The sequence below is a fragment of the Methanothermobacter wolfeii genome, assembly GCF_025397995.1.
GTDB classification, from domain to species: Archaea; Methanobacteriota; Methanobacteria; order Methanobacteriales; family Methanothermobacteraceae; genus Methanothermobacter; species Methanothermobacter wolfei.
This window is the reverse complement of sequence record NZ_CP104550.1, coordinates 1591984-1649654: the sequence shown is the minus strand read 5'-3', so window position 1 is coordinate 1649654 and position 57671 is coordinate 1591984. Positions and strand designations below refer to the sequence as shown.

The 57671-nt window shown below is 50.2% G+C and carries 59 protein-coding genes and 1 tRNA gene (2 of these 60 only partly in view); 30 read left to right on the top strand and 30 right to left on the bottom strand.

All coding sequences use genetic code 11. The features are described 5' to 3' along the window. The 3 genes in view from N5910_RS09135 to hacA are tightly spaced (at most 11 nt apart) and all read right to left on the bottom strand, a layout consistent with a single transcriptional unit that may run on beyond the window. Positions 1-608, bottom strand: partial view of an isocitrate/isopropylmalate family dehydrogenase gene (locus N5910_RS09135; protein WP_305054991.1) — the 5' portion only. 373 nt of this gene lie to the left of the window's left edge; only the first 608 of its 981 coding nucleotides appear in the window; it begins with the start codon at positions 606-608; its stop codon lies off the left edge, out of view. A gap of 9 nt (positions 609-617) precedes the next feature. Next, a complete protein-coding gene (locus N5910_RS09130) occupies positions 618-1100 on the bottom strand; it encodes a 3-isopropylmalate dehydratase small subunit (protein WP_074359608.1) in 483 nt (160 codons plus the stop codon). A gap of 11 nt (positions 1101-1111) precedes the next feature. Beyond that, the gene (gene hacA, locus N5910_RS09125; protein WP_191216270.1) at positions 1112-2371 is read right to left on the bottom strand and encodes a homoaconitase large subunit; all 1260 of its coding nucleotides are present in this window, start codon (positions 2369-2371) and stop codon (positions 1112-1114) included. Positions 2372-2669: 298 nt separating this feature from the next. Between hacA and N5910_RS09120 the strand changes: the two genes are divergently transcribed. The 7 genes from N5910_RS09120 (at position 2670) to N5910_RS09090 (ending at position 11839) form a co-directional block, all read left to right on the top strand. Beyond that, a complete protein-coding gene (locus tag N5910_RS09120) occupies positions 2670-5048 on the top strand; it encodes a replication factor A (protein WP_191216269.1) in 2379 nt (792 codons plus the stop codon). A gap of 34 nt (positions 5049-5082) precedes the next feature. Next, on the top strand, positions 5083-6018 hold the full coding sequence (radA, locus tag N5910_RS09115) for a DNA repair and recombination protein RadA (protein WP_191216268.1): 936 nt from the start codon (positions 5083-5085) through the stop codon (positions 6016-6018). A 28-nt stretch (positions 6019-6046) separates the two neighbouring features. Beyond that, positions 6047-6946 carry an AEC family transporter gene (locus tag N5910_RS09110; RefSeq protein WP_074359604.1) on the top strand — a complete coding sequence of 300 codons (900 nt, stop codon included), beginning with the start codon at positions 6047-6049 and terminating at the stop codon, positions 6944-6946. 181 nt (positions 6947-7127) lie between these two features. Then, entirely contained in the window at positions 7128-9104 is a 1977-nt protein-coding gene (gene hdrA / locus N5910_RS09105) for a H(2):CoB-CoM heterodisulfide ferredoxin reductase subunit HdrA (RefSeq protein WP_261599591.1), read from the top strand. A gap of 142 nt (positions 9105-9246) precedes the next feature. After that, positions 9247-10518 (top strand): serine hydroxymethyltransferase, encoded by a 1272-nt coding sequence (gene glyA / locus N5910_RS09100; protein WP_074359602.1) that lies wholly within the window; start codon positions 9247-9249, stop codon positions 10516-10518. Next, positions 10519-11229 carry a dihydromethanopterin reductase (acceptor) gene (locus tag N5910_RS09095; RefSeq protein WP_074359601.1) on the top strand — a complete coding sequence of 237 codons (711 nt, stop codon included), beginning with the start codon at positions 10519-10521 and terminating at the stop codon, positions 11227-11229. A 211-nt stretch (positions 11230-11440) separates the two neighbouring features. Then, complete coding sequence (locus N5910_RS09090; protein ID WP_191216266.1) at positions 11441-11839, top strand: HEAT repeat domain-containing protein; 399 nt, start codon at positions 11441-11443, stop codon at positions 11837-11839. A 249-nt stretch (positions 11840-12088) separates the two neighbouring features. Here N5910_RS09090 and N5910_RS09085 read toward each other — a convergent pair whose 3' ends face one another. After that, a complete protein-coding gene (locus tag N5910_RS09085) occupies positions 12089-12448 on the bottom strand; it encodes a DUF192 domain-containing protein (RefSeq protein WP_084531295.1) in 360 nt (119 codons plus the stop codon). Between the two features lie 94 nt (positions 12449-12542). Here N5910_RS09085 and N5910_RS09080 point away from each other — a divergent pair, with 94 nt between their 5' ends. From N5910_RS09080 to N5910_RS09065, 4 genes are read left to right on the top strand one after another with little or no spacing between them, the layout of a single operon-like run. Next, positions 12543-13748, top strand: coding sequence for a methionine adenosyltransferase (locus tag N5910_RS09080; RefSeq protein ID WP_191216265.1), 1206 nt, complete (start codon positions 12543-12545; stop codon positions 13746-13748). A gap of 21 nt (positions 13749-13769) precedes the next feature. Further along, positions 13770-16895, top strand: coding sequence for an isoleucine--tRNA ligase (gene ileS / locus N5910_RS09075; protein WP_074359598.1), 3126 nt, complete (start codon positions 13770-13772; stop codon positions 16893-16895). Positions 16896-16904: 9 nt separating this feature from the next. Next, positions 16905-19049 carry a phosphoribosylformylglycinamidine synthase subunit PurL gene (gene purL, locus N5910_RS09070; protein WP_261599590.1) on the top strand — a complete coding sequence of 715 codons (2145 nt, stop codon included), beginning with the start codon at positions 16905-16907 and terminating at the stop codon, positions 19047-19049. Positions 19050-19059: 10 nt separating this feature from the next. Then, positions 19060-19635, top strand: coding sequence for a diacylglycerol/polyprenol kinase family protein (locus N5910_RS09065; RefSeq protein ID WP_074359596.1), 576 nt, complete (start codon positions 19060-19062; stop codon positions 19633-19635). Between the two features lie 66 nt (positions 19636-19701). Here N5910_RS09065 and N5910_RS09060 read toward each other — a convergent pair whose 3' ends face one another. Genes N5910_RS09060 through N5910_RS09050 form a run of 3 tightly spaced genes read right to left on the bottom strand, consistent with a single transcriptional unit; the run spans position 19702 to position 22839 of the window. Beyond that, entirely contained in the window at positions 19702-20829 is a 1128-nt protein-coding gene (locus N5910_RS09060) for an ABC transporter permease (RefSeq protein ID WP_074359595.1), read from the bottom strand. Then, entirely contained in the window at positions 20826-21923 is a 1098-nt protein-coding gene (locus N5910_RS09055; RefSeq protein WP_074359594.1) for an ABC transporter permease, read from the bottom strand. Before N5910_RS09055 ends, N5910_RS09060 begins: the two co-directional genes overlap by 4 nt. A 10-nt stretch (positions 21924-21933) precedes the next feature. Further along, entirely contained in the window at positions 21934-22839 is a 906-nt protein-coding gene (locus N5910_RS09050; protein WP_261599589.1) for an ABC transporter ATP-binding protein, read from the bottom strand. 110 nt (positions 22840-22949) lie between these two features. Between N5910_RS09050 and N5910_RS09045 the strand changes: the two genes are divergently transcribed. Both N5910_RS09045 and N5910_RS09040 read left to right on the top strand, forming a co-directional pair. Next, entirely contained in the window at positions 22950-24164 is a 1215-nt protein-coding gene (locus N5910_RS09045) for a molybdopterin molybdotransferase MoeA (RefSeq protein WP_074359592.1), read from the top strand. Positions 24165-24254: 90 nt separating this feature from the next. Further along, positions 24255-25409 (top strand): site-2 protease family protein, encoded by a 1155-nt coding sequence (locus N5910_RS09040; RefSeq protein WP_074359591.1) that lies wholly within the window; start codon positions 24255-24257, stop codon positions 25407-25409. Here N5910_RS09040 and N5910_RS09035 read toward each other — a convergent pair whose 3' ends face one another. Continuing rightward, positions 25410-25571, bottom strand: coding sequence for a hypothetical protein (locus N5910_RS09035; RefSeq protein WP_261599588.1), 162 nt, complete (start codon positions 25569-25571; stop codon positions 25410-25412). Between the two features lie 166 nt (positions 25572-25737). On the opposite strand from N5910_RS09035, the gene N5910_RS09030 reads away from it, so the two are divergent. The 4 genes from N5910_RS09030 (at position 25738) to feoB (ending at position 32693) form a co-directional block, all read left to right on the top strand. After that, complete coding sequence (locus N5910_RS09030) at positions 25738-26004, top strand: hypothetical protein (protein ID WP_074359590.1); 267 nt, start codon at positions 25738-25740, stop codon at positions 26002-26004. Positions 26005-26364: 360 nt separating this feature from the next. Further along, positions 26365-30372 (top strand): cobaltochelatase subunit CobN, encoded by a 4008-nt coding sequence (locus N5910_RS09025; RefSeq protein WP_261599587.1) that lies wholly within the window; start codon positions 26365-26367, stop codon positions 30370-30372. A 148-nt stretch (positions 30373-30520) separates the two neighbouring features. Further along, entirely contained in the window at positions 30521-30763 is a 243-nt protein-coding gene (locus N5910_RS09020; protein WP_074359588.1) for a FeoA family protein, read from the top strand. Then, positions 30753-32693: a ferrous iron transport protein B gene (gene feoB / locus N5910_RS09015; RefSeq protein ID WP_261599586.1), complete on the top strand. Its 1941-nt coding sequence runs from the start codon at positions 30753-30755 to the stop codon at positions 32691-32693. The genes N5910_RS09020 and feoB overlap by 11 nt, the downstream gene beginning before the upstream one ends. Before the next feature lie 148 nt (positions 32694-32841). Here the strand turns inward: feoB and tusB are convergent, their stop codons facing one another. From tusB to N5910_RS08985, 6 genes are read right to left on the bottom strand one after another with little or no spacing between them, the layout of a single operon-like run. Further along, entirely contained in the window at positions 32842-33165 is a 324-nt protein-coding gene (gene tusB / locus N5910_RS09010) for a sulfurtransferase complex subunit TusB (protein ID WP_074359586.1), read from the bottom strand. Beyond that, positions 33165-33758, bottom strand: coding sequence for a (Fe-S)-binding protein (locus tag N5910_RS09005; RefSeq protein ID WP_261599893.1), 594 nt, complete (start codon positions 33756-33758; stop codon positions 33165-33167). Before N5910_RS09005 ends, tusB begins: the two co-directional genes overlap by 1 nt. A 15-nt stretch (positions 33759-33773) precedes the next feature. Further along, positions 33774-34130 (bottom strand): DsrE family protein, encoded by a 357-nt coding sequence (locus N5910_RS09000; RefSeq protein ID WP_074359584.1) that lies wholly within the window; start codon positions 34128-34130, stop codon positions 33774-33776. A 1-nt stretch (position 34131) separates the two neighbouring features. Further along, positions 34132-34497 (bottom strand): DsrE/DsrF/TusD sulfur relay family protein, encoded by a 366-nt coding sequence (locus tag N5910_RS08995; protein ID WP_074359583.1) that lies wholly within the window; start codon positions 34495-34497, stop codon positions 34132-34134. Positions 34498-34552: 55 nt separating this feature from the next. Then, on the bottom strand, positions 34553-35200 hold the full coding sequence (locus N5910_RS08990) for a DUF166 domain-containing protein (protein WP_074359582.1): 648 nt from the start codon (positions 35198-35200) through the stop codon (positions 34553-34555). A 9-nt stretch (positions 35201-35209) separates the two neighbouring features. Continuing rightward, entirely contained in the window at positions 35210-35593 is a 384-nt protein-coding gene (locus N5910_RS08985) for an arsenate reductase ArsC (protein WP_261599585.1), read from the bottom strand. Positions 35594-35728: 135 nt separating this feature from the next. On the opposite strand from N5910_RS08985, the gene N5910_RS08980 reads away from it, so the two are divergent. Then, positions 35729-37081, top strand: a complete 1353-nt coding sequence (locus tag N5910_RS08980) for an FAD-dependent oxidoreductase (RefSeq protein WP_261599584.1) — start codon at positions 35729-35731, stop codon at positions 37079-37081. A 3-nt stretch (positions 37082-37084) separates the two neighbouring features. Further along, positions 37085-37846, top strand: coding sequence for a hypothetical protein (locus N5910_RS08975; protein WP_261599583.1), 762 nt, complete (start codon positions 37085-37087; stop codon positions 37844-37846). Here the strand turns inward: N5910_RS08975 and N5910_RS08970 are convergent. Genes N5910_RS08970 through N5910_RS08960 form a run of 3 tightly spaced genes read right to left on the bottom strand, consistent with a single transcriptional unit; the run spans position 37826 to position 40009 of the window. Next, positions 37826-38371: a rubredoxin gene (locus tag N5910_RS08970; RefSeq protein WP_261599582.1), complete on the bottom strand. Its 546-nt coding sequence runs from the start codon at positions 38369-38371 to the stop codon at positions 37826-37828. The genes N5910_RS08975 and N5910_RS08970 overlap by 21 nt on opposite strands. Positions 38372-38373: 2 nt before the next feature. After that, on the bottom strand, positions 38374-38787 hold the full coding sequence (locus tag N5910_RS08965; protein ID WP_074359578.1) for a ferritin-like domain-containing protein: 414 nt from the start codon (positions 38785-38787) through the stop codon (positions 38374-38376). 4 nt (positions 38788-38791) lie between these two features. Continuing rightward, positions 38792-40009 (bottom strand): FprA family A-type flavoprotein, encoded by a 1218-nt coding sequence (locus N5910_RS08960; RefSeq protein ID WP_074359577.1) that lies wholly within the window; start codon positions 40007-40009, stop codon positions 38792-38794. A 123-nt stretch (positions 40010-40132) separates the two neighbouring features. Here N5910_RS08960 and N5910_RS08955 point away from each other — a divergent pair, with 123 nt between their 5' ends. After that, positions 40133-40888 (top strand): V4R domain-containing protein, encoded by a 756-nt coding sequence (locus tag N5910_RS08955; RefSeq protein WP_074359576.1) that lies wholly within the window; start codon positions 40133-40135, stop codon positions 40886-40888. A 22-nt stretch (positions 40889-40910) separates the two neighbouring features. On the opposite strand, the gene cobI is transcribed toward N5910_RS08955, so the two are convergent. Further along, entirely contained in the window at positions 40911-41606 is a 696-nt protein-coding gene (gene cobI / locus N5910_RS08950; RefSeq protein ID WP_074359575.1) for a precorrin-2 C(20)-methyltransferase, read from the bottom strand. Positions 41607-41704: 98 nt separating this feature from the next. Between cobI and N5910_RS08945 the strand changes: the two genes are divergently transcribed. The 3 genes from N5910_RS08945 (at position 41705) to N5910_RS08935 (ending at position 44492) form a co-directional block, all read left to right on the top strand. Beyond that, positions 41705-43483, top strand: coding sequence for a helicase C-terminal domain-containing protein (locus N5910_RS08945; RefSeq protein ID WP_074359574.1), 1779 nt, complete (start codon positions 41705-41707; stop codon positions 43481-43483). A gap of 45 nt (positions 43484-43528) precedes the next feature. Further along, the gene (locus tag N5910_RS08940) at positions 43529-44044 is read left to right on the top strand and encodes an FmdE family protein (protein ID WP_074359573.1); all 516 of its coding nucleotides are present in this window, start codon (positions 43529-43531) and stop codon (positions 44042-44044) included. Positions 44045-44159: 115 nt separating this feature from the next. Beyond that, entirely contained in the window at positions 44160-44492 is a 333-nt protein-coding gene (locus N5910_RS08935) for a cupin domain-containing protein (protein WP_074359572.1), read from the top strand. A 159-nt stretch (positions 44493-44651) separates the two neighbouring features. Here the strand turns inward: N5910_RS08935 and N5910_RS08930 are convergent. Then, positions 44652-44727, bottom strand: a tRNA-Arg gene (locus tag N5910_RS08930). Positions 44728-45012: 285 nt separating this feature from the next. On the opposite strand from N5910_RS08930, the gene hisF reads away from it, so the two are divergent. The 4 genes from hisF (at position 45013) to N5910_RS08910 (ending at position 47985) form a co-directional block, all read left to right on the top strand. Further along, positions 45013-45837 (top strand): imidazole glycerol phosphate synthase subunit HisF, encoded by an 825-nt coding sequence (gene hisF, locus N5910_RS08925; RefSeq protein ID WP_074359833.1) that lies wholly within the window; start codon positions 45013-45015, stop codon positions 45835-45837. After that, complete coding sequence (locus N5910_RS08920; protein WP_074359571.1) at positions 45834-46784, top strand: DNA glycosylase; 951 nt, start codon at positions 45834-45836, stop codon at positions 46782-46784. Before hisF ends, N5910_RS08920 begins: the two co-directional genes overlap by 4 nt. 40 nt (positions 46785-46824) lie before the next feature. Beyond that, on the top strand, positions 46825-47328 hold the full coding sequence (locus N5910_RS08915) for a hypothetical protein (RefSeq protein ID WP_074359570.1): 504 nt from the start codon (positions 46825-46827) through the stop codon (positions 47326-47328). Between the two features lie 147 nt (positions 47329-47475). Next, positions 47476-47985 carry a GAF domain-containing protein gene (locus N5910_RS08910; protein WP_074359569.1) on the top strand — a complete coding sequence of 170 codons (510 nt, stop codon included), beginning with the start codon at positions 47476-47478 and terminating at the stop codon, positions 47983-47985. 98 nt (positions 47986-48083) lie between these two features. On the opposite strand, the gene N5910_RS08905 is transcribed toward N5910_RS08910, so the two are convergent. Beyond that, positions 48084-48509: a peptidylprolyl isomerase gene (locus N5910_RS08905; RefSeq protein ID WP_074359568.1), complete on the bottom strand. Its 426-nt coding sequence runs from the start codon at positions 48507-48509 to the stop codon at positions 48084-48086. Between the two features lie 79 nt (positions 48510-48588). Here N5910_RS08905 and N5910_RS08900 point away from each other — a divergent pair, with 79 nt between their 5' ends. Further along, on the top strand, positions 48589-49761 hold the full coding sequence (locus N5910_RS08900) for an acetylornithine transaminase (RefSeq protein WP_074359567.1): 1173 nt from the start codon (positions 48589-48591) through the stop codon (positions 49759-49761). Here N5910_RS08900 and N5910_RS08895 read toward each other — a convergent pair. Continuing rightward, positions 49745-50152 (bottom strand): NUDIX domain-containing protein, encoded by a 408-nt coding sequence (locus N5910_RS08895; RefSeq protein ID WP_074359566.1) that lies wholly within the window; start codon positions 50150-50152, stop codon positions 49745-49747. The two genes, N5910_RS08900 and N5910_RS08895, sit on opposite strands and share 17 nt — an antisense overlap. Positions 50153-50226: 74 nt before the next feature. Between N5910_RS08895 and lysA the strand changes: the two genes are divergently transcribed. Next, the gene (lysA, locus tag N5910_RS08890; RefSeq protein ID WP_074359565.1) at positions 50227-51513 is read left to right on the top strand and encodes a diaminopimelate decarboxylase; all 1287 of its coding nucleotides are present in this window, start codon (positions 50227-50229) and stop codon (positions 51511-51513) included. 14 nt (positions 51514-51527) lie between these two features. After that, on the top strand, positions 51528-52388 hold the full coding sequence (gene dapF, locus N5910_RS08885; protein ID WP_074359832.1) for a diaminopimelate epimerase: 861 nt from the start codon (positions 51528-51530) through the stop codon (positions 52386-52388). 69 nt (positions 52389-52457) lie between these two features. Here the strand turns inward: dapF and N5910_RS08880 are convergent, their stop codons facing one another. From N5910_RS08880 to N5910_RS08840, 9 genes are all read right to left on the bottom strand, one after another. Then, the gene (locus N5910_RS08880; protein WP_074359564.1) at positions 52458-53048 is read right to left on the bottom strand and encodes a HemK2/MTQ2 family protein methyltransferase; all 591 of its coding nucleotides are present in this window, start codon (positions 53046-53048) and stop codon (positions 52458-52460) included. Then, the gene (locus tag N5910_RS08875) at positions 53045-53248 is read right to left on the bottom strand and encodes a helix-turn-helix transcriptional regulator (protein ID WP_261599581.1); all 204 of its coding nucleotides are present in this window, start codon (positions 53246-53248) and stop codon (positions 53045-53047) included. Before N5910_RS08875 ends, N5910_RS08880 begins: the two co-directional genes overlap by 4 nt. A gap of 52 nt (positions 53249-53300) precedes the next feature. Then, positions 53301-53672, bottom strand: coding sequence for a hypothetical protein (locus N5910_RS08870; protein WP_261599580.1), 372 nt, complete (start codon positions 53670-53672; stop codon positions 53301-53303). Between the two features lie 106 nt (positions 53673-53778). Continuing rightward, the gene (gene rsmA, locus N5910_RS08865) at positions 53779-54621 is read right to left on the bottom strand and encodes a 16S rRNA (adenine(1518)-N(6)/adenine(1519)-N(6))-dimethyltransferase RsmA (protein WP_261599579.1); all 843 of its coding nucleotides are present in this window, start codon (positions 54619-54621) and stop codon (positions 53779-53781) included. Continuing rightward, positions 54614-55192, bottom strand: a complete 579-nt coding sequence (locus N5910_RS08860) for a DUF655 domain-containing protein (RefSeq protein WP_261599578.1) — start codon at positions 55190-55192, stop codon at positions 54614-54616. Before N5910_RS08860 ends, rsmA begins: the two co-directional genes overlap by 8 nt. A 43-nt stretch (positions 55193-55235) precedes the next feature. After that, the gene (locus N5910_RS08855) at positions 55236-55577 is read right to left on the bottom strand and encodes an RNA polymerase Rpb4 family protein (RefSeq protein ID WP_074359560.1); all 342 of its coding nucleotides are present in this window, start codon (positions 55575-55577) and stop codon (positions 55236-55238) included. Positions 55578-55582: 5 nt separating this feature from the next. Continuing rightward, positions 55583-55873 (bottom strand): 50S ribosomal protein L21e, encoded by a 291-nt coding sequence (locus N5910_RS08850; RefSeq protein WP_074359559.1) that lies wholly within the window; start codon positions 55871-55873, stop codon positions 55583-55585. Between the two features lie 118 nt (positions 55874-55991). Beyond that, positions 55992-57233 (bottom strand): tRNA pseudouridine(54/55) synthase Pus10, encoded by a 1242-nt coding sequence (locus tag N5910_RS08845; RefSeq protein WP_261599577.1) that lies wholly within the window; start codon positions 57231-57233, stop codon positions 55992-55994. Positions 57234-57253: 20 nt separating this feature from the next. After that, positions 57254-57671 carry the end of a signal recognition particle protein Srp54 gene (locus N5910_RS08840; protein ID WP_261599576.1) on the bottom strand. It continues 911 nt past the right edge of the window, so only the last 418 of its 1329 coding nucleotides appear in the window; the start codon falls outside the window, past its right edge; it ends in the stop codon at positions 57254-57256.

Genomic DNA, 57671 nt, shown 5'->3' with positions numbered 1-57671 from the left:
AGGTACATGGCTGTGGCATCCACATAGTAGTCATTGGCCTCCACCTGGGGGTAACTGGAGGCGACCTCGTAGAAGACTTCCCTGAATATGCCGTCTGTCTTCTTGAGGACGTTGGCCTTATGGACGGCCGTAACACCGCCGCGGCCATCACCCACCGCGTAATCAAAGGCAAACCTCACAATCCTCTCGGAGGCAGCCCTGGTTATAACACGCCTTGCAACAGCACCATCAGACGTGTACTCCTCATCACCAACATAGAGATCCTCGGTGTTCTCACGGACAATCACAAAATCCAGGTCCGGATAAAGGCACTGAACCCCTGGAAGAGACCTTACAGGCCTTAAATTCGCAAAAAGGCCGAATTCACGTCGAAGTTTAACTATTACATCAGCGGCGCTTTCACCTGCAGCTCCGAACAGTGTTGCATCAGCCTCACCCACCGCCTCAAGGGTTTCATCAGGCAGGGGGGTCCCTGTTCTCTCGAGGCAGTCGTCTCCTGCATCTGCCATGATGAGTTCAGGGTTAAGGTCAAGGGCATCCAGCACGGTGAGGGCAGCATCCATAACCTCACCGCCAATGCCATCACCGGGTATAACCGCTATCTTCATCTCCATCACCTACAGTTCTCCACCCCTTTTGAGGTAGGGTATGAGCCCCCCGCTTTCAAGTATCTCCAGCATGAAATCAGGCAGCTTCTTGAATGGGAATTCTTCCCCATCCCTGATTATGACGCCCCTTTCAAGATCGACCTCGATTTCATCACCCTCTTCAAGCTCATCCGTTATCCCCGGGGCTTCAAGGAGGGGTATGCCGACGTTTATGGCGTTCCTGTAGAATATCCTTGCAAAGGATTCTGCAATAACGGCCGCCACACCAGCACCCTTGAGTGCCAGGGGTGCGTGTTCCCTTGATGATCCGCATCCAAAGTTTTTACCTGCAACTATGAAGTCACCGGGCCTGACCTTTGATGGGAATTCAGGGTCAAGACCCTCCATGACATGTTCTGCAAGTTTTTCAGGGTCCCTTATAACAAGGTACCGCCCGGGGATTATTATGTCTGTATCAACGTCATCAGGGAATTTCCAGACCTTTCCTTTCATCTTTAAACCTCCTATTTGATGTTTGCTGGGTGGGTGATTTTTCCTTTAACTGCGGATGCTGCTGCAACAGCCGCCGATGAAAGGTATACTTCGGCTTCGGGGCTGCCCTGCCTCCCCCTGAAGTTTCTGTTTGATGTGGAGAGGCTCACCTCACCAGGCCCCACCAGGCCCACATGTCCTCCAAGGCATGGACCGCAGCAGGGGTTGCATACAAGTGCCCCTGCATCCACGAAGATCTCCATGAGTCCCTCCTCAAGGGCGCGGCGGTAAACCTCCCTTGATGCGGGTATGACAAGCATCCTCACATCATCAGAGACCTTCCTGTTTTTCAGTATCCCTGCAGCATCCCTGAGGTCGCTGAGCCTTCCATTTGTACATGAGCCAAGGAATACCTGGTCTATCTCTGTCCCCTCAACTTCACTGACGGGTTTCACGTTGTCAACGTTGTGGGGACATGAAACCTGCGGTTCAAGTTCACTGACATCAATATCCATCACCCTGAGTGATGCCGCATCCTTATCGGTTTTAAAGACCCTGTATGGTTTACCCGACCTTTTTTCAACGTATCTGATGGTTTTTTCGTCGGGTTCCACTATCCCTGTCTTTCCACCCATTTCTATTGCCATGTTGGAGAGCACCATCCTGTCGGATACGCTCATCTCTGCAACGGTTTCACCTGCAAACTCGCATGCCATGTAGGTGGCCCCGTCTGCACCCACACGGCCTATGATGTTCAGGACAACGTCCTTTGCATAGACGTGCTCTGGCAGTGACCCTGTTATTTCAAATCTGAGGGTTTCAGGGACCCTGAACCAGAGTTTACCTGTTGCAAATACCATCGCCATGTCGGTTGACCCTATACCTGTTGCAAAGGCCCCCAGGGCTCCGTGGGTGCAGGTGTGGGAATCTGTGCCCACCACAACCTCGCCCGGCACCACGTGACCCTTTTCAGGGAGCACCTGGTGACACACCCCTTCACGGACGTCGTAGAAGTTTCCTATCCCCTGTTTCCTTACAAAGTCCCTCATTATCATATGGTTCCTGGCGGCTTCAATTGAGTCTGCAGGCACCTGATGGTCGAATATTACAACGATCCTTTCAGGGTCCCAGACCCTATCTGCCCTTATCCTTTCAAAGGATTCAACCGAAAGGGGCCCTGTGAGGTCATGGGTCATGGCAACATCTATATCTGCCATTACTATTTCACCGGCTTCCACTTCCTTTTCACCGGAAGCATTTGCAAGTATCTTCTCAGAAACAGTCATAGACATCTATTATCCTCCTTTAAAGGTGGTGAAGGTGATCATAAAATTTCCAGCAAATCATCTGGAAGGAGACCTGGCAGAATTAGAGATCCAATGGGATCTGAATGTACCCATCTGTTCACTGGAATGGTGTATTCTGGCATCATACTAAAAACTCGGACGAATTTTAATCTAATATTTTTAGCCGAGCAATATAAATACTTTGATAATAATATTTAAATATAAATTAATACTTATTCCAGTAGCTCACCAAGCCTATATTAATGGATGCAGCATTATATTATTAATCAAGTGAGGGACCCAAATGAAGGAAGAAATAAAAAGGGAATACCAGAAGATTAAGGACAGAATGTCCCTTGAAGAATTTCAGGAACGCATAGAGAAGAGGAAACAGGAACTTGATGATGTTGGGTTCATGGATGAACTCTCAATCGCCACAATGATAACAGATGAGATCCTCAGGGATGAAAATGAACTCATCTCAGAGAAACCCGAACACAGGCTGGATAAAATATCCAAACTCGAGGAGGGTGCCAGCACACCATTGACCGGGAGGGTCATGAGGATATCAAGTCCAAGGACCTTCACCACAAGGAAGGGAAAGGATGGTAAACTCACAAACGTAATCCTTGCAGATGACACAGGGGAAATCAGGACGGTTTTCTGGACAGAGAACATCAAGTTCCTGAAGAAATTCAGTGAGGGCGACGTGATAAGGATAAGGGATGTGAACGTAAAGGGCGGCTTCGGAGGCAGGAAGGAGGCCCATCTGATGCCAAGATCCACGGTTGAAGTCCTGGACCCCTCAGATTTCCCTGAATTCCCTGAATACACCGAGGAGATCACACCTTTAGGGGAACTTGTTGAGGACGAGGAGGTTAATGTCATTGCAAGGATCAGGGGAATATCCCGTGTAAGGACCTTTGAGAGGGATGGAAGGGATGGTAAATTTGTTACACTTGAACTGCTTGACTCCACAGGTTCAACAACCTACACCCTCTGGAACAATGATGTTAACCTCATAGAGGAACTGGGACTTGAAGAGGGAGACGCCGTAAAGATACTGGGGGCCCAGACAAGGAGACGTGATGACAGCGTGACACTCACCCACACAAGCACCACAAGGATAATCAGGGGCGACTACGATGTCCCTGAAGTCAGGGAGGAGATAATGAAGATAGGGGACCTCCATGAGAAGGACGGCGTCACCGTGATTGGACTGGTAACAAGGGTCTATGAGCCGATAGAATTTGAGAGGAACGATGGCACAACAGGCTCCCTGAGGTCAGTTGAGGTCACAGACGACACAGGATCTGCAAGGGTAACCCTCTGGAATGATGACGCCTTCCTGAAGATAAACAAGGGGGACATCGTTAAAATATCAGGGGCAAGGGTGGAGTTTGATGAATACAGCAACTCCTACCGCATAAACACCAACTTCAATACAAGGATAACCATCAACCCCAAATCCGACGAGTCACTCCTGAGGCTCCTTGAGGAGTACAGGGAGCACCTGAGGCCATTGAAGATATCACAGGTACTTGAAATTGAGGATGAAGGAGAGGAGGTTGATGTTGTAGGCCGCATATTCAGCCTCACAGATCCAAGGGAATTTGAGAGGGAAGACGGCACAGGAATCGTAAGGTCAATGGAACTTGCCGATGAAACAGGCAAAATAAGGGTCAGCCTCTGGAACGAGAAGGCTCAAAAGCCCCTGAACATCGGGGACGCCATAAGAATTGAGAACGCAAGAATCAGGTTTGGTCTATACAGCGTTGAACTCAGCGCTGGAAGAACAACAAGGATTACTGAGCCACTCCCGGAGGACATTCAGGATTTACCATCCTTTGAGGAGCTTGAAGAAATGCTCTACACAACAAAGAAGATAGATGAACTTGAAGAGGACAACACCGACATAAGGATAGTTGCAAGGGTCATTGACCTCTTCGATCCAAAGGAATTCCAGAGGGGTGATGGAACTCCAGGAATGGTGAGGACGGTTGAATTTGCAGATGACACCGGCTCAATAAGGGCAAGCCTATGGGATGAGAAGGCTGAGATGCCCCTCAGCATAGGAGACCCTGTCAAGATAGAGAATCCGAGGGTAATCTACAGGGATGATATGGGTGGAGGCAGACTTGAACTCAGCATAGGAAGAAGTTCAAGAATCGAGGCAGCCACTGAAAGGGATATGAAGCTCCTGCCATCCTTTGAGGAGCTCCAGGAGATACTCTACCCTCTGAAAAACATTGAGGACCTTGATGATGAGTCAAGGAACGTCATGATCAGGGGGGAGCTCAATGAAATGTACGGGGGACGCATACTCTCTGTGAAATGCCCTTCGTGTAATGAGAGGCTTGATATGAATGAGGAGAACATATGTAACTTCTGCGGAGAACTTGTTGATGAACCAAGGTACCTCCTGATGATCCCCGGATGGATCAGCGATGATACCGGAGAGATAAGGACGATCTTCTTTGGAAGGGAGGCTGAAAAGGTCCTGGGGATGACTACAAGGGAGGTTGTTGATACTATAAACAGGTCCGCAGATGAATCAGCACTTCAGGAGCGTGTCGAGGATCTTAACGGCGCCACCGTAACGGTTATAGGGAACGCGGAGTTCGATGAATACAATGAGGAGCTTAGATTCATCCCGAGGAAGGTTGTGAATATTGAACTCTGATGATTATCTGACTGAATGTTAAAGGGAGATTGAAATGGTTGAACTTGAAGATCTACCAAATGTAGGGGCTAAAACAGCCCAGAAGTTAAGGGACGCGGGTTTCGGCGATATGATGCGTCTTGCAACAGCCACCGCCAAGGAATTATCTGTAAAGGCAGAGATCGGTGAGGGGGTAGCTGAGAAGGTAATAGAGGCGGCGCGAAGGGCTGAGAAGATAGACTTCGAAACCGCCTTTGATGTGATGGAGCGCCGGAAGGACGTTGGAAGGATAACAACAGGGAGCAAGGCATTTGATGAACTCATAGGCGGCGGGATAGAGACCCAGGCCATCACCGAAGTTTTCGGCGAATTCGGGTCAGGTAAAAGCCAGCTTTCACATGAACTGGCAGTCACGGTCCAGCTACCTGAGGATAAGGGAGGGCTTGATGCAGAGGCGGTCTTCATAGACACAGAGAACACCTTCAGGCCCGAGAGAATAGAACAGATAGCAAACGCCTTTGAACTGGACCTTGAGGAGGTTCTTAACAAGATACACATTGCAAGGGCCTTCAACTCCAGCCATCAGATCCTCATGGCAGAGAAGGTCAACGAGCTCATACAGGAGGGTAAAAACATACGCCTGGTTATTGTGGACTCCCTAACAGCCCACTTCAGGGCAGAGTATGTGGGAAGGGAGGCCCTTGCCACACGCCAGCAGAAACTTAACCAGCACCTCCACACCCTCCAGAACATTGCAAACACCTACAACGCCGCAGTATTTGTAACCAACCAGGTTCAGGCAAGGCCTGACGCGTTCTTCGGCAGCCCCACCAAGGCCATAGGCGGTCACGTCCTTGGCCACGCAGCAACATACCGTATATGGCTCAAGAAGGGACTTGCAGGTAAGAGGATAGCAAGACTCGTTGACAGCCCCCACCTCCCTGAGGGTGAATGCGTATTCAAGATAACCACAGCAGGTATAGTTGATTAAACCCACAATTTAATTTTTTTGTGGTAAAATGGGATCCATTGAAACTGTTTTTTCCATAATAATCCTTGTTATAACAGGTTATGTCCTGAAGTCCCTGGGTGTTCTCAGGGAGGAGGATGCCACCCCACTCAACAGGGTGGTCATAAACGTGGCCATACCCTCCCTTATATTCACATCCCTCTACAGGGCAGATCTTGCAGGAATCTCGCATCTCCTGCTCATACCAGCAGTCTGCATATTAACCGGGTTCATATCAGGGGCCATGGCCTTCACATGGACCCGCTACAGGGGCATGGATTCCAGAACCGCATGGTCCCTCGTGATACCCGCAGCCATGATGAATTCAGGCTTCCTTGGTTACCCGGTCACCATTGGAATATTCGGTTCCGAGGGACTTGTGCGGGCCATCTTCTATGATACAGGCACCACGATCCTTTTCACCCTCCTGGGACTTTCCCTGGCCATTTCCTCGGGAGCCCCCAGGAAAACGGTTCTTCGAAGGACCATCCTCTTCCCTCCCCTATGGGCATTCCTCCTTGGCATAACCTTTAACCTTCTGGGAATCCACCTGGGCCTGGGAGGTACGGTGCTCGGATACCTTTCAGGCGCAGCGGTTCCCCTTATAATGATATCCCTGGGTTTAACCATCAACTTCAGGTTCTTCAGGGATTCCATAACCGACGCCGCCGCCGTAAGTTCTATACGACTTGTTTTATCACCCCTGATAGCTGCCCTGCTGGCATGTGCCCTGGCATTTAGGGGTATTGAAATGTCGGTAATCATACTTGAGGCGTCCATGCCATCGGCCATGCTGGCGGCCGTCCTTGCAATTGAGAATGAACTTGACGTGGGCCTCACATCTGCCTGCATATTCATGAGCACCTCCCTGGCCCTTGTCTCGATACCCCTCTGGACCATGGTGCTCTGAATGTTCCATGAAATCAGCTAATAAAATAAAACATGTTCATCAGAAAACCGAATAAATAGAATAAAATGTAATACTATATAAAGCTTACTTAAAATTCTTGATAGAAATCTTTATTTATGATAGTGCTATACCTTACATCACCTAATTATCATTGTTAGATACCCCTATGCAAGGTGATCTAATGGCAGAAGAAAAGAAAGAAACAATGGAAGAACCAAAAATCGGTGTTTATGTCTGCCACTGTGGTGTAAACATCGGCGGTGTGGTTGATATAGAAGCTGTCAGGGACTACGCTGCAAAACTACCAAATGTTGTGGTTTCAAAGGACTACAAATACTACTGTTCCGACCCGGGTCAGCTTGAAATACAGAAGGACATAAAGGAACTCGGACTCAACAGGGTTGTTGTTGCTGCATGTTCCCCAAGGCTTCACGAACCAACCTTCAGGAGATGCGTTGAGGAGGCAGGTTTAAACCAGTTCCTCTTTGAATTCGCAAACCTCAGGGAACAGGACTCATGGGTACACATGGATGACCCTGAAGGAGCAACAGAAAAGGCCAAGGACCTTGTTAGGATGGCTGTTGCCAAGGTAAGGCTCCTCGAACCCCTGGAAGCATCCAAGGTCAGCGTGGATGACAAGGCACTGGTCATAGGTGGGGGTGTCGCCGGTATACAGACAGCCCTTGACCTTGCTGACATGGGATTCAAGACCTACATGGTCGAGAAGAGGCCAAGTATCTCAGGAAGAATGGGTCAGCTGGACAAAACCTTCCCGACCCTTGACTGTTCAATGTGTATCCTGGCACCAAAGATGGTGGACGTGGGTAAACACGACAACATTGAACTCATAACCTACGCCGAGGTTAAGGAGGTTGACGGTTACATAGGTAACTTCAAGGTCAAAATCGAGAAGAAACCAAGATACATAGATGAAGACCTATGTACCGGTTGCGGTTCCTGTGTCGAGGTCTGTCCAATTGAAATGCCAAACTACTTCGACGAAGGAATAGGTATGACCAAGGCAGTGTACATACCATTCCCACAGGCCGTCCCCCTCTGCGCAACAATAGACAAGGACTACTGTATCGAGTGCATGCTCTGTGATGAGATCTGTGAGAGGGGAGCCGTAAAACACGACCAGGAACCAGAAGAGATAGAAATCGAGGTCGGTACAATAATCGTTGCAACAGGATACGATGCATACGACCCAACAGAGAAACTTGAATACGGCTACGGAAGGCACACCAACGTCATAACAGGTCTTGAGCTTGAAAGGATGATCAACGCCTCAGGACCAACAGACGGTAAGGTCATCAAACCATCAGACGGTGAGAAACCTAAGAGGGTGGCCTTCATACACTGTGTCGGTTCAAGGGACGAGCAGATAGGAAAACCATACTGTTCCCGTGTCTGCTGCATGTACATCATGAAGAACGCACAGCTCATCAAGGACAAGATGCCTGACACCGAAGTCACACTCTACTACATGGACATAAGGGCCTTCGGTAAAGGATTCGAAGAGTTCTACAAACGTTCACAGGAGAAATACGGAATCAAATTCATCAGGGGACGACCTGCCGAGATCATTGAAAACCCTGACCTGACCCTGACAGTGAGATCCGAGGACACACTCCTCGGTAAGGTCACAGAGTACGACTATGACATGGTCGTCCTTGGTGTGGGACTTGTACCACCAGAGGGCTCAGAAAAACTAAGACAGACCATAGGTCTATCCAAATCTGCAGACGGTTTCCTCATGGAAGCCCACCCAAAACTAAGGCCTGTTGACACCCTGACAGACGGTGTATACCTTGCAGGTGTAGCTCAGGGTCCAAAGGACATCCCTGACGCTGTGGCACAGGCTTCAGGTGCAGCTGCACGTGCAGCGATACCAATGGTCAAGGGTGAAGTGGAGATCGAGCCAATAGTCGCCGTGACAGACTCCGATGTCTGCGGTGCATGTGAGGTCTGCATTGAACTCTGCCCATTCGGTGCCATAAGCATCGAGGAAGGCCATGCAAATGTTAACGTGGCCCTCTGTAAGGGCTGCGGTACCTGTGTGGCAGCATGCCCATCAGGTGCAATGGACCAGCAGCACTTCAGAACAAAGCAGATAATGGCTCAGATCGAAGCTGCACTAAACGAACAGGCAAAATAGATGGGATCATCCCATCAAATCCTTTTATTTCTTTCTTAACAGTTCATTTTTTGAGTTTCTCTTTCTGAATCCTCAGAGCTTGGGGACCTGACACCAATTTTTATATTGTGATTGCAACTATTTACCTATGGAGATGATTTTCATGGTCAGCAATCAGGATTACACCGAGAATATCAGACAGCTTATGAAGGAACATAACAGCTGGATGGAGTCAAGCATCAACCTCATAGCAAGTGAAAACATAACGAGCTCACGGGTGAAGGAGGCTCTCCTTTCGGACCTATCCCACCGTTATGCAGAGGGCCTCCCAGGTGAAAGGCTCTATGAGGGCTGCAGGTACATCGATGAGATTGAGGAGCTCACAATTGAACTATCAAAGAAGCTCTTCAGGGCGGAGCATGCAAATGTCCAGCCAACCTCCGGTGTGGTGGCGAACCTAGCCTGCTTCTTTGCAACTGCAGATGTAGGAGACCCTATAATGGCCATGGAGGTCCCCTACGGCGGCCACATATCCCATGCCACCGTCAGCGCAGCAGGTGTCAGGGGCTTCAAAGTATACACACACCCTTTTGACTTTGAGAACATGAACATAGACGCAGATGCAATGAAAAAGAAGATACTTGAGGTTAAACCAAAAATAGTCCTCTTCGGCGGCAGCCTCTTCCTCTTCCCCCACCCTGTGGAGGAGGCTGTTGAGGTTGCAGAGGAGGTCGGCGCAAGGATAATGTATGACGGCGCCCATGTCCTTGGCCTCATTGCAGGCGGCTACTTCCAGGACCCCCTCCGTGAAGGAGCAGACATGCTTGTTGGAAGCACCCATAAGACATTCCCGGGCCCCCAGGGAGGCATAATACTCTGCAGGGATGAACTTGCAGGTGACATAGACGAGGCGGTGTTCCCTGGCCTTGTGAGCAACCACCACCTCCACCATGTGGCTGGTCTTGGAATAGCAACAGCAGAGATGCTTGAATTTGGAAGGGAATATGCGGGTCAGATAATCAAAAATGCAAAGAAACTCGCAGAGTCCCTCAATGAACTTGGATTCAACGTGCTGTGCGAGCACCTTGACTTCACAGAGTCCCACCAGGTCGTCATGGACGTCTCTAACATCGGGAGGGCAGCCGAGATATCAAAGAGACTCGAGGCCAACAACATAATACTCAACAAGAACCTCCTGCCATGGGATGATGTTAACAGGTCAGACGACCCATCAGGTATAAGGATAGGTACCCAGGAGATAACAAGGAGGGGAATGAAGGAGCCTGAGATGGAAGCGGTCGCAGAGTACATCAAGAGGGTTGTTATTGACGGTGAAGATGTTAAGGATGAGGTTTCAGAGTTCATGTCCTCCTACACCAGGGTCCACTACGCCTTCGAGGAGTCAGAGGCCTACAAGTACATGGAGATTCAGTAGATGAGGATTGCCTGGGCATTCACAGGGGCAGGTCACCTGCTCCTTGAGAGTGTGGAGGTCCTTGAGGCTATAGTTGAAGAGGGCCATGAGGTGACCATACTGCTTTCAGGGGCAGCCGAGGAAGTACTGAAGATGTACGGCCTCTTTGGGAGAGTAAGGAGCCTTTCAGGGGGTTATTACAGGGAACTTATCCATGAAAGCCAGGAGGGCTACAGTTTCCCGGTAACCGGGAGGCTGTCCATGGGGAGATACGACCTTCTTGTGGTCTCCCCGGCAACCTCCAACACCGTGGCAAAGGTGGTTCACGGGATAGCGGACACCCTCGTGACCAATGCAGTGGCTCAGGCAGGTAAGGGGGGCGTCCCGGTATATGTGGTGCCGGTGGACCTTGAGGAGGGTGATGTTGAGACGGTGCTACCCTCCAAACTTGAACTGGAACTCTGCAGGAGCTGTGAACCATGCAGGGCAGCCGCAGCATGCCCATCCGATGCCATAATCCCTGGAGTTGAAATAAGGCTCCTCAGGTGCACCGGATGCGGGGCATGCAGGACAGCCTGTCCCCATGGTGCGGTCTCAGGTGGAAGGATAATAACCATCCACATGAGGGAGGTTGATATACTTAACACAAGGAAACTCTCCACCATGGAGGGTGTGGATGTCCTTGAAGAACCCTCAATGGTCCTCAGGGCCATCCAGGAGACAGTCCAATGATGCCGTCCATGAAAAGAATTATTTTTTGACATATAAACATTAAACCCAATGGGATGTCTGGGTTCAGTTCAAAGCCACAGATTCGATCATTTTGACATATAAACCTTAAAACCTATGCATCTGACCTGAAAAGGCAGGCTTATTCTGATTTCCTGACCCAGCACCTGAAAATTATTAAGGACAATGAAGTACAGAGAATATAATATAGGGGGTGCCATTATTGGATGGTAAGAGGATTGATTTTCTCATAGAGGAACTTAAAAACCCTGACTGGGTGGTGCGTGAAGATGCTGTTGAGCTCCTGGCCGAGGTCGCTGACCCTGCAGCAGTCGAACCCCTCATAGGGGCCCTTGATGATGAGGATTACCATGTAAGGGAGGCCGCGGCCCTGGCCCTCGCAACCTTTGATGATGAAAGAGCGGTCAAACCACTGCTGGAGCACCTGAACGACGAAAAACCCGGTGTAAGATACGCATGCGCCCTTGCCCTTGGAATACTCGGTGATGAGGATTCAATAGAGGCCCTGGAGGCCCTCCTCGACGATGAGAGCCCAATGGTAAGGAAGGTGGCAGAGGTTGCAGTGTCGGAGATAATGAAACGAAGGGGTTAGACTGGATGGTCTCTGAGCCATCCATCACTCTATCTCTCTTTAGATTTGTCCAGTTTATCAGATAGTGGAAATTTTATTAAGGTTTTTCAATCCACTATTTCAGTAAATGTGCAGGTTATGGAGTGTGTCTTCCAGGGATATTAACTTACTTCAGCATCTGCACGGAGTCTACATCAGAACATCAGGCACCTGGAATTAGGGTTTATTCTGTTGGATGGTGTTGTTTATGGGATCTTCTTGACATCAGGATCATCTGAATTCGATCTCATCACCCTTTTCTGTCATGGATTCAGCTATCCTCCCCTTCCTGAGTTCAATAACATACCTTGCTGGCTTATCTGGATTGTAGATCTGCCAGGGCTTGAGGGTTGCGGTGTCAACCACCCTCATATCCTCATCAACAAACACGACATCAAGCGGTATCCTCATGAAGAACATGTGGATACCCGACCCATAACGGCCCCTCCCGGTGGGTATTTCAAGTACGAGGCCGGCATCAAGTTCCCCCTTAAGCATCAGTCCCCTGAAGCGGGACAGGAATGTGTCTGCAAATCTAACCTCTCCCAGGCTCGTGCCCCTGGTCTTATTAATAACCTCTCTTCTCATCATAATTACTCCTGGAAACTGGATGTCTATATTTATTTATATAATCAGCTCAAAACCATAAACCATTACTGTGCATATTCATCAGGAGGTTATCACTGTGAGAAATATTATCGTTGAACCCCTTAACCAGACACCCATTGAGGATCAGAAGGTTGAGATAGTTGAAAGGAAGGGTATAGGGCACCCTGACAGTATAAGTGATGGTATAGCAGAATCAGTGAGCAGGGCCCTCTGCAACGCTTACCTTGACCGTTTCGGGGCAATAATGCACCACAACACCGATGAGGTCCAGATAACTGCAGGTGAATCAGCCCCTGAATTCGGCGGCGGGGAGGTTATAAAGCCAATCGAAATACTCCTGACAGGCAGGGGTGTTGCAGAGGTTGATGGGGAGAAGATAGGCATCGACCGAATAGCCATTGCAGCTGCAAAGGATTACCTCAAGGAGAACATAATAAACCTCGATGTTGAGACATGCACGGTTGTTGAGTGCAAGATAGGGCATGGCTCAGGGGATCTCAGGGACGTATTTGCAAGGAAGGGAGACTCACCACTCTCAAACGACACATCCTTCGGCGTAGGGTTCGCACCATTCTCAGAAACCGAAAGGATAGTCATGGAGGCAGAGAACCTCCTTAACTCACCCGAGTTCAAGAAGAAACACCCTGCAGTCGGTGAGGACATAAAGGTCATGGGCCTCAGGGAGAACGATAACATAACCCTGACCGTTGCCTGCGCCATGGTTGACAGGTACGTCCAGGACCTTGACGAATACCTTGAGATCAAGGCCATGGTGAAGGATGAGGTCTTCAGGCTGGCATCAGGAATCACGGACAGGAACCTGGAGGTCTTTGTCAACACCGCAGACCGGTGCGAGGATGATGAACCATCAGTCTACCTCACCGTGACAGGTACCTCTGCAGAGATGGGAGACGATGGATCCGTTGGAAGGGGTAACCGTGCCAATGGCCTCATAACACCCAACAGGCCAATGTCAATGGAGGCCACATCAGGAAAGAACCCCATAAACCATGTAGGTAAAATATACAACCTGCTCTCAAACCAGATGGCTGCAGATATAGTCGAGGCTGTTGAGGGTGTTAAACAGGTCCATATAATGATACTGAGCCAGATAGGTAAACCAATAGACCAGCCAAAGGCAGCCACCTCCCAGATAATCCTCGAAGAGGGATACACCATGGAGGAGGTCACACCTAAGGTTTCAAGTATAATGGACGCATGGCTGGAGGACATATCAGATATAACAGAGATGCTTGTTAAGGGCCAGCTGAGGACATTTTAAATTAACCTGAGGGAGAATATAATGCCAATCCAGGAAGCCGAGAAATCCTACAGACCCCACATAATCGAAGAGAAGGTTCAGAGATTCTGGGAAGAAAGGGACATCTACGAACGTGTTAAGGAGCTAAGGGAGGATAAAGCCAGGTACTCATTCCTGGACGGACCACCATACTGCAGTGGCAGGATCCACCTGGGCACAGCATGGAACAAGATAATGAAGGACACATTCCTTCGCTTCAAATCAATGAGGGGCTTCGATGTAAGGAGGCAGCCTGGATGGGACACCCATGGCCTTCCAATTGAACACAAGGTTGAAGGATTACTGGGTGTGAAGAGCAAGAAGGACATTGAGGACAAAATAGGCATCGAGAAATTCGTTAAGAAGTGCCGTGAATTTGCAGTGGAAAACAAGGCCGTCATGACATCCCAGTTCCAGAGACTAGGGGTCTGGATGGACTGGGATGACCCCTACGTGACCTTTGACCCGGCCTACATGGAATCATGCTGGTGGACCCTCAAAAGGGCCCATGAAAAGGACCTCCTTGTAAGGGACCTGAGGGTCATCACATGGTGCCCCCGCTGTGAAACAGCCCTTGCCCTTGCAGAGATAGACTACCATGAAAAGGAGGACCCCTCGGTATACGTTAAGTTCCCGGTCACAGGGGACACCTACATCCTTGTATGGACAACCACCCCATGGACGCTCCCCGCCAACATGGCGGTCTCTGTACACCCTGAATTTGACTATGCATATGCACGCCTGGGAGACGAGACCTACATAATGGCAGAGGCCCTGGTGGAGAAGGTCCTTGGAGAGGATGCAGAGATCATCAAGACTGTCAGGGGAAGTGAACTTGAAGGCCTGGTTTACAGGCACCCCCTCCAGGACGAGGTCCCCTACCATGCCTCCATTGAACACAGGGTGATCCTCGGCGAACACGTCACCCTCACCGAGGGTACCGGATGCGTCCACACAGCCCCCGGACACGGACCAGAGGACTTTGAAGTCGGTAAGAAGTACGGGCTTGAGGTATTCTGTCCCGTGGATGAGGCAGGGACATTCAGGCCAGAGGCAGGTAAATATGAGGGCCTTTTTGTTAAAGATGCGGACCTCCTGATAATAGAGGACCTTGAATCAAAGGGACTTCTCCTGAGGGCTGAGACAATAAGCCACAGGTACGGTTTCTGCTGGAGGTGCAAGACACCCATAATCTACCTTGCAACAGAGCAGTGGTTCCTGAAGATAACCGAAATAAGGGACCGGATGCTGGAGGAACTTGACAGGGTCCAGTGGATCCCATCCTGGGCAGGGGAGAGCCGATTCAGGAACTGGATAGAGAACGCAAGGGACTGGACAATTTCAAGGCAGAGGTACTGGGGGATACCCATCCCCATCTGGGTCTGTGAGGAATGTGACAGCATACACGTGGTGGGATCAATAGATGAACTCCGCGAAAGGGCGGTTGAGGGAGAACTTGAGGGGGACTTCATACACAGGCCCCACGTGGATGCCATAATACTTGAGTGCGACCGGTGCGGCGGTAGAATGAAGAGGACACCCGATGTGCTTGACGTATGGATAGATTCGGGGGTCGCAGGCTGGGCCTCACTCCACTACCCCCGGGAGGATGAGCTCTTCAGGGAATGGTTCCCCTACGACTTCATAACAGAGGGACATGACCAGACCCGAGGCTGGTTCTACTCCCAGCTTGGCTGTGGCGTCATAGCCCTGGATGAAACACCCTACCGCCGGGTGCTGATGCACGGTTTCACCCTTGATGAGGAAGGAAGGAAGATGAGCAAATCCCTGGGAAACGTTGTTGAACCAGAGGATGTCATAGAAAAGTACGGGGCAGACGTCCTCAGATTCTACCTCCTCTGGGCCAACAAGCCCTGGGAGGACCTTAAATTTGTATGGGACGAACTCAAAAACATCAACAAGATGTTCAACATACTCTGGAACGTTTACGTCTTCTCAACAACCTACATGTCCCTCGACAGGTTCCAGCCAACGGACCATAACCCCGATGACCTTGAATTCAGGGTTGAGGATCACTGGATACTCTCAAGGATAAACTCAACAGTGGAGGCGGTGACAGAGGCCCTTGATAACCTCCACTTCCACAGGGCAACCCGCGAACTCCATGACTTCATCGTGGAGGACCTCAGCAGGTGGTATGTCAGGCTCATAAGGAGCCGCACATGGGTGGAGAGGGATGACCCTGATAAACTTGCAGCCTACCACACCCTCTACAGGGTGCTGAAAACCCTCACCTTAACCCTTGCCCCGGTGGCACCCCACATATCAGAGGACATATACCAGAACCTTGTGAGGGGCGCCGAACCCGATTCCCCCGAGAGCATACACATGCTTGACTGGGCAAGTCCTGGAGTCGTGGACAGGGAACTTGAAGCCAGCATGGACACTGTCTGTGAGATCATAGAGGCATGTGCAAGGGCAAGGGACTCTGCACGGTACAAGTTAAGGTGGCCTGTAAGGGAAATAGTCGTGGTATCAGAGGATGAGGAGGTTCTGAAGGCGGCCGAGTCACTTAAAAGTGTTATAGCTGAACAGGCAAATGCCAAATCCATCAGGACAGCCACAGAATTCCCTGAGATGAAGGTAATCGCCAAGCCCAACCCTGCAACCCTTGGCCCGAGGCTGAGGGGTGACATGCCCCTTGTGATGAGGGAGCTTGAATCAGCAGATGGCGCTGCTGTCAGGGACTCCCTTGAATCAGAGGGAGAATTCACCCTCAGGGTGGATGACAGGGAGATCAAACTGGGTCCTGAGGATGTAATATTTGAAACTGAACTTCCCGAGGACATTGTAAGCGCACAGTTCGATGGTGGGAGCGTATTCGTTGATACAAAACTCACACCGGAGATAATGAGCGAGGCAATGGCACGTGAACTTGTAAGGAGAATACAGGATATGAGGAAGGACCTTGACCTTGATGTCGAGGCTAGGATAGAGGTTGCAGTTAAATCTAGCGGTGACTTCAGGGAACTTACAGAACCCATGGCTGACTTCATAGAACATGAGGTCAGGGCCAGCAAACTTTCCTTTGATTACACCGAGATGGAGTACACCAAGGAATGGAAGATATCCGATGAAAACATCATAATATCAATAAAACCCCTGTAGGGTGTGAAAATGGTTTTAACTGATTCAGAGATGGAATTCATAAGGAAGGAACTTGGCAGGGAACCCAACCCCCTGGAGTATGGAATGCTGGACGTAATGTTCTCAGAGCACTGCTCCTACAAGAGCAGCAGACCGGTCCTCGGACTCTTCCCCACTGAGGGTGAGAACGTTATAATAGGACCCGGGGATGATGCGGGTGTCGTTGGAGTCACGGATGAACTGGCACTTGTAATCGGTATTGAAAGCCACAACCACCCATCTGCAATAGAACCCTATGGAGGGGCGGGTACCGGTATAGGCGGAATACTCAGGGACATAATATCAATGGGCGCCATGCCAGTGGCCCTACTTGACTCCCTCCGCTTCGGGTACCCTGAGGACCAGAAATCAAGGTACCTCCTTGAACACGTTGTTAAGGGGATCTCAGATTACGGTAACCGTGTAGGTGTCCCGACAGTGGCGGGTGAGGTTGAATTCGATGATAACTTCAAGTTCAACCCCCTCGTGAATGTCATGTGCGCTGGCCTGGTGCCAAGGAACAGGATAAAGAGGGGCATGGCCCCGAACCCCGGGGACGTTTTCCTCCTTATGGGCGGCAGGACAGGAAGGGACGGTATACATGGAGTTACCTTCGCATCAGAGGAACTTACAAGCTCATCAGAACTCGAGGACAGACCCGCGGTCCAGGTGGGGGACCCCTTCACAAAGAAGATGGTTATGGAGGCAAGCTTCGAGATAATGGACCGGATAGATGTCTCAGGTGTCAAGGACCTTGGAGGGGGCGGATTAACCTGCTGCATCTCAGAACTGGTTGCAAAATGCAACAACGGTGCCAGGGTGGAACTCGAGACCATACCCCTACGGGAGGAGGGAATGACACCCTACGAGATAATGCTCTCAGAGTCACAGGAGCGAATGATATTCGTAATGAAACCAGAGGACGTCGAAGCGGCCATGGAGATCTGCAGGAAATATGAGCTCCCTGCAGCAGTCATAGGCGAGGTCACGGACACTGGCCGGATGGTGGTTGAGGAGAAGGGAAGAATAATAGCTGACCTCCCGGCGGAACTCCTCGCTGACCCGCCCGTGGTTGAAAGAGAGGCCAGAAAGCCGCCTGAACCACCCAAGGACGTGGAGGTCCAGCACCCTCCCCTGAAGGATGCCCTGCTTCGGCTGATGTCCTCACCAAACATTGCAAGCAAGAGATGGGTTTACCGCCAGTACGACCATGAGGTCCAGATAAGGACCGTTGTAAAACCCGGAGATGACGCCGCGGTCCTGAGGGTTGATGATGAGAACGGAGTTGCCCTTACAGTTGACTGCAACAGCATACACACAAGGATGGACCCCTACAGTGGAGGGGCAGGTTCGGTTGCAGAGGCCGTGAGGAATGTTGTTTCAATGGGCGCATGGCCCCTCTGCATAGTCGACTGCCTCAACTTCGGAAACCCTGAGAAACCAGAGGTTTTCTGGCAGTTCAGGGAGTGTGTAGGGGGGATGGCGGACATGGCCAGGGCCTTCAGCACGCCTGTTATAAGCGGTAATGTTAGCTTCTACAATGAAACAGAGGGCGTTACTGTCAACCCCTCACCGGTGGTTGGAGTTGCAGGAAAGCTCAGACTCGAAAACATAAAGACCCTTGAATTCAAGGCCCCTGGAGAGTACATTGTGATTATAGGGGAGACTAAACCTGAGATGGGAGCATCAGAGTACCTGAGATCTGTGCACGGTATAGTCGACGGGTTACCCCCGGCAGCGGACTTAAATGGAGAGGTGAAGGCAGCAGAAACGGTAAGATCCCTCATTGAGGAACACGGTGATTCAGTAACCGCAGTCCATGACTGCTCAGCAGGGGGGATAGCCGTGGCGGTTGCGGAGATGGCGCTGAAATCTGGTATGGGTGCCGTGATTTATACAGAGAAGATACCGGGCGAATTCAGAAATCCCCATGAGGCCCTCTTCTCAGAGTCCCATGGAAGGTATATACTGACGTTATCAGAGGATCCAGGGGAAATATTATCGGATTCAGGTGTTCCATGGGCTGTAATAGGAAGAACAGGTGGAGATGTCCTGAGGATGGATGATGTGGAGATCCCTGTAGGGGAGATCCATGGGGCCTATCATGGAGTGATTGAATCATACATGTCCACCTGAAGGTGTTTTCTTGAAATACAGAAGGGAGTTCTTCAGGCAGCTCATCCATGCATCGGGCATAATCTTCATAATCATTTCAACCTACCTAAACTCCCTTCAGATGTTAATTTTATCGGTCCTTGCCGCAGCAGCAGGGGAGGTAATATTCAGGATAGACAGGATCCACTACATACCCCTCCTTTCAGGCATCCTCAGGGGATGCAGGAGGAACACCTCTGAGAGGGGCTTCATATACTACTTCCTGGGAATGGCGGTAACCTATGCGATCTTTGGGTTCAGCATGGACATTGCAAACGGCGCCATACTCATACTCACCCTGGGCGACTCATTCTCCACCATCATAGGCAGGGAATACGGGAAGCACAGGCTCCCCTTCAACAGGGATAAGAGCATTGAGGGGTCCCTGGCATTTGCTTTTTCAGGATTCATTGGAGCCCTGTTCATCATTGGACCGCTCCCTGCACTCACCGGGGCGGTCACAGGGGCTCTTGTGGAGGCATACACACCGGTTGAGGATAACCTCACCATACCGGTATTCGCAGGAGCCGCCATTCTCCTTTCAGGCCACCTTATGGGCGCCCCTTAACTGTTATACCCTTCACTGTTATAGATTATTTTTAACCAGAGCCTCTAATTAGGTGATGGATGATTTTTAGAGCCTTATAACACCCTCCCTTCTGAAGGATACTATGGACGCTGCAAATATAAGGATTGAAGCTACCCCTGAGGGGACCATGCTGATTAATGCTTCAGGGCCGCAGTGGGGACATGATGATAACCTGACAAGCACATAGCTTGGTATCATGGGGACAAGATCAGTGAGGGGCCCCATGTCCATGAATAGGGGCACGAAGAGAATGAAGGTTGCAAAGAACAGGGCAACAGTTATTGCAGAGTTGGCCTCCTTGGTGCTATCAGCAAGGGTTGAAATGAACATACCAACCCCTGTAAAGGCCAGTCCGGTGAAGAGGAGCAGAACCAAGATCAGGGGGATGTTGTAGATGGGCACCTTGAGGGCGGATAGTATGATTATCCAGAGCATCCCCTGGAGGAAGGAGAACATGAGTGGGGGTATTATCTTGCCAAGGATTATAAGCGTATCAGGGAGGGGTGTCATCAGCAGCACCTCAAAGGTTTTCCTCTCCTTTTCCCCGACAATGCTGTCTGTGACCATGTTACTCCCGAGGAAGAAGGGTAGGAAGAGTATGAATGGAACTATGAAGCCGTACATTATCTCAACAAAGTATGAGCTCTCAAGGACCAGCGGCCTGTAACCTTCCCTGTTCCTTGGCACCACCTTTAGGTTCACGGGATTTTCAAGCGCCGAGATCATGGAGGCCGGGAGACCCGCCTCCCTGAACTGTTTACGCCGGGCATAATCAGAGGTCGCCCTCCTCAGCTTCTCACTCATAACGGTGTAGAAGACGCTTGATGTGTCGGCTTCAACCGCAATATCACCACCCTTCAGGTATACGAATGCCAGTATCTTCGATCCAAGGGCCCTGCGGCCATCCTCCACACTGTAATAACTCACGTTGAGGCCCTCCCTTCTGAGGCTCTCATCAAGAAGGCTTCCCTTCTCATCCACATCCAGCCCAATCCTGAGGAACCTGCCACCACCCCAGGTGTCGATGAGCTGCGGGTCCGCGGCGACGGAACTTGCAGCTGCAAGGCCATAGGCCCCCAGGAGTATTATGACCTGGACGAGGACAAGGAGTATGTAAAGCCTGTTTGAGAGCATATCAAGGGCTTCCTTTTTTGAGAGTGCCAGGAACTTCATTTTTTCACCAGCAGTTCAATTATTCCGGGTCTCGGGCCGAAGACAATATCATCCCTCCTGAAGAGCCTTACCGAAAGGCCGTAGAAGAGGAGGCTAAGGGCGAGGGTTGAGGCCAGGGGCGGTAAAATGTCACCGGGACCCACCGGGGAACCCGCTATTAACTTGACGGTGAGGGTCATGGGGGACAGGGTACCCTGGGACCCTGCAATGTATGCCAGTGTGGGGACCATGAGGTAAGCTGCAACCACTATGTAGGCGAGGGTTATACCTATTCCTGCCTCACGATAATTCTTTGAATACACAGAGATAAGGCTTGTGAGTCCAACAACAGGGACAGCGGACAGCACCACCGTAATGTAGGCTGCAGGTATGTTGGATATCCTGAAACCGGCAGCTGTAAGGATAAGGGTCCACACCCCTATCTGGAGGGACATTATGATTATGACCGAGAGGCACTTGCCGAGTATGATATCAGAATGCCTCACGGGCATTGCAATGAGAACCTCACCGGTTTTCCTCTCCTTCTCACCAACAATACCATCAATGACAAGGTTCCCGAAGAGGAATATGGGGAGGAAGAGGAGAACAGCAACCATAACCCTGTTTACAAGCTGCATGGACACTGATTCACCCACTGCCTCCTCCATGACCTCGGGTCTTGGTGTTTCCCCCATAAGGTCCTCCACTATTCTACTGGAAGCCCTTTCAACAGCAAGTTTAACCTCATCGGATATGACGCTCCTCCTGGGGTCAGAGTAGTCAAGGTAGAGGGTTGCATTCAGGGGCACCCCCCTGAATCTGTCAACAAGGAGCACGGAACCAGAGGCAGGAAAGCCCTTAAATTCACGGATTTCAAGGATATCAGGGTTCAGCTGGCCCTTGATGATACCTGAAGGGTCATGGACGTTTATCTCTGCAAATCCCCTCAGGGAGGGTGTGAATGCAGCTCCTCCCTCATCCATCATATCCATGAATCCGCTGAACATGAAGATTGTGAGCATGAGCACGGCTATCTGGAAGATGAATATGAATACAAACTTTCTGCTCTGGAGGGTGTTCCTGAGCTCCCACTTGGTAACCGTGAGGATCTTCATGCAGACACCTTCAGGGGCTCCTGACCCTCTCTATGAATATATCATTGAGGGTGGTCTCCCTTGTATTCACGCTCCTTATGTTATCACCGATTCCATGGAGGACCCGTCCCGTCACATCTCCACATTCAAGGGACACCCTGAGGGTGTTACCATCGAGCTCAACGGATTTAACACCATCAATTCCCTCTATCATGCTGATATCTGCAGCCGATGGATCGGCAAGGACCACTTCAAGGACAGTGTTCCCCTTTATCTTTGATTTGAGTTCTGAGGGGGTTCCAATGTCAAGTATACGTCCCTGGTTGATTATGGCAACCCGGTCACAGAGGTACTCCGCCTCCTCCATGTAGTGGGTGCAGAGCAGAATGGTCTTTGAACCCTTGAGCTTCCTTACAAACTCCCTTATTGAATATGCCGTGGCAGGGTCCAGCCCCATGGTTGGTTCATCAAGGATGATGACAGGGGGGTCATGGATCAGGGCCCTTGCTATGCCTATCCTCTGACGCATACCCTTTGAGAAGGTGTTTATAGGGTCATATGCCCTTTCAGACATCCCTACAAGGTCAAGAAGTTCCCATATCCTTTCCTCAAGGACATCTCCCCGAACACCGTAGAGTTCACCGAAGTACCTTAAAAGGTCCCTGGCCCTGAAGCGCTCATAGAGGTTTGGCTCCTCTGGAAGGTAGCCTATCATGGATTTTACCCTAACAGGGTCCTCTGTAACATCATAACCCCCCACGAAGACCCTTCCAGAGTCAGGGTGGAGTATACCTGCTATTATACGTATTACCGTGGTCTTACCGGCACCGTTATGGCCTATGATGCCCAGGAGCTCCCCATCCCCCACATCAAAGCTTAAATTGTCCAGGGCCTTCACCCTTCCAAAACTTTTACTTAGAGATTCAACTTCTATCATTTTTCATCCCTGAGCTTTGAGGTAAACCCTATCATTGTAGATATGCAATCATCGATACTATAATATTCCTGGCTAACCCTTATTAATATGTGAATGATGGAGATGGTTACATGTTCCTATCAGAGCTCTTACCGGTTAAGGAGGCATTCAGGGTCATTGATGAGAATCAGGTCAGGATGGGAGTGGAGGAGATTGATCTTGATGACGCATATCACAGGGTCCTTGCAGAGGACATCATATCCCGCTTTGACTCACCCCCATTTGACAGGTCGGCCATGGACGGGTATGCTGTCAGGGCAGAGGACACCTTCGGTTCATCACCTGAAAACCCCATCACACTCAGGGTGGTTGACTCCATAGGTGCAGGCGATGTTTCAGGGGCTGAAACTGCCAGGGGTGAGGCTGTGAGGATAGCTACTGGTGCACCGATCCCTGAGGGTGCGGATGCGGTTGTGATGGAGGAGTACACGATTCTATCAGGCGATGAGATAAGGGTGATAAGGCCGGTTTCACCAGGAGAAAACATAGCACCCCGCGGCGAGGACATAGGTGCGGGAGAAAGGATACTTAAAGCTGGGACCCTGCTCAGACCCCCCGAGATCGCCCTGGCAGCATCCGCAGGGCACGGCAGGGTTAAGGTGTACAGGAAGCCATCGGTCAGGATCATAGTGACCGGAAATGAACTTGTGGATCCATCAGGGGACCTTGAACCTGGAAAAATACCTAACTCCAACAGGTACACGCTCAAGGCCCTGGTTGAAAGTGCAGGAGGCGTCCCGGACGTCTTACACTGCGGGGATGACCTTGAGGGGGTGAAGGATGAGATCAGGAGGGCTGCTGATGAGTATGATGCGGTGATAACAACCGGGGGCACGGCCATAAGTAAGGGTGACGTGGTTGTTGATGCGGTGAAGGACCTGGGGGAGGTGCTCTTTCATGGAGTTGCGGTGCGCCCTGGAAAACCCGTGGCATTCGGGATGGTGAATCATAAACCGGTGTTCATGCTTTCAGGGTACCCTGTGGCTGCAATGGTACAGTTCGATGTATTTGCAAGGTACTATCTTATGAGGATGCAGTACCCTGAGTACAGGCACAGGACCGTCAGGAGGACCTGCACAGGGAAGGTTGCATCGGCACCTGGAAGGACAGAGTACCTGAGGGCAAGGGCCACCGATGAAATGGTTGAACCCGTCAGGAGCAGAGGTTCAGGGATAATAAGGTCAATGGTGGAATCAAACGCATACATATTCCTAGATGAGAATAAGGAGGGGATTTCAGAGGGTGAAGAATGCGATGTGATCCTCTTCGATTCCATGATAATATAGTCGCACATCTTCATGGCCAGTCGGGAGCGTCGCTTCAGGGAATCTTTTTATATACCCGAATAAATAATCAAATATAAAAGGTGTTATTTAATGAACGCACTATGGTTCTATCTTATAGGATTCATTCTTATATGGACACTGGCAATTCTCTTCAGGGATAAACTGAAGATTGAAGTACAGGGACCCCTCTTAATGAGGAGAACAGGGAGGATGAGGGGATTCATTGATGACCTGGCATCAGGACACCCTAGATTCTGGCGCTGGACCATGAATGTAGGGATACCGGTGGCCTTCTTCTTCATGTTCTACATGCTCTACATGATCGTGATGTCACTCCAGAACATATTCGTCAGGCCCCAGGCGTCTCTCATCGTACCGGGGGTTGATATTCCAGGATCCCCAGTCTACGTGCCCCTGGGGTACGGTATCCTTGGACTTGCAACCGTCATAGTTGTCCATGAGTTTGCCCACGGCATACTCGCAAGGGTTGAGGGTGTCAGGATAAAATCGATAGGCCTCCTCTTACTTGCGGTACTACCCGGTGCATTCGTGGAACCAGATGAGGATGACATCAAGAAGGTCAGCCCGATATCAAAGCTGAGGATATATGCGGCTGGATCGGTGGCCAACCTGATACTTGCAGGTTTATGTTTCATGGTGTTCCTGGCCATTTCATCCTATGCGGTCCCGGCGGCCCTTGAAGCCGATGGTGTTCAGATAGACAGCGTTGTACCTGGAAGCCCTGCAAGTGAGGTCCTTAAACCGGGCCTTGTAATAAGGGAAATCAATGGTCTTCCTGCCAATAACCTCACAACCTACAGTGAGGCCCTTAAGACACTGAAGGTGGGGGAGGTTATTAATATAAGCACTGATCAGGGCGTAATTCAGCTTAAGACTGGCAGGCACCCCGATAACTCTACAAGGGCTTATATGGGTATTAGGACAAGCAACCATCTGAAGGTCAGGGAGAACGTGGCTTCTGTCCTTGGCAGCCTCCCCCTGGCACTCACCTACCTTGAGGAGCTGTTCTTCTGGGTGTTCTTCCTTAACTTTGCGGTGGGCACGGTGAACCTTCTTCCTGCAAAACCCCTTGACGGCGGCCTGATGTTTGAGGAACTCCTGAGGTTCCGTTTACCTGAAAGGGTGGTTAGGCCTGCTGTGAGCTACATATCCATATTTGTGATCCTTATAATCGCTGTCAGCATAATATGGGGGACGGGTAGGGGTTTGCTCATGATGTTCTGATCAGGCCTTACTGCAGCTGAAACACACATCATCGGTCCGGTCTGTCCTGTAAACTTTACCGCAGACCGGGCACATGACTAGTCTCATTTTCTCTTTATCCTTCTTCACAGGAGGTTCCAGGCACCGACACCTGATACCCACCATCTTTTTCTTTTCTTTCATCCTTCATATTATGTGAAACCAGGCTATTCATTTTTTTCATGATCAGCAGCCGTGAGATGAACCCTCTGGTTAACTTGATATATGGATGACACACCATGGTACTGTATTAGAGGTGATCACTTGTATCCAGAAAGAATGATGAAATCTTGATATTATGGTGTATGCTGTGAACAGATTCAGGGAAAACCTTATTCTTATAAGAGAAGGCAAAGATCCACGGGAGATAAGAGATGAGTTTGTTAAGGTGGAGGGTATCCTCAGTGACGTATATGGTGCCATGATGAATGAAGAACCTTACCATGGACTTGAACACATCCATTTAAAGGTACTTGAAGCATCAGGGCTTTATCTTGAGAGCGTCAGGGAGTTCATGAAATTCTATGAGGACAATGACGATGATCACTTTATATACGCTGGCCTGAAAGCAAATTAGGCAGGCGAGATAGTTAATGAGGTGGTGGCCATGTTTCATCAAGCTGGATTACTCTAGTACCCATTTTTATCAAACACTATCCCTGACGTCTGAATGGTACTTGTCACCCTGCAGGTACCAGGGGGCCTGAGAATCCATACAGATGGGTTTAATCATTGATATCCGTATTTCATGAACTTAATTTATTTTTAGCTGCTATCAGGCAGGATATTTGATCAGATCGGGTCTAAAACAGAAATTTCCTGTCACCCCCTTGACCAATTCAAGCATATAAAATGAACTTTATTTTTAATAAAGCAATCTTTATATGTTCATTCAATAAAACTTGAACTGTAATAAAATTTAATGGAGGTGAAATGTATGAGAAAATCAGTGATTCCACTAATATTTCTGATGATACTCGTACTTGCAGGAGGTGTTTCAGCAGCCGACGGCTCCAACAGCACGGTAAATGACACCATTGCAGAGAATTCTTCAAACTACAACCTTCTGATACTCACCGGATCCACATCGAGTACAAGGGCAATAGTTGAGGGTTACAAACTTGCAAGGAATGATGGCTACAGATTCAACGTCTCACTCTTCACCAACGACGAACTTATAAGGAACGATCCCCAGATCGATGCCGCAGCCATAGAGGCGGGCAGAAGGGCTGATGTAATCCTTATACAGATGATAAGTTCACCGAACACGGTTCAAAAGGTCAATGCAATCCTGAATGTTACGAATGCCACCAGAATAATAGCCATAGGAACAGGTAACACCTTCAAGGACTATCCAGGGATAGGGCCTGATAATGCAACCGTAAAGTACATGTGGGACCAGGGAGGACCAGAGAACTTCAAAAGGATGATGCTCCTACTTTTAAGGGATGCAGGGATGCAGTTAAGGACTGGAGAGAATACAACAGCCATCCCGGCAATAAAGTCCTTCGTCTACCACCCAGCATCAACAAGGCAGTTCACAACCTGGGATGATTACTATTCATGGTACGTCCAGAGCGGGCACTACAAGCCAGGGAAGCCATGGATAGGAATCCTCACCTTTGACACCTACTACCGTGGAAGCGACATGAGGATGCACATGGCGATAGTTGAAAGCCTTGAGAACAGGGGATACAATGTTATACTTGGATTCGCAGCTGACACCCCAACAAAGAGGAACATACTAGAGAATTTCTTTCTGGACGGTAACAGAACACCACGTATAAGCGGCCTCATAACCTGCATGGGCTTCAACCTCTACAATGGCGACCCTGTTAACTCAACAGCCATACTCAGTGAACTTGACGTGCCGGCCATCGCAGCAGTCTATGCATCAAACCTTAACGCATGGAATGAAAGCATAGCAGGTCTTTCATCAGAGGTCTACTGGCAGATTGCAATGCCTGAAATCGATGGGAGGATAGAACCCATCCTCATAGGAGGAGGAGTTGAGGGTACTGACCCTGAAACCGGACTTAGATACACCTACTATGTTCCGTTACCCGACAGGATCGAAAGGCTCACAGAGAGGATTATAAACTGGATAAAACTCAGGGAACTTCCAAACTCAGAGAAGAAGATAGCCCTCCTTTACTATAACATTGGAGGAGGAAAGGACGGTATAAGTGCCAGCTACCTCAACGTGGTTGACAGTATAAGGGTGATCCTCAGGGCCATGAAGAACGCCGGGTACACGGTGGATGAAAAAACAAATGCAGAGATAATCAGCATAATGCTCGGACCAGGCCTCAATACGGGTTCATGGGCCCCTGGAGAACTTGCAAAGGTTGTAAGGGAGGGTGCGGTAACAGTACCGGTATCAGATTACCTTGAATGGTTCAGCACACTTCCCGAGTCACTCAGGAACCAGATAACATCCACCTGGGGTGAAGCACCGGGTAGTGTCATGGTATACAATGGCAGCATCGTCATTCCAGGGGTCATGATAGGGAACATATTCCTGGGACCCCAGCCGATGCGCGGCTTCGGTGAGGATGCAGCAGACCTGATACACTCAACGACCCTGCCACTGCATCACCAGTACCTTGCATTCTACATGTGGCTTCAGAGGAACTTCAATGCAGTCATACACCTCGGTACCCATGGGACCATGGAATGGCTCCCTGGCAAGTCTGTTGGACTTTCAGCCCTAGACTGGCCTGACGTCATGATAGGGAACCTTCCTAACATATACCCCTACATAGTAAATAACCCTGGTGAGGGTACCCAGGCAAAGAGAAGGGGCTACGCTGTCCTTATCAACCATAACATTCCACCCATGGTTGTGGGCGGACTCTACGGTGACCTATCAGAACTTCAGTACAAGATCAACCTTTACCATTCAGCCACGGATCCCCAGAGAAAACTGATACTCGCAGATGAGATAAGGAACCTCACGGTGAAGCTGGACCTGCACAGGGAGCTTAACCTGGATCTTAACACATCCTTTGAGGAGGCCCTGGACATAATCGAACACAGGCTCGATGAACTATCAGCAACCCTTATACCCTACGGTCTGCACGTCTTCGGGGAACCCCTGAGCGGTGAACTCCTTGATGCCATGGTTGAGGCAATAGTGAGCTTCGACCCTGAGTCAAGGAACAGTACGGAGTTCAGGGATGCTGTAAGGGCAAAGCTATCACAGGACTATGAGATCACGAACCTTCTCAGGGCACTTGAGGGGAGATTCGTTGAACCGGGAAGGGGCGCTGACCCAATAAGGATACCGGACCTTCTACCAACAGGTAAAAACTCGTACTCCTTTGATCCAAGGCTTGCACCTGACAGTGCAGCATGGGCGATAGGTAAGAAGATGGCGGATGACCTCATTGCAGACTACCTTGCAAAGAACGGCCGTTACCCTGAATCTGTGGGGGTTGTTCTCTGGTCAATAGAGACCATGAGGACCAACGGTCAGACAATAGCCATGATACTCCGCCTTATCGGCGTTGAACCGGTATGGGATAGGTCAGGCCGGTTTACTGGGGTTAAGGTCACACCGCTGGAGGAGCTTGGAAGGCCAAGGATTGATGTCCTTGTAACCATCAGCGGACTCTTCAGGGACACCTTTGCCTACAGTATCGACAGGATGGATGAGGCTATAAGGCTTGTCATGAAACTGGATGAATCCCCTTCAATGAATTACCTCAGAAAACACTATCTCAGTGACCTTGCGAATTACACGCAGGGAGGCATGGGTCCACTTGCAGAGATACTGGCAGGTGCAAGGATCTTCGGTTCGGCCCCTGGAAGCTACGGTACAGGGATACCTGCAGTTGTTGAATCAACCTCAAAATGGAATGACCAGTCACAGCTTGTTGAAACCTACCTGAACCACATGGGCTTCATCTATGGTAAGGACATATACGCCATAGATGCAAAGGATGCCTTCAAGAGGCAGCTTGCAAAGGTCGATGCAACGGTACAGGTGAGGGACAGTGTCTACGGGGTCCTTGACAACGATGATGTCTACCAGTACCTGGAGGGACTTACAATGGCTGCAAGGGCAATGTCAGGAAAGAACGTTGCATCCTACATTGCAAACACGAGGTTCACACCAAGGATAGAGACCCTCTCATCCTTCATTGCAGCCGAGCTCAGGACAAGGACCTACAATCCAAAATGGATCGAGGGCATGCTTAGCCAGGGATTCTCAGGGGCTCATCAGATATCCAAGGAGATAGGACACCTCTTCGGGTGGAGTGCAGTTGCGCCTGAACTTGTTGAAGACTGGATGTGGCAGAAGGTTGCAGAGACCTACATCTTTGACCCGGTTGTGAGGAGCAGGTTCATGAGTCTTCAGCCCTACTCCTATGCGTCTACCATTGCATGGCTCCTTGAGGCTAACCGTAGGGGGCTCTGGAGCACGGATTCAGCCACCATCCAGAGGCTTGCAGATGAGTACATCTCTGTCATCAACGAGTACGGTGTTGTGTGCTGCCACCATACCTGTGCAAACATGGTCTTCAACCAGTGGCTTGTGAAGTTATCCTCCCTTGACAGCGCGTCACTGAAGAAGTTCGCAGCAGCCATGGCAGCTGCCACAGGTAGATCCATTGATGTGCCGGGTTCCGCTGATTCCAGCCAGCCAGGGACTTCTGGTGAGGGTCAGGGTGCCGGTGAGACAGGAAGACCATCCTATGGATCTTCAGGTGGAGGTAGGAGTTCATCCAGCCCATCATTCAGTGCTTCATATTCAGCCAGCACTGAAACGGCGGCTGATTCACAGCAGGATTCTGCAGGTGAATCCGGTAAGGCCTATGAGGTTGCTGCTTCAACCCAGAGTGCTTCATCAACCAGTCAGACACCCTTCTATGCCATACTTGGGGTGGTGGCCCTTGTATGTCTCCTTGGGGCTGGATACTTCTATCAGGGAAGAATTTAACCCCACCATTTCTTTTTTTGTTCCAATGAAAAACACAGAATTTTAGGAATACCTAAAAATTTATATAGGATGGGGACTCCAGTATAACCATGGTAATTTAGGAGCACCTAAAGAGGTGGGTTAGGTATAACTAAATCATGGTGGTTTAATGGAAACAACACTTGACAGAATCAATGAATCAGAAAGGGTTAGGGTAAGCTCCGTGGAACTCAGGGGACACATGAAACAGAGAATAATCCTTATGGGGATCACCGAGGGAGCTGACATCCTGGTTGAGAGGATAGCCCCCCTGGGTGACCCCATGAAGGTCAGGGTCAGGGGCCACCCATTCTCCCTCAGGAGGGCTGAGGCATCACAGATAAGGGTCAGGAGGATGAAGGATGCCCCTTAAGGTGGCACTTGCAGGAAACCCCAATGTCGGGAAGAGCACCCTCTTCAATGGACTCACAGGCCTCAACCAGCACGTTGGAAACTGGCCAGGGAAAACCGTTGAGAAAAAGGAGGGCATGTTCAGCTTCAGAGGCACTGAAATCGAACTCGTGGATCTTCCAGGGACCTACAGCCTCACGGCAGGATCCCCTGAGGAGGAGGTGGTGGTGGATTACTTCCTTGAAGAGGAACCTGACCTGGTGGTTAACGTTGTAGATGCATCCAACCTTGACAGGAACCTCTATCTGGCCCTTCAGGTCATGGAGTTCGGCCTGAACACCATCATCGCGGTTAACCTCAACAGGGAGGCAGAAAAGGAGGGATACAGGGTAAACCATGAAGGGCTTTCAGAGCTCCTGGGAGTGCCGGCGGTGCAAATTGAGGCAGTGGATCCTGAACAGGACCAACTCCTTGAAACAGTTCTCAGGCAGACAGGAAAAAGACCCGAACCCGTCACCTATGAATTCATGAAGAGGGATGATGTCAGGGCCCTCATGGAACTTATAGGAGAAAAAATCAGGGGACCATCACCGGGATGGGTCCTTATAAAGCTTCTTGAGGGCGATGAAAGGGTCGAGTCAATGCTTGACAGTGAAATACTTGATGAGTTTAAAAAAATCAGAAAGACCCTTGAGGATGAATATGGGGACACCGAGACGCTGGTGGCTGATGCAAGGTACGGGCTCATAGAGGCCCTTATTGAGGGCTCCGTTAAAAGACCGGCCCTTGACAGGGTTACAAGGTCAGAGATAATAGACAGGGTGGTGCTCAACAGGTACCTGGGGCTTCCGATCCTCCTTGGTGTGATGTGGCTCGTGTTTCAGCTGACCTTCACTGCCGGGGCCCCCATAACTGAACTCATTGAAGGAGGATTCTCAGTCCTTGCAGAATCTGTATCGTCCTGGTCAGGGTCATCACTCCTTGCGGATGGCGTAATTGGTGGTGTGGGTGCTGTGATGGTCTTCATACCCAACATATTCATTCTATTCTTCCTCCTTTCGTTCCTGGAGGATTCAGGGTACCTTGCAAGGGCGGCCTTTGTGATGGACAGGATAATGAATACACTGGGCGGCCTGAGCGGACGTTCATTCATACCCATGATGCTGGGTTTCGGGTGCTGTGTCCCTGCAATCATGTCAACAAGGACCATAGACTCTGAGAGGGACAGGATAATAACCAGCCTTATAGTACCCTTCATGTCCTGCAGCGCCAGACTACCTGTCTATGTCCTGTTCACCGCAGCACTGTTCCCATTCATCTACAGGGGATGGGTGATCTTCTCCCTCTACATACTGGGGATAGTTGTTGCGATAATATCAGCCAGGCTCCTTGGAGACAGGCTGCTTGGCGGTGAGAGGTCCCTGTTCCTCATGGAACTGCCACCCTACAGGATGCCCCGCCTCAGAACCCTCCTGATCCACACATGGATGAGGGGTGTTCAGTTCGTAAAGAAGGCAGGAACCGTGATTCTTGCAGGGTCACTGGTCATATGGTTCCTTTCAAATTATCCGGAAGCAGGGGTGTCTGATTCATTCCTGGGGATGCTAGGGGCATTCATCGCCCCCTTCTTCCAGCAGCTGGGCTTCGGGGAATGGCAGTCGGCGGTCGCCCTCATATTCGGCTTCGTTGCCAAGGAACTTGTAATAAGCACCTTCGGAACGGTTTATGGTTCAGGGAATATCCAGGCAGCCATCCAGGGGATTTTCACACCCCTTGAGGCACTCTCATTCATGGTGTTCGTGCTTCTCTACACACCATGCATCGCAACCCTAGGGGTTATAAAGCAGGAGGCCGGGTCAAGGTGGGCCCTGTTCTCTTTAGCCTACTCCCTGGCCACAGCATGGGTGGTTTCATTCCTTGTCTACACGGCAGGCACACTGGTGGGCTTCTAGTACAGAAAATAAAGCGGCCCCCCTGCAGTCCCAATGGATGAACCTGAAAATGTGGAAGGATTGTGCTAACGTCCCTATGGAATCTACAGGAGGTGATAATATGGTCTCACGTGGAGGTATAAGGGGAGCAAGGAAACCCGGAAGATAGTTAGATTGTGAAGACCATTTCAAGGTTTTCCATCACATCAACCACAATCCGGTCGAATCCTTCAATGACCCCCACACCATCAATCAGCATATCCTGGATTATACCCCTTGCCATTAGATCTTCCTTCCTTGCAAATACACTGCCTGTCCTGGATATTTTCCTTATGGTGTGGGAGTAACTGTTTTTCTTCATGGCAGCATAGGCACCGTTGGATATGAGGTATACATGGAGGTCTTCCTTTTCCCATATCCTTACCAGGTCAATGAAGGTCCTGAAGCTCAGTTCATAGGGGCTCTTTGTAACGATAAAGCCGACGGATCCCATCAGTAACCGCTCCAGCCAAGGGTCTCCATTAACTGCTGGCCAAGGATTTTTTCCAGGCACTGGACCTTTTCCTGCATCCAGGGCTCCTTAAGCGGCTGGCAGCTGTCAAGTTTCTGTTCACCGTTAAGGAGTTTCATTGCAAAGGCCATGCAGGTCGACTCCCCGCATTCACCACAGTTGGTTCCTGGAAGACATTGGTGTAAGTCCATGGGCCCGATTTTATCAACGTCCCTTGCCCTTGCACCATCCTGATAGGCAAGGTAGGCCCTGTTTATCTTCTCCATGACCCTTTTTATTATTTCAAAGGCCTCCTCAACGTCATGGTTCTTGTTCATGCTGACCTTCCCTGAGGGGTAGAGGCTGATTAATCTGTCATAGATTGTCAGGGTCAGAATATTCTTCTTCTTCACATAGTTCACGGCCCCCGGCGGGTACATGTTTGCAAGGATGGGTATGACCTTCCCGATTTCAGAGTCAAGCTCCATGAGGACCCTTATCTTCCCCTCACTTGCAATGCAGGGCTTCACCTGTTTCAGTGTAACCTCCCTGACCAGAGCCCCATCTGGGATGATTTCCTTTTTGATCTCCTCCATCTCCAAGCTAACACCTCATATCTTCAGGATGGCGGTGTCATCCTTTGCCATGAGTATTTCATATAGTTCTTCATCATCTATGATCTCCGCAGCCTCAACAAGGTCCTCCTCCACGAGGCCCCTATCTTTAAGGGATTCCTCATGTACGAATATGCTTCCTTCAGGGAAGATGAGGTATGTGAGTTCCTCAACATTGGGGTATCCTATGCCCCCTGGCATCTGATGGGTCACTGCAGCGTAGACCCCGTCCTCTATGAGAAGTACGTCTGAGTCAAGGGAGTTGTTTAGACAGGCTATGGCGACGTAAAGGCCGCTGAATGCATCTTCACATCCATAGGGTGCTCTGTCAATTATTATCAGCGCTGAATTCATGTTAACAGCCCAGTGTTATGACTTTATGGCTTTTCTTTATCCATTCTGCCAGTTCATACATGCTTTTTATTTGAACCCCCCTTATGTAGGGGTCTTCGGAACAGGTGTGGCCCCTTGCGGTTGAGCACCTTATACATGAAATGATTTCGGCTCCATCCTTTAGAAGGGTTCTGAAGCGTTCTGCGGTGTTGGGAAATGACTGCGGGGCCTGGTTACGCTTTGGGATGTGGGTGCCGTCCATGTAAAGGAATATCTTAACACCGTACCCCTTTCTGAGGGCGCTTTCAGCCATTTCATATGCTATGTCCGCATACTGGTGACGGTAGGGCCCCTCTGTTATGACAAGTGTGAGGATCTTTTTATCCATGGATCTATCTATGTCGCTCTAAAATAAATAATTTATTATGAATAATAATGACAATTTATCCCTTTCTGAGGGCCCTTTCAAAGGCTTCACTGTGCATGGTTGCGGCCATCTCCTTCTTGCACTCATCATCCGAGAAAAGCCTCATCTTGGGGGCCCTGCAGGGGTAGTGCTGAACCCGGAGACCGGCCTTCACAGGCAGATCCTCAACACCTTCACCCTTCAGGGCCTCTGCAACGAACCTGGTTGCTCCGCAGGGGGAGCACCTCAGGACCCTCACATCCCCCACCTTTCCATCCTCAACATCAACTTCAACGACAGGCCTTCCAAATTTGCGTGCAAATTCATCAAAGGATGGGGTGCCGTTCTCCTCAAGGTCGCACATGTTATCAGGGGCCGTGACGTTTCCAAAACCAGTTAACTGTTTTCTGAATCCCTCACCCCTCCAGGCACCCACTATTATCCAGTCAACATCTCTATGGATCCTTTCAACCAGTTCAAGGGTGAGGTCAGGGTGGAGCGTGTAGGTTATGACGATGTCTGCAGAGCGGATCCTTCTGAGCTTATCCTCAGGGATTTCAATTTCATCTGCGAATATGCCTTGCGGTGCTTCAAGCTCGATGAAGGCTGTTTCGAATTCTTCCTTTATGTTTTCATAGGCCCTTTCACCGTAGGGCCCATCTGTTACTATAGCAACACGTACCATCTTCTACCCTCATGGTTTGAATTCCTTTTTTATCCACTCCAAGATCTCATCCCTTACCTTCCTGAAAGTTTCAATACCCGAACCTGCAGGGTCAGGGAACTCAGCGTGGACGTACCTTTTACCTCCGGTGAATACCGGGCAGGTGTCCTGGCAGAGTGTAACCACAACGTCAAATTCCTCTCCCCTGAATTTCATTATACTCTTTGATTCATGCCCGCTCATATCAACACCCATCTCCTCCATAACCTTCACGGTCAGGGGGTTGATCTCCTTAGGATCGCTCCCGGCACTGAAGGCTTCGTAGCGGTCACCGTAAAGGTGTCTCAGAATTCCCTCGGCCATCTGGGACCTTCCTGAATTGTTTTTACATATGAAGAGAACCCTCTTTTTCATGATAAATAATCCCCACACAGTTCTATATACCAGTATCTATCAATAGATTCAAATCTATAAATATATTTTTCTCTCAGAATATTTATAAAAAGAAAAACAGAACCTAAAGTGATAGCTCTGAGGAGAAATTGGTAAATGAGAGTTGTTATAATAGGCGGCGGAGCCGGAGGACTTTCAACGGCTTCAAATATAAGGAAATATGATAAGGAAGCAGACATAACCGTTATAACAAGGGATAAGCACGTTGCATACTCCCCATGCGCCATACCCTACGTGATGTGCGGGGAGGTTGAATCCTTTGATGATATAATAATGCACACCCCCGAGGACTACAGGGACCGCAACATCAAGATCCTCACCGAGACCGAGGTTGAAGGAGTATCCCCTGAGAAGAAGACCGTAACCTACAGGAGGGGTGAAGAGGCTGGTGAGATACCCTACGATGTCCTTGTAATCGCAACAGGAGGGTCCCCCTTCATACCCCCTGTTGAAGGGGTTGATCTTGAAGGCGTCTTCACCATAAGAAGTCTGACTGATGGAGAGAAAATAGCTGAATGGGCATCAAAGAGTAAAAGTGCCGTTGTGGTTGGAGCTGGATTGATTGGTCTTGAGATGGCCTATGGTCTGCTCAGGATGGGCCTTGAAGTCACCGTCACCGAGATGCTGCCCCAGATCGTGCCAAGATCCCTTGACCCGGATATGGCTGCAATAGTCCAGGAGTACCTTGAAGAGAAGGGGATAAGGGTTATCCTGGGGAAGGCCCTTGAGAGGATAACAGGAGATGAAAGGGTGGAAAGGGTCATGGTGGGTGATGAGTGCATCGATGCAGACATGGTCATCCTTGCAACGGGTGTAAGGCCAGAGAAGAAACTTGCAGAGATGGCAGGCTGTGAGACAGGGCAGTGGGCCGTCAGGGTAAACGAAAGAATGCAGACAAGCGTCCCTGACATCTATGCTGTGGGGGACTGTGTAGAGGTCCACGATGCAATAACCGGCTTCAGAACCCAGTCACCCCTGGGTTCGGCGGCCGTGAGACAGGCCAAGGTGGCTGCAAAGAACATAGCAGGTATGGATGCCGTGTTCAGACCGGTGCTGAATGCAATGGTCTCAAAGATAGGTGAACTTGAATTCGGTTCAGTTGGACTTACAGAGGTGACAGCACTCCAGAACGGAATAAAGGTGGTTTCAGGTAAAAAAAGGGCCCTTACGAAGGCCAGGTACTACCCCGGTGCAGAGAGGATAGACGTGAAGATGATATGCGACCTCAACGGCAGGATCATAGGCTGCCAGATAGTTGCCAAGGAGAGGGTTGCTGAGAGGATAGATACAATGTCCCTTGCCATCTCACAGGGAATGACGTGCGCTGAACTCGCCGAGACAGAGTTCTCCTACGCACCACCGGTTTCAATGGTGATAGACCCCATAATCCTCGCAGCCGAGGATGCATGCGAAAAACTCAAAAGGGTCAACAATAAAAAGGCTGAGTGAAAAATGAAACAGTTCCTCATCACACCCGCAGCCGGTAAGAGGCTCATTGCTGTGGGGATGGCCCATCACCCCGCCATCAGGAGATCCCTTAAGAAGGGAATGCTTGTCATAATAGCCGGCACAACCAATGGCTACATTGCAGAGGAGGTCCTCAGGCAGATGGGGGAGGAGGGATTCAGTCGTGAGGGCTTCCACAGGGGCATAACGGTGCCCCCATGGGTTGAAAGGAACGAAATGGGCCGTGCCGGCAGCGAGTTCCCGGGGGATGTGGTGATACGTGACGGTGAATGGCAGAGGGGCCTTACAATATTTGATGTTGCGAATGAACTTGGAAGGGGCGACGTGGTGTTGAAGGGGGCCAACGCCCTCGACTTCAGTTCAGGAAGGGCGGCGGTCTACATAGGTCATCCTGCAGGAGGAACCATACTCTCGGCACTCCAGGCGGTTGTGGGGCGCAGAACCCGCCTCATAATACCGGTGGGCCTTGAGAAGATGGTGCCGGGTGACCTTGATGAAATCGCACTGAAGCTCAATTCACCTGATGCTGAGGGGCCCCGGATGCTGCCCATCCCTGGTGAGGTCTTCACAGAGGTTGATGCCATCAGGCTCCTTACAGGAGCAGAGGCACATCCTGTGGCAGCCGGCGGAGTCTGCGGTGCAGAGGGCTCGGTGTACCTCCTTGTGGAGGGTGAGGGTGCAGAAAAAATAATCGGGGCTGTGGAATCAGAACCACCCTATGCTGAATCATTTTTTAGAGACCGCTGATAGTTCTATGACATGACCGTATTCACCCGGCAGTTTTTTTATCCTGTACCTTGATCCATTTACCTCTTCAAGGACCACGGCGGCGGTGTTTGTATAGGGACAGGTGGATATGAGGACACCGTCATCTTCAAGGCCACTGCAGAGGCCATAGAACATGCAGTTCTTCACCTCAAGGACGTTTTCCCTGGCCTCAACTGAACCCGCCAGGCCGTTGTCAAGGAAGAACCTGGCCACAGACCCCAGGGGGTCCTCCGGGTCAGTTTCAACATTCCTGGCCAGCTCCCTTCCTATATCCCTTGTAACTGCCTGGGAGCCATTCCCCAGGACCTTCCACAGACCGACCGTAAGGGCTCTGATCATGGGGATGAGGATAATCTCTGGCCGGGCAGCATCCTCCCCCGGCGCCTCTGATTCATGGATGAACTCATCCCTCGAAACACCGCAGCGTGGACAGACCCAGTCATCGGATAGCATCCCGAACCTTTCATCAGGCACGGTGTAATGGCATATCTGGCATCTGTACACTGTTATCCCCTGAAGTACCTTTCAAGGAGTCCCTTAAGCATCATTGCATGCCTTGCTTCGTCCCTTGAACTTTCATCAAAGAAGTCATGTGCCTGGTCAATGTCACAGTCCCTGGCCTTCCCTGCGGCTTCCTGTTTTTCCCTGCTGGCTGCTTTCTCACCCTCAAGCATCATCTCAAGGTTTTTCCTCAGATCTTCATCTATTATCCCGTTCATCTCTGCGAAATGGGCTGCATGTTCAGCCTCTTCCATTGCAATGGTTTTAAGTACCTCTGCAACTTCAGGGAGTCCCTCCCGCTGGGCCTGCCTTGCCATTGCAAGGTACATGCCGACCTCTGCGCATTCACCCCTGAAGTTTGCTTCAACCACCTCCTCAATCCCTGTTTTTCTGGATACGCCTATCCTGTGTTCATTCATTCCATCACCCCTTTATCATTTCAGCAAGTCTTCTTCCGGCCTCGAAGCATGCTTCCAGTTCATCACCATCGGGTACATAGTAGATCTCGCATTCGTCCACGACACTGAAGCCGGCCTCTGTCAGGAGTTCTTTCATGGTTTCTGTGGCTCCTCCATTACCACCCATTGATCCGAATACCAGGGCCTTCCTTTCACCGGTCCTGTTGAACTTAAGGCCCCTGAGGTACATCAGGAGGTCCCCCACACTGGGGTATGGTTCATCGTATATTGCCGGGGCTCCAAGGGCCACCGCCCGGCTTTCAAGTATGTCCTTGACTATCTCGCTCCTTTCATCCTCGTGGAGGTAGTAGACCCTCACATCAACCCCGGTGCTCATAACGCCCTCGGCGATGGCATGGGCCATCTTCCCTGTTGAATGGTGCATGGTATCGTAGATTATGGTTACCTTTTCAGGCATTTTCCCTGTGGCCCAGTCTGTGTATGCTCCGATCACCTTCATGGGATCCGTCCAGATCTGTCCATGGGATGGTGCAATCATCCTTATCTTCTCAAGGAGTCCCAGTTCCTTTACTTCATCGAATTTCCTGAGGACAAGCTTTGATAGTGGTGTTATGAGGTTTGCATAGAACTTTCTGGCAGCATCCATCAGGACGTGTTCAGGTATATCTGTGTCAAGTCTCCTGGGGTAGCAGAGGTGCTGTCCGAAGGCATCATTGGGGAAGAGGATGCCGTCCTCTGCAAGGAAGGTGAACATGCTGTCTGGCCAGTGGAGGAGGAAGGCCTCAAGGAATGCCAGTGTTTTACCCCCGAGTTCCAGGGTGTCACCTGTCCTGACCGTCCTGAACTCCGCACCCTCAAGGGTGGGGTAGTGTTTCAGGAGGCCCTTAACAGCGATTTCTGTGCAGTAGATGGGCGCATCCGGGAACCTCCTGTGGAGCTCGGGGAGGGTGCCGCTGTGGTCCCTTTCAACATGGTTCTGAACTATTACGTCTATCTCCACATCCCTGTTTTCTCTCCTGAAGGCGTCCTCTATCCTCGCCATCAGTTCCTGGAAGGTCCCGGGGTATGAGTTGTCTATGAGGGCCACCCTCTCATCCCCGAATATGAGGTAGGCGTTGTAGGTTGTCCCCTGGAGGGTGTAGCCATGGTAGTTTCTGAGGTCCCAGTCAAGGACCCCTACCCAGTATACTCCGTCAGCTATCTTCTCTGAAACTGCCTTCATTTTATCACCAGATATTTAGTTTGTATATCAACGAATATACTATACTCTACGAACAAGTATTTAATTTTTTCTGTTCCACACCCATCAAACAATTATATAGATTGTCCAACATACCATACACCGATGGCAGGAAAGAGGCAGTTCACAATATTCTCGACCAGGGAAGGTATCGATGTAATTGAAAGTCCGGTTAAATCCATCATACTCTCAGAGCTCAGGAAGGGCCAGCGGGACTTCCAGGAGATAGTTAAACTTACAGGAAAATCAAAGTCAACGGTCTCAAAGCACCTCACAGACCTCAGGAGGGCGGGGCTCATCCTTGAAAGAACCGACCCCAGGGACAGGAGAAAAAAGGTATTCAAACTCAACTCAAGGTACCTGGGCAAACTAACAAGAAAACCCCCGGGAGACCTGGATGAGGAGAAAACAGAGTTCCTTGCAGAACACCTCACATCAAGGGGGGACCCCTTCGAATTCTTCAGGCTGATGTTCCATGTCCTGCGGGTTGAACTCATAAAGGAGGGTATAAACCTGGACCCCATCCTCCATGAAACAGGCCTGAGGATCGGTGAGGTCATATACCCCATGATAGAAGCGGATGAACCTGGAGAACTCCTTGATAACCTTAAAAGGTTCTGGGAGATCAACCACCTCGGAAGACTGGAGGTTGAAGGAACAGACCCCCCCGTACTGAGGGCGTACGACTGCTTTGAATGCGGCCTCCTCCCGGATATCGGTGAATCCGCATGCGCCCTTGACTCTGGCATAATAGAAGCCGTATTCAGGAGGTACTTCAATTCAGATGTAATTGTTGATGAAACAGAGTGCTATGCACGTGGAGATGAGAGATGCTCATTCAGGATAGTGAGGAAGGACTAACTCCAGCCTCCCCCTTAAGTTATCACTGGCCCCTGAACCTCACAAGGGTGGTTGCAAGGTACCGGCCTCCAGAGATGAAGCCCCTCTCAATCACCTCATCATCCATGCCGCAGTTAGCCACCGATACAACATCCTTGCTCCTGGGGTCAGAATCCATGACCTCCCTTACCTTAACGCCGTGACGGGAGGTCTTCATGATAACACATGCATCCACGTCTTCAACTATCCTCTCAAACCTTTCATCTATCCTGGGGACCACCACAAGGATCTCATCGCCCTCAACGAGGGCTGTCCCTGCACTCGCAGCGCATGCAGTGAAGGATGTAACCCCTGGGACCATAAGGGTTTCGAATCCCCTCTCAGTTATTCTCCTCTGCAGATAACTGAAGGTACTGTAAATTGATGGGTCGCCAAGGGTTATGAATGCAACATCCCTCCCTGCGCCAAGCTCCGCGGATACAAGGTCAGCGGCCTCGTCCCAGTGCCTTTCAAGCTCATCCCGATCATCGGTCATGGGGAAAACAGGGTCAATAACCCTGTACTCATCCTTCCTCTCATCAAGGACTTCCCTCACAATGGAGAGTGCTATGCTCTCCCTCTCGGATGATGAACGGGGCGCGCAGACCACGGGCACAGATTTAAGGATCCTGACGGCCTTAAGGGTTAAAAGTTCACTGTCCCCTGGACCAACACCCACACCTATAAGCCTTCCACTCATCAGAACACCTGTAAACGATTATAAGCCTGTACATCTCCTATCACTTTTCACAGACACACTCTCTAAACTTATATAGTCCATCACCCTTAAATAGACCCATGGAGAATCCACTTTTCTGCCCGGACTGCGGGATGATGAGGGACAGCTGCACATGCAGGGGCAGGGGACGCCTCTCAATATTCAGGAAATTAATGGGAGGCAGTGAAGAAGAAATGGAAACCCGGAAGGGAATCGGGGAGACCCTCAGGGATGACATCAGGAAGAGACACCCCCACATACCCTCAGAGATCATTGAGAACTTTCCATTCCCACAGCCAAGGCCAGGGCAGCTTGATATCATAAATGACATCTACCAGGCCCTTGAGGACGGCTACAGATACGTGGTCCTTGAGGCCGGGACAGGGACAGGGAAATCAGCCATAGCATGCACCCTTGCAGGGATATACCAGCCAGCCTACATCCTGACAATGACGAAACAGCTCCAGGACCAGTACGCAAGGGAGTTCGGCTTCCCTGTTGTTAAGGGCCGCGGAAACTTCCTCTGCAAGAACGAGGACCTTGAATCATCCTGTGATATGGGGACATGCCAGACTGTAAGCTCATCAGACAGCTTCCACTGTCCCTACGGTGTTGTGAGGGGAGAAACACTCCTTGGTGAGGAGGCATTCCAGGATTCCTATGGGAACAGGATCTACTTCAAGGGACCGGAACACTGCAACTACTGGGAACAGAAGGCTGAAGCCATAAACAGCCCCATAACACTGATGAACTATGACTACGCCTTCCTTGAGCTCAACTACGTCGGCCACTTTGACAGGAGAAACCTCATGATACTGGACGAGGCCCATAACATTGAGGACAAACTCATGAAGAGGCTGGAGGTAACACTGTCAAACAGGAGGCTCAGCAAGGACATCAAAAAGAAGATCCCCCCATCAATGCTGAAGGAGGATGACCCTTCAGAGTGGGTGCTCCAGGTTGAAGCCATAATGGACCACTACAGCGACCTTGAACTGGACTCCATGCCAAGGAGGAAGAGGGACAGGATAAAGAGGACCATAAAGAGGCTCTCAGAACTCAAGATGAGCCTTGAAGATGAACCTAAAAACTGGGTTGTTGATTCAGATGATGATTCAGTTTCATTCAAACCCCTGAGGGTCCACAAGTACGCCCCTGAAAGGCTCTTCTCCTACTCTGAATCATGCCTCTTCATGAGCGCCACAATACTCAACGAGAGGCTCTTCTGCCAGTGGCTCGGGATAGACCCAAGGGAAGCATACTTTGTGAAGGTTGACAGCCCATTCCCCGCCTCAAGGAGGCCCATAGAGCTCAAGATCGCCGGGAAGATGTCCCGTAACAGGATAAAACAGACTGCACCGGAGACCATACCCATACTGAACAGGATCCTTGAAAGGCACAGGAATGATAAGGGCCTCATACATACACACAACTACCGCTGCCAGAGGTTCATAATGGAGAACATCCATAACAGGAGGCTGATTGACCACAGGGCATCCAACAGGGAGGCGGTCCTCAGGTACTTTGAGGAGACCCCCGAGCCCCTGGTACTTGTGAGCCCATCCATGAGTGAGGGTGTTGACCTCCCCTATGACAAGTGCCGCTTCCAGGTAATCTACAAGATCCCATTCCCCTACCTTGGGGATAGGCAGGTTAACCTGAGGCAGAGGACGGATCAGAGGTGGTACGCCTACAAGACCATCATGACCCTCATGCAGGCATACGGGCGTGGAATGAGGGCCCATGACGACTCATGCTACACCTACATCCTTGATGGCAATATTGAGATGATATTCAGAAGCCCCCTCTACAGGTCTCTTTTACCCGAGTTCTTCAAGGAAGCAATAGTTAATGAGTAGGAACTCCCAATAATTATAATGATTCAGTGTTCTGAAGGTGATAGTATGGATTATGATGAAATCATCGCATTCCATGGCCATTCATGTCCCGGGACGGCCCTCGGATACATGGTGGGCAAGATCGTGGCTGAAAGGTTCGGAAGGTCAGAGGATGAGGAGATAGTTGCCATAGTCGAGAATGACAGCTGCAGCGTGGACGCTGTCCAGTGCATGACAGGGTGCACCTTTGGTAAGGGTAACCTCATATTCAGGGACCATGGCAAACACGTTTACACATTCTTCAACAGAAAAAGTGGTGATGGGATACGGATAGCACTTAAAAAACCCCTTGATCAGCTCATGAAGGAATCCGGGGTTACTGAGAGATCCGAGATGACAGAAAGGATACTTGAGATGGACCCCTATGAACTCTTTGATGTCAGGGATGTTTCAGAGAAGCTGCCTGATGAGGCAAGGATCTATGGATCGGTCATATGCGCCGAGTGCGGTGAACCGGTTTCAGAGCACCGTGCAAGGGTCAGGAACGGCAGGATAGTCTGCATACCATGCTTCAACAGATAATACAGGAGAGAACAGATTTACCGTCACAGCAGGGAGCGGCATTCATCCGGTCAAAAAAATCGGGGGGAAGGGTCCTGTTTATCAGAAATCTTGATGACTGCAGTATTCCAGGGCCATGGATGGCACCTTAATCTGTGAATTCTTACATCCCCACAGGGAGGACCTTGAAATGGGTTTCAGCGTGGCCCATGCGGCACTCAAACCAGGGGAGTCCTCACTACCCCACAGGTTAAGGAAATCCGTTGAGGTCTACTACATCCTCGAGGGTGGGGGTGAAATGCATATCGGGGATGAGTCCAGGAAGGTTAAGCCCGGGGACATCATATACATACCGGCATCCTCCACCCAGTATATAAGGAACACCGGGGAATCCGATCTGAGCTTCCTCTGCATGGTCTCTCCACCATGGCGCCAGGAAGATGAGGAACTCCAGGTCCAGGATCAATGAAACAGTCCCGGTAACTCAGTATAAGTCCTACGGATCTTCAGGGAATATTTTACAGCCTTAAGTGAGCATACAGTGCTTCTCACGCCACAGGACTGTAAATTTTCATTTCAGATCTGTGGAATTAGCTTTTAAAAATAGTATGGTGATTCATAACGATAACGGACCCGGGGGGATTTGAACCCCCGACCTTGGGATCCGAAGTCCCACGTCATATTCCAGGCTAGACTACGGGCCCCTAAAAAATGGGTAACGGTTTCTATATTTGAACTAATCATTTATATACCTTCACCATCCCCACACCTCAGCTCAGTATAGTATGAACGGTGGCTTCTTGGGGTATCTTTGATTATAAAGGGCAGTAGGAGTGCTTTGAGGTAATTTTTGAGAAGATCTTCTGCAGTTACCGATGGTGGCTCCCCATGGAGGAAGCACCCTCAGGTCCGTATTCATTGGTCCAACTCCAGGCACAACTTACTTTAGATGACAGGCTATAACTGAATATAAGGAGGAAATGATTGAAATGCTTGCAAAGAGAATAATACCATGCCTTGACTGTGACCTCCAGGTGCCCAATGGGAGGGTGGTCAAGGGTGTTGAGTTCAAACAGATAAGGTACGCCGGGGACCCTGTTGAACTTGCAACCCGCTACTATGAGGATGGCGCCGATGAGATAGTCTTCCTTGACATAACAGCCTCCCATGAGAGGAGGGAGACCATGACCCATGTGATAGAGGCCACAACAGAGAACGTCTTCGTACCCATATGTGTCGGTGGAGGTATAAGGAAACCCGAGGACTATGTGAAGATGCTGAAGGCAGGCGCGGATAAGTGTTCAACCAACACAGCAGCCATCAAAAACCCGGACCTCATAAACGAGGCATCAGAACTCGTGGGATCACAGGCATGCGTGGTTGCAATAGACGCCAAGAGGAGGTACATTGACAGTCCACGGGAATCGGATGAAAGATTCATCATCGAGGTTGATGATGGATACTGCTGGTATGAGTGCAGCATATACGGGGGCAGGGAATTCACAGGGATAGACGCCATAAACTGGGCCATGGAGTGCCAGGAGAGGGGTGCCGGTGAGATCCTCCTCACATCCATGGACCGTGACGGTACAAAGGAGGGATACGATATTCCCCTCACAAGGACCATGAGCCAGAACCTTGACATACCTGTAATCGCATCTGGTGGAGTTGGAAGACCCGAACACATCTATGAGGCATTCACGGATGGAATGGCAGACGCCGCCCTTGCAGCCAGCATATTCCACTTCAACGAGTACCCTGTGCCGGTCGTGAAGGAGTACCTCAGGTCAATGGGGGTTCCAGTTCGCATATGAATATTGAAAACGTCATAGAACTCCCTGCAGGGGAATTTGACCTTGAAATGACCCAGAAGAGCGGTCAGACCTCACAGCCGCCATGGCATGAGGTGGGAGGGGAGTTCAGGGAGCTGTTAATGGTCAGGGGAAGGCCATGCCCGGTTGCGGTTAGACAGAGGGGGCGTGTCCTGGAGGTAAGACCGTACCTCAGGGTCAACAGGAATGACCTTAAAAAGAGGATAGAGTACATATTCGACCTTAAATTTGACCTTGAAGACTTTTACAGTTTTTTGGATGATATGGGTCTCTCAGAATCCATAGAATCTTCAAGGGGTCTGAGGCTCTTCCTTGCAAAGGACCCCTTTGAGTGCATCATATCATCCATAGCATCCCAGAACTGCTCAGTGCTCCGGTGGACACGATCCATAATGGACATAAGGCGGATGTGGGGCCCTGCTTTCAGGGTATCATCAGAGACCTTCCATGGTTTCCCATCCCCAGAAGTCCTTGCAGCCGTTGAGGAGGACTCCCTTGAGGAACTTCAGAGGGCCGAGGATGATCTCCCAGAGGACTTCGCCTTCAACAACCTCAGGGCCTGTGGCGTTGGCTACCGGGCACCCTACATCAGGGAAACATCAAGGATCCTTGCCGAGGAGATTGATGTGAATGAGGTGTGGGGTATGGATTACCATGAGGCCCTTGAACTCCTCCTGGAGCTGCCAGGAGTCGGCCCCAAGGTCGCTGACTGCATACTGCTCTATGGATTCAGGAAGACAGAGGCCTTCCCTGTTGATGTATGGGTGAGGAGGATAATGAATTACATCTACCCTGAGAGGAACTTCAGGGATGGTGAACTGAGGGAATTCGCATGGAGCAGGTTCGGTGAAATGGCAGGGTACGTGCAGCTTTACCTCTTCAACCATGCCAGAAGATCAGGCCTACTTGAAAAGCTTAAGGGGGGCTGAGGGTTAATCTCCTCTTTTTTGATGATGCGAGGGGTGTATTATGGGGGTCAGGGATATAACCGATGAATTCAGAAGAAGCGCAAGGAAATCATTCAGGGACCTTCAGAGGGCATTGAATGATAGATACTGCTGGAAGTGTCCCCAAAGGACTGTAAGGTCCATTACAGGGTGCAGGGAACTGGATGCATGGGTCCGGCTCAGGGATGCCCTTGAGGATGAGGTTTCATCATTCATCAGTGAAAGTCTTGGAGAGGAGGCCCTTGACAGGGTGAAGACAAGGATGAGGGAGAGGAAATTAAGGAGGGAGCTCCGCATACTTAAGATCAATGATGAGTATCTCATTGCAGGAAGACCAGTCGGACTTGTTTCAGGCGACCTTATTATTATTGGATCGGATATACATATCCTGAGGGGGCTTGATGGCGTCTATGCCGTCACCGATGATGGAAGACACCCCCTCCATGCTGTTGAGGGGAAGGTACTTGACAGGATTGGAAGCAACCACCCCCTCCATGATTACATCAGGGGCATTGGAAGGATCTAGAGTTATTGAAGGAATATAAGACCTTAATCACTGGAAATGGGCTGGAGGGATATGTGGGTTATTGAACCCAACGAACGGTTCAGCATATTTATCCACACCATCCAAATGGGCTGGAGCGATATGGGGTTATTGAACAGGAGGAATTAGATGGAGGATGTTAAAAGGAAAATAGAATCTGCTTCATCTGTCTATGAGGCTGCCGAGATTGTTTTTGATGAAATAAGGAGGATAACCGGGAGTGAATACTGCTACGTGGCCTACGTGGATCCTGAAAACGGGGACAGTGTAGGGATAAAGTTCTCCCACCTCACACCCTACTGCGACCACTATGAGAGTATCGGCGAGGCAAGGTTTAAGCTCCCTAAAAGCGGAATCTACGGGGGCCTCCTGGGATACTCCCTTGATACCGGAGAATCCTTCTTCACAAACAACCCTGCAGGTCACCCGGCAGCCCACGGCATACCAGAGGGGCATGAAATGGTATCCCAGTTCCTATCTGTGGCTGTTAAGGACTCTGACGGGATACTTGGCCAGATAGTCCTTGGAAACCCTGAGGAGAACTATACCGAGAAGCACCTCAGACTTGCAGAGGAAATCGGCAAGGCCTATGCCACCGTTTTAAGAAGATTCTATGGGGGTGAGATACCCCTAAGGTAGGATCCATGTGACCATTTCCTATCCGGACTCTGATTCAGGGATACAGGACTTATCCATCATGATGGCATCCAGATAGAGGTGCGGAGCCCCTGCAGGACCTATTCATCATAAACCCTGACCCTCAGCATCCTGTCCCCCACTTCTATTGATTCAACAACATCCATACCCTCAACAACCTTACCGAAGACCGTGTGGACCCCGTCGAGGTGTGGCTGGGGTGATAGTGTTATGAAGAACTGGCTGCCCCCGGTATCCCTCCCCGCATGGGCCATTGAGAGGGCACCCTTAACATGCCTGTTGGGGTTTATCTCGCACTTTATCGTATAACCGGGGCCGCCGGTCCCATCTCCGAAGGGGCATCCCCCCTGGATCACAAAGTCAGGTATGACCCTGTGGAAGGTCAGACCATCATAGAATCCCGTGTTGGCCAGTTTCTCAAAGTTACTGACGGTATTTGGGGCTTCATCATCAAAGAGTACCAGTTCAATTTCACCCTTCACAGTTTCTATAACTGCCCTTTTCATGCTTTCACCAGAAAAATCTTTATTATCTATTTAGGCTCAACATTAATAGGGGAGTATTATTTATAAATTTGGTGATATCATGGATCCCGATGAAATAATTGAACTTGAAAAGAAATTTATCATGCAGACATACACAAGGCAGCCACTGGTCCTTTCCCATGGCAAGGGGGCAACCGTATGGGACGTTGAGGGTAAATCATACATTGACTGCTTCGCCGGTGTTGCGGTCAACAATGTGGGACATGCACACCCCAAGGTGGCCCTTGCAATCTGCCACCAGGCACAGAGGCTCATCCACTCATCCAACATCTACTACACAGGGGAGCAGGTTGAACTTGCAAGGCTCCTCACAGCAATTTCACCACACGACAGGGTTTTCTTTGCAAACAGCGGGGCCGAGGCAAATGAGGGAGCCATAAAACTTGCAAGGAAATTCACAGGAAAATCTGAGATCATAACAGCAGAGAATTCATTCCATGGAAGGACACTTGCCACTGTAACAGCAACAGGACAGAAAAAATACAGTGAACCATTCAAACCACTCCCTGAAGGCTTCAAGCATGTCCCCTACGGGGACATAACCGCAATGGCAGATGCCATAGGAGATGACACAGCAGCCATAATGCTTGAACCGGTACAGGGTGAAGGAGGGGTCATAGTACCACCCCCAGGCTACCTGAGGGACGTCCAGGAACTTGCAAGGCAGAATGACGTGCTGTTCATCCTTGATGAGGTTCAGACAGGCTTTGGAAGGACCGGGGCAATGTTCGCCTCAGAACTCTTCAACCTGCAGCCTGACATCACAACCGTGGCCAAGGGGATGGGTGGAGGTTACCCTATAGGCGCGGTACTTGCAAATGAGGATGTGGCATCAGCCTTCAAACCAGGAGACCATGGTTCAACCTTCGGAGGAAACCCACTCGGCTGCGCAGCCGCAACCGCCACCATAGAGGTCCTGATGGATGAGAAACTCCCTGAAAGGGCTGCTGAACTGGGAGCGTACTTCATGGAGAAACTCAGACAGACCCTCGGGGGGCATGATGCTGTCAGGGAGATCCGGGGCCTCGGCCTCATGATCGGAATTGAACTCAACACCGGCTGCGCAGGGGTTGTAGATGGGGCGAGGGAGATGGGGCTCCTGGTTAACTGCACAGCAGAGAGGGTCGTACGCCTTGTCCCTCCACTGGTCATAAAGAAGGAAGAGATAGACGCCGCAGTTGACATACTTGCAAACGTTATATCCGGGCTCTAGGGGCTGAAGAGCTCCGGCATCCTTTTTTGAATTCCTCAAGCCAGGGTGAAAACCTGAGGGGACCCGAGGTGTACCAGCACCAGTCCTCGTGTTCACGGCTTATTCTAACCCCACCCCCAAGGACATCAACGGTGAATATGATGTTCACCGATACCTTATGGGGGAAGGCCTGTTCAACAGCACCCACCACGTGCCCGGGCCTGATCCTGAGGCCCGTCTCCTCATGAACCTCCCTTACAAGGGCTTCATCAAGGGTCTCATTTGCCCTCACCTTACCACCCGGGAGTTCCCAGAGGGAAGGGTTTGTGTGCGAATCATCCGACCTTTTAACCACCAGAACACCATCTTCCCCTACTATAAGGGCCCTTGTAACTGCAATGAATGGCTTCATATTCCAGCACCCCAACAACTTATATTATCATGTCGATAAAAGATTTAGTGTAAACTTCTTGGAGGATCATTATAATGTTTCCTGATATTGATGTTAATGATAAGGGACATCTTACAATTGGCGGTGCGGACGCCGTCGACCTTGCGGATAGGTATGGCACACCCCTCTATGTGATTGATGAGATGAGGATAAGGGATAACTACAGGAGACTCTACAGGGCCTTCTCAGAGAGATACTCAAGGTTCCAGATATTCTATGCATGCAAGGCCAACACAGGCCTGGCCGTCATGAGGATACTTGAGGAGGAGGGAAGCGGAATTGACGCTGTATCCCCCGGTGAGATCTACACATCACTGATGGCAGGCTTTGAACCTGAAAGAATCCTCTACACAGGTAACAATGTAACTGACAGCGAACTAAGGTTTGCAGTTGATGCTGGTGTGATGATCAACGTTGATTCAAGGTCACAGCTCAGGAGGCTGGCAGAGATAGCACCCGAGGGCCTCAGGATATCCTTCAGGGTCAACCCCCTTGTTGGGGCAGGTCACCATGAGCACTGCATCACAGGGGGAGAGATGAGCAAGTTCGGTATCATGGAGAGTGAAGCGGCTGAGGTCTACAGCCTTGCAGTGGACATGGGCTTTGAACCTGTGGGTATACACGCCCATATAGGTTCGGGTATCCTTGACCCCGAACCCTTCATGCTGGCGGTCGAATCCCTCATGGACATAGCCGGCAGGGTTTCCGAGGAGTCAGGGGTTGAATTTGATTTCATAGACTTTGGAGGAGGCCTGGGAATACCCTACAGGCCTGAAGAAGAACCCCTTGATATTGAGGAATTCGCCTCAAGGATAACAGGCCTCTTCAGGGAGAAACTCTCTGAGTACGGCCTTGGAAAGCCTGTTATGTGCCTGGAGCCTGGAAGATACATTGTTGGTGACGCATCATACCTCCTTACAAGGGTGAACACCGTGAAGGAGAGCTACAGGAGATTCGCGGGTGTTGATGCAGGGTTCAACACGCTCCTGAGGCCAGCCATGTATGGCTCCTACCACCACATACTCGTGGCTGACAGACCCCTCGATGAAGCAGTGGAGGAGATTGACATAGCAGGAAATGTATGCGAGTCAGGCGACCTCTTTGCAAGGGACAGGAAGCTCCCTGAAATCCATGAGGGTGATGTGCTTGCCGTTATGAACGCGGGTGCATATGCATTCTCAATGGCATCCCAGTACAATTCCCGTCCAAGACCAGCAGAGGTCCTTGTGAGGGACGGTGAGTCAGAGGTTGTAAGGGAGAGGGAGACCTTCGCGGACCTGCTTTCAAAGCAGACTGTTCCTCCAAGGCTCCTTAAGAGGTGATTGGCTTGTCAAGGATGATACTCTTCTCAAAGATGCACGGCCTCGGGAACGACTACGTGGTTATAGATGAGAGCACCCAAGAATGCATACCTGAGGATAAGAAACCAGAATTCGTTGCAGAGGTATGCAGGAGGGGATTCTCTGTTGGTGCCGATGGGGTTATATTTGTCCAGCCACCCATCCATGATGGGGATATAAGGTTCAGGATATTCAACTCCGATGGAAGCGAGGCAGAGATGTGCGGTAACGGTATAAGGTGCTTCTCAAAGTTCGTATATGAAAATGCAGTGGTCCGCAAGGACCGGCTCAATGTTGAGACACTTGCAGGGATGAAAACGGTTGAACTTGAAGTTGAAGATGAAAGGGTGGTCTCTGCAAGGGTTGACATGGGGAAAGCGACCTTCAAGACCGATGAGATACCCATGGACGTGGGTGAGTGCGAGTTCATAGACAGGTTCCTGCCTGTTGAGGGCGAGGATATAAAGCTGACTGCATTGAGTGTGGGGAACCCCCACGTCGTCATATTTGTTGATGATGCCAGCGCCGTGGACCTCCAGAGGCTGGGACCCGCCATAGAGAACCATCCCCTGTTCCCTGAAAGGATAAACGTCCACTTCGTGGAGATCGTAAGTCCCTCTGAAATCGTCATGGTAACCTGGGAGAGGGGTGCTGGTCCTACCATGGCATGCGGTACAGGTGCAACGGCCTCTGTAATTGCAGGGGTTAAACTTGAAAAACTCGATGACAGCGTCCTTGTACACCTCCCGGGCGGTGAACTGAAGATTGATGTCTACCAGGAGGGCCCTGACCTCGGCGCATACATGGAGGGGGATGCCGTCATGGTCTTTGACGGGATACTCATAAGGGACCCCTAAGGATCAATGTTCTGCAGACGGTTATATGGGGACCATCTACTCAAGGGAGTTCCAGGGGGCGCCATCATTTCAGATTTTATCCCTGGCGGTTATGAGGACTATCTCCTCAAAGAAGTACCTTTCAGAGGCGGCGACCCTGGCATCAAATCCAAGGCCCTCCAGTCTTTTAAGGGTCTTTTCGGTGTCTGAGAGGGATGACTGCACCATCTGAACCCTTCCTCCAGGGTTTAAATGTTCCTTAAGGCCGTTGAGGAACCTGTCAATGACCCTCCTCCCGTCGGGACCACCATCCCATGCAGCATCAATGATCTCCCCTCCAGCATCCTCTTCGGATACAGGGAGGTAGGGGGTGTTGAAGAGTATAAGGTCAAATTTTTCACCCTCAACGGGTTCAAAGAGATCACCCTCCAGAAACCTTATTTCTGCTCTGTTGAGCTCAGCATTCCTTCGAGCGCATTCAATGGCATGGGGGTTTATATCCGTTGCTGTCACCTGGGAGGAGAGGGAGGCCTTGATGGCAACAAGACCTGTGCCGGTGCCGATCTCAAGCACACGGTCACCCTCCCTGATTTCAAGGTTATCTGCCAGTAGAAAAGTGTCCTCTGCAGGTTCATAGACGTTTTCACATGTTTCTATCTTGATGCCGGAGTATCTGATCATTCATGGTCCTCCAGGATGAAAACATCCTCGATATGTCTCTCTTTAAGTGCCAGTTTGATTCTGTGTGCAAGTAGAAGTGATGGATTGTAGCGTCCCTTCTCAAGGGCTATTATGGTCTGCCTTGTGACCCCTACGGCCCCTGCAAGTTCTTCCTGGGTCATTCCAAGGTTTTTTCTCTGTTCTCTTATCCTGTTCTTCAATTTTCCTTCTCCAGACGGTAGTTTGTCACGGACTTTGCCACCACACCTGCAATTAGTGTAGGGCAATGAAGGGGTTAACCCTGGGTTCTCCTCTAAGGGAGCTTAGAATGAGTTCAATGAACATTCCAACTACCAGTATGGGTATCATGGCCCATGCAGCGTTCCTCTCTGCTATTGCCTCGTGGATGTACTCCCTTTCATCCCTCTGAACCTTCCACATAACATCAAACATGTCAATGAAGACGAATAACAGCCAGGCCCCTGTGACATAGAGTCTTGCAATGGCTTCAAGGGGTAGGAGCTGAATCAGGAGTATTAGCATGATTATTGAGGCAAGGTAAAGGGCTCCCTGCCATGTTTTGATGCTGACACCCCATCCACCATACTTTCTTCTTCCGAACCATTCAGGTCTTGCAATTATCATAGAATCATCATGTAAAAAATAGTTTACATGTTATTTAAAATTTTCGTACCCTCATATGGTCAGTATTTTTCAGGGTCCTGGCGCGTATTCATTGAAGTTTCAGAGGCTATACCTTCTTCTTCTCTTCAAGCCGGCTTATATGTTCTGTTATCTCAAGCACATCCTCGGGTCTCAGCTGGAAAACCCGTTTCTCAAGTATCCCTGGGGGTAGGGAATCCAGGACCTCTGAGATGCTCAGATCAACCCTTATTTCATGGAAGGATTCCTTGAGTGACTTTGAAGTCTTTTTCTTCCTGTGCTGGAAGAGGGCACGGCAGACATCCCCGAAGAGTTCCGGAAGCCTGAATCCTGTGGGCCTGATCTTCACGACGGCGGATTCAACCCTGGGACGTGGAAAGAAGCACCCTGGACTGAGGTAATCAATAATCTCAACCTCTGCAAGAAAATGCAGCATGACAGAGAGGCGGGAGTAATCCCGGGTACCAGGCCTGGCGGTCATTCTAAGGGCGAATTCCTTCTGATACATCAGCACCCCAAGTTCGAAGTCATGCTCAAGCAGCCTGAAGGTTACAGGGGATGATATCTGATAGGGAAGATTGGACACAACCTTGTTGAAGTCTGGAAAATCAACCTTAAGGGCGTCACCGACGATTATGTTAACATTATCTGTTCTGATACGGTCCCTGAGTATCCCGGCGATGAAGGGGTCCCTTTCAATGGCGGTCACCTCACCTGCAAGTTCCGCCATTGGAAGTGTAAGGGTCCCTATACCCGCCCCTATCTCAAGAACATGATCATCCTTACAGAGATCCGCAGAATCAATAATGAACCTTCTCTTATTATCATCAATGAGGTAATTCTGGCCGAGGCTCCTCTGAAGCCTCACACCATACCTTGAAAGAACCTTCCTTGTCTCAGTGTAGAGCCCTGGCATAAAGAAATCAGTCACTTCTCTTTGGGGGTCTTGTGAATATCATGTACTTCCGTTTACCCCTTCTGGCACCCTCAACATCCAGTTCCATGAGGACCCTTTTAACTATGAGCTTAACAGGGTCAGATAGCATGGGGATCCTGTTCTTTATGTCCTCAAAACTCTCAAAGGGTTTCTCCTCCCTGGCCTTAAGGATATCCCACATATGCTTTTTACCGATTCCTGGAAGAAGTTCAAGCTGATGAAGCCTTGTACTTATAGGACCTGCCTCGTTAAAGAACCTTACAAACCTTTCCTCATTGGACTTCACTATCTCCTCAATGACATAGGGGAGCTCAACCCTTGCTGTGGCTGTCAGATCATTATGCCTCAGCCTCCTGTTGATACGGGCTATCTTATCCCTTTTGCCCTTCCCTATGTAGACCTCCTCATGGATGTCCAGATCCACGTCCGGTTTTGGTGTCAGCTCGAGGAGGGTGAACTCGTCCCTGCCCACTGCCTGGGCAACAGGTCTCTTCTTGAATGTGCCGAAGCCTTCGCTCATGTAACCCAGAGGAAGGTAGTCCAGTATGATAGCATATTCTTCCATGAAATCACATACTCTAATGGTTTATGGGATTGAATATTATTTTTTATTCAACCCTGTATTTATCTATTATCTCGAGTATGCCTGGAAGGTCTTCAGCCTTAATGGGAACCCTTTCCTTGGCAAAGATCAGGCGGAGGTCAGAGAGGTCAACGGGCATGAGATCGGCAATTCGAACCGCGTGTCTCTTCTTTATGTTGGGAACCTCCATGAGTTCCTCAACGAGTTCGCGGCTGGTTTCAGGGTCCAGCCTTGAGAAGCGGGTCACATGGTCGAGGACCAGGTTCTGTTCATAGTTCAGCTCATGGTCCTCACCGAATTTTTCAAGGATCTCCTTAACCTCTGCCATAGAAACAGGTTCACTTTCAAGAACCTTTTTCCCTATCATGGGAATCACTTCTGCATCTGAAGGTGCTCTGGCCTTACAACAAGCTGCTTGTCCTTTTTACCATCCTTTATGGCCACAACGAATGCCTTACCCATTTTACCTATAACTCGCCCTGTTTTACCATGGAATCGTGGGTGGGGCTGTCCACGATGAATGCTTGGATCGATGATTATGTGGACAAGGTCATCCTGTTCAAAGTTCTGGATTTTCCTTGTGATGGGATTGGATCTCCCGGGTCTTTTGACCTTCTGAAGCTTGTGCCTTGTTTTACTTCTGAAACCTCTTGATCTTCTCATTTTTTAACCTCCATAAATAGCCTTTGATGGCTTGTAACAGTCATTAAAACTTTACAAGAATCAGATATTAGACTTATAAGTTCTCTATTTAATGCCTACATCAATATATAATTTTTCCTCATGGGGGGTCCCCTACCTCCAGGACATCAAGGGCAGTGCACCTTGCAGCCACCCCGAGGACGCTGCTCACGCTGGGACTGGTGCGTCCATGGTCTCCTGAGATGAGTTCCTTTATATAAAGCCCGCCTTCCCCCTTTATTATGAGTTCAAGGCACCCTTCACCCTTCAGATTCCACTTTATATCAAGGACCCTTCTCTTCCGGACCTTATCGGCCCTTCGATGGGAAACCCTGAGGGGGGTCCTCTGGTTTATAACCTTGAGGGTTTCAAGCTTCATGAGGTCATCCTCCCCAACCGGGCCTTCAAGTTCAACAAGGGCCCTGTAGACCTTGTACCTCTCCCTTGAAGTGTTCTTGATCTCAACCTTCCTGTTCCTTGAAGAGAATTTAAGGCCGCTCACCTCAACCATCCCGGCGGCCCTCCTGTTTATCTCATCCTCCAGGGCTTCAAGGTCCAGATTTCTGGTTCTGGGCTCCAGTATTTCAAGGACGAAGGGTCTTCCCCTTCCAAGCATCCTCACATCAACATCCTCCCTTCCTGAACCATGGAATCTGGTATCCCTACCCCTGCTTGCCTCAAGGACGGGTTCGGATACAAGTTCCTCTACTGATGTGCTGTACATCTTTCCTGTGTGGTTGCATGCTTCACATCCCCTTCCACGGCACCTCCTGCACGGCCATTTAGTCTGGGGTATCCCGCGAACCAGTTTACGGTAGCGTCCCTCAATAAAGATGGGGTTGATCTGAATCCAGACCTTAAGCCCTGCCCGGAAGTCAACCATTACTACAAGGTCAGGGTTTTGGAAATCAGCGCGGCATCCAAGTTCACCTGCAAGCCTCTTACCTATCTCCCGGTTGAGCTCCTTCTTTATGCCCTCGGCCTGGATCCCCAGTTTCCTGTTAATATGCTCGTCCCCTTCGACCACCTCATCAGGTAGCCTTGTGCCCACGAGTATCGATGAGTACTCAAGGTCCAGGGCATCGATCCTTGATCTTGCGGCTTCAACAGCATCATCAATCCTTTCAAATATGTCCCCGCAGACTGCACATGGACTTTCAGTGGATAGTGAGAATTCCTCCCTAAGCTTCATGCCCCTCAGGAGGTTTCCAGGGCCCTCCATGGAATCTGCGAACCGCCTGCCAAGGCAGTGAAGGCATATATGGGATCCTGTGATCTCCATGAGCTTCTGCAAACGTTCCATCATCTTCTTCCCGGTCTCTGTACTGTTAACGGTGTCCATGGACTTCTTCTCCGGGTGTTCTATCTCATGAACTGTCTCATGAGCTGACCCATCGGTCCGCCCATCTTTCTTCTTCCAAGGCCCTTCATGGCCTTCTTTGTAACCTTATAGTACTTTAGGAGGTCTTTAACGTCCTCGTTACGGGTACCTGAACCCCTGGCTATTCTGCGTATCCTTGAATGTTTGATGATATCTGGTTTTTCCAGTTCCTCATCTGTCATGGAGTCCATGATTATAAGGTACCTTTTGATGGTCTCCTCGGTCATCTTACTGGCGTCCTTGGGGAGCTTACCCATCCCCGGGAGCATCTTCATGATCTGCTGAAGGGGGCCCATCTTCCCCATCATCTCAAACTGCACCCTCATGTCCTTGAGGGTGAACCTGCCTGAGAGTATGGCGTCAAGGGACTCCTCGGAGATGTCCTCCTCTGAGACCTCC

Excerpts from the sequence above, each read along its gene's own strand:
- N5910_RS09130 (WP_074359608.1), bottom strand. The coding sequence starts at position 1,100 with ATGAAAGGAAAGGTCTGGAAATTCCCTGATGACGTTGATACAGACATA.
- hacA (WP_191216270.1), bottom strand. The coding sequence starts at position 2,371 with ATGTCTATGACTGTTTCTGAGAAGATACTTGCAAATGCTTCCGGTGAA.
- N5910_RS09120 (WP_191216269.1), top strand. The coding sequence starts at position 2,670 with ATGAAGGAAGAAATAAAAAGGGAATACCAGAAGATTAAGGACAGAATG.
- radA (WP_191216268.1), top strand. The coding sequence starts at position 5,083 with ATGGTTGAACTTGAAGATCTACCAAATGTAGGGGCTAAAACAGCCCAG.
- N5910_RS09110 (WP_074359604.1), top strand. The coding sequence starts at position 6,047 with ATGGGATCCATTGAAACTGTTTTTTCCATAATAATCCTTGTTATAACA.
- hdrA (WP_261599591.1), top strand. The coding sequence starts at position 7,128 with ATGGCAGAAGAAAAGAAAGAAACAATGGAAGAACCAAAAATCGGTGTT.
- glyA (WP_074359602.1), top strand. The coding sequence starts at position 9,247 with ATGGTCAGCAATCAGGATTACACCGAGAATATCAGACAGCTTATGAAG.
- N5910_RS09095 (WP_074359601.1), top strand. The coding sequence starts at position 10,519 with ATGAGGATTGCCTGGGCATTCACAGGGGCAGGTCACCTGCTCCTTGAG.
- N5910_RS09085 (WP_084531295.1), bottom strand. The coding sequence starts at position 12,448 with ATGATGAGAAGAGAGGTTATTAATAAGACCAGGGGCACGAGCCTGGGA.
- ileS (WP_074359598.1), top strand. The coding sequence starts at position 13,770 with ATGCCAATCCAGGAAGCCGAGAAATCCTACAGACCCCACATAATCGAA.
- purL (WP_261599590.1), top strand. The coding sequence starts at position 16,905 with ATGGTTTTAACTGATTCAGAGATGGAATTCATAAGGAAGGAACTTGGC.
- N5910_RS09060 (WP_074359595.1), bottom strand. The coding sequence starts at position 20,829 with ATGAAGTTCCTGGCACTCTCAAAAAAGGAAGCCCTTGATATGCTCTCA.
- N5910_RS09055 (WP_074359594.1), bottom strand. The coding sequence starts at position 21,923 with ATGAAGATCCTCACGGTTACCAAGTGGGAGCTCAGGAACACCCTCCAG.
- N5910_RS09050 (WP_261599589.1), bottom strand. The coding sequence starts at position 22,839 with ATGATAGAAGTTGAATCTCTAAGTAAAAGTTTTGGAAGGGTGAAGGCC.
- N5910_RS09045 (WP_074359592.1), top strand. The coding sequence starts at position 22,950 with ATGTTCCTATCAGAGCTCTTACCGGTTAAGGAGGCATTCAGGGTCATT.
- N5910_RS09040 (WP_074359591.1), top strand. The coding sequence starts at position 24,255 with ATGAACGCACTATGGTTCTATCTTATAGGATTCATTCTTATATGGACA.
- N5910_RS09035 (WP_261599588.1), bottom strand. The coding sequence starts at position 25,571 with ATGAAAGAAAAGAAAAAGATGGTGGGTATCAGGTGTCGGTGCCTGGAA.
- N5910_RS09025 (WP_261599587.1), top strand. The coding sequence starts at position 26,365 with ATGAGAAAATCAGTGATTCCACTAATATTTCTGATGATACTCGTACTT.
- N5910_RS09020 (WP_074359588.1), top strand. The coding sequence starts at position 30,521 with ATGGAAACAACACTTGACAGAATCAATGAATCAGAAAGGGTTAGGGTA.
- feoB (WP_261599586.1), top strand. The coding sequence starts at position 30,753 with ATGCCCCTTAAGGTGGCACTTGCAGGAAACCCCAATGTCGGGAAGAGC.
- tusB (WP_074359586.1), bottom strand. The coding sequence starts at position 33,165 with ATGGGATCCGTCGGCTTTATCGTTACAAAGAGCCCCTATGAACTGAGC.
- N5910_RS09005 (WP_261599893.1), bottom strand. The coding sequence starts at position 33,758 with ATGGAGGAGATCAAAAAGGAAATCATCCCAGATGGGGCTCTGGTCAGG.
- N5910_RS09000 (WP_074359584.1), bottom strand. The coding sequence starts at position 34,130 with ATGAATTCAGCGCTGATAATAATTGACAGAGCACCCTATGGATGTGAA.
- N5910_RS08995 (WP_074359583.1), bottom strand. The coding sequence starts at position 34,497 with ATGGATAAAAAGATCCTCACACTTGTCATAACAGAGGGGCCCTACCGT.
- N5910_RS08990 (WP_074359582.1), bottom strand. The coding sequence starts at position 35,200 with ATGGTACGTGTTGCTATAGTAACAGATGGGCCCTACGGTGAAAGGGCC.
- N5910_RS08985 (WP_261599585.1), bottom strand. The coding sequence starts at position 35,593 with ATGAAAAAGAGGGTTCTCTTCATATGTAAAAACAATTCAGGAAGGTCC.
- N5910_RS08980 (WP_261599584.1), top strand. The coding sequence starts at position 35,729 with ATGAGAGTTGTTATAATAGGCGGCGGAGCCGGAGGACTTTCAACGGCT.
- N5910_RS08975 (WP_261599583.1), top strand. The coding sequence starts at position 37,085 with ATGAAACAGTTCCTCATCACACCCGCAGCCGGTAAGAGGCTCATTGCT.
- N5910_RS08965 (WP_074359578.1), bottom strand. The coding sequence starts at position 38,787 with ATGAATGAACACAGGATAGGCGTATCCAGAAAAACAGGGATTGAGGAG.
- N5910_RS08960 (WP_074359577.1), bottom strand. The coding sequence starts at position 40,009 with ATGAAGGCAGTTTCAGAGAAGATAGCTGACGGAGTATACTGGGTAGGG.
- N5910_RS08955 (WP_074359576.1), top strand. The coding sequence starts at position 40,133 with ATGGCAGGAAAGAGGCAGTTCACAATATTCTCGACCAGGGAAGGTATC.
- cobI (WP_074359575.1), bottom strand. The coding sequence starts at position 41,606 with ATGAGTGGAAGGCTTATAGGTGTGGGTGTTGGTCCAGGGGACAGTGAA.
- N5910_RS08945 (WP_074359574.1), top strand. The coding sequence starts at position 41,705 with ATGGAGAATCCACTTTTCTGCCCGGACTGCGGGATGATGAGGGACAGC.
- N5910_RS08940 (WP_074359573.1), top strand. The coding sequence starts at position 43,529 with ATGGATTATGATGAAATCATCGCATTCCATGGCCATTCATGTCCCGGG.
- N5910_RS08935 (WP_074359572.1), top strand. The coding sequence starts at position 44,160 with ATGGATGGCACCTTAATCTGTGAATTCTTACATCCCCACAGGGAGGAC.
- hisF (WP_074359833.1), top strand. The coding sequence starts at position 45,013 with ATGCTTGCAAAGAGAATAATACCATGCCTTGACTGTGACCTCCAGGTG.
- N5910_RS08920 (WP_074359571.1), top strand. The coding sequence starts at position 45,834 with ATGAATATTGAAAACGTCATAGAACTCCCTGCAGGGGAATTTGACCTT.
- N5910_RS08915 (WP_074359570.1), top strand. The coding sequence starts at position 46,825 with ATGGGGGTCAGGGATATAACCGATGAATTCAGAAGAAGCGCAAGGAAA.
- N5910_RS08910 (WP_074359569.1), top strand. The coding sequence starts at position 47,476 with ATGGAGGATGTTAAAAGGAAAATAGAATCTGCTTCATCTGTCTATGAG.
- N5910_RS08905 (WP_074359568.1), bottom strand. The coding sequence starts at position 48,509 with ATGAAAAGGGCAGTTATAGAAACTGTGAAGGGTGAAATTGAACTGGTA.
- N5910_RS08900 (WP_074359567.1), top strand. The coding sequence starts at position 48,589 with ATGGATCCCGATGAAATAATTGAACTTGAAAAGAAATTTATCATGCAG.
- N5910_RS08895 (WP_074359566.1), bottom strand. The coding sequence starts at position 50,152 with ATGAAGCCATTCATTGCAGTTACAAGGGCCCTTATAGTAGGGGAAGAT.
- lysA (WP_074359565.1), top strand. The coding sequence starts at position 50,227 with ATGTTTCCTGATATTGATGTTAATGATAAGGGACATCTTACAATTGGC.
- dapF (WP_074359832.1), top strand. The coding sequence starts at position 51,528 with ATGATACTCTTCTCAAAGATGCACGGCCTCGGGAACGACTACGTGGTT.
- N5910_RS08880 (WP_074359564.1), bottom strand. The coding sequence starts at position 53,048 with ATGATCAGATACTCCGGCATCAAGATAGAAACATGTGAAAACGTCTAT.
- N5910_RS08870 (WP_261599580.1), bottom strand. The coding sequence starts at position 53,672 with ATGATAATTGCAAGACCTGAATGGTTCGGAAGAAGAAAGTATGGTGGA.
- N5910_RS08860 (WP_261599578.1), bottom strand. The coding sequence starts at position 55,192 with ATGGAAGAATATGCTATCATACTGGACTACCTTCCTCTGGGTTACATG.
- N5910_RS08855 (WP_074359560.1), bottom strand. The coding sequence starts at position 55,577 with ATGATAGGGAAAAAGGTTCTTGAAAGTGAACCTGTTTCTATGGCAGAG.
- N5910_RS08850 (WP_074359559.1), bottom strand. The coding sequence starts at position 55,873 with ATGAGAAGATCAAGAGGTTTCAGAAGTAAAACAAGGCACAAGCTTCAG.
- N5910_RS08845 (WP_261599577.1), bottom strand. The coding sequence starts at position 57,233 with ATGGACACCGTTAACAGTACAGAGACCGGGAAGAAGATGATGGAACGT.